Raw genomic sequence first — 57,671 nt, forward strand, 5'->3', positions numbered from 1 at the left:
GCCGCAGGAAAAGCGCACAGCGTCGCCCTGATCGCTTGCGCCAGGAAGCTCCTTATCTACGCCAACACCGTTGTTGCCCGAGGTACGCCCTGGCGTGAAAATACCGCCGCAACTTAATGGTTGCTACGGGGCCGGAGCAAGGCGTAGACCGCTCCTGCAACTCACTAGCGACTACATCCTGTGGATCATCGCTTGATGTCCCACACGGGGCTGCTAAATCCCCGCCCATGACCTCCCAGCACGACAAAACCTCGGTCGCGGCCATCTCGATCTTCGCCAGCGGCGGCATGGCGGCGGCCAAGTTCGCGGTCGGGATCGCGATCGGCTCGCTGGCGCTGATCTCGGAAGCCCTGCATTCCCTGATCGACCTGGTTGCGACCATCATCACCTGGGCGGTGGTGCGGGTGTCCGACAAGCCCGCCGACGAGGAGCACCATTACGGCCACGGCAAGCTGGAAAGCATCTCCGCGCTCGGCGTCACCGCCCTGCTCTACGTGCTGGCCGGGGGCATCCTGGTTGAGGCCTATAGCCGGCTGCGCGAGGGAACCCCGCCGCCGACCATCTCTGCCGTGCCGTTCGTGGTGCTGGTGATCGATATCGCCGTCAATCTCTGGCGCGCCCGCGCCCTGCACCGTGCCGCGCGGGAGACCAGAAGCCAGGCCTTGGCGGCCGACGCGCTGCATTTCGCCTCGGACGTGATGGGCTCCTGCGCCGTGATCGTGGGCCTGATCCTGGCTGGGCTCGGCTTCTGGTGGGGCGACACCGCGGCGGCCGCAGCGGTTGCGGTGATGATCGCAGCGCTCGGCCTGCGCATGGCCGGCTCGACCGTGCAGACGCTGGTCGATCGCGCTCCCGAAGGCGCGCAGGAGAAGGCCAAAGCGGCGATCCGCAGCGTGCCCGGCGTGATCGACGTCGAACGCTTGCGCGTGCGCATGGTCGGAGCGACCACGTTCATCGACACTATCGCGAAGGTGCCGCGGACCTATCCGATCGACCGGGTCGAGGACATCAAGCGCAACGCGCAGGCCGCCGTCGCCAAGGCTTTCGGCGATGCCGACCTTACCTTCGCCGCAGTGCCCGTCGCGCGCGACAACGAGACCGTGCGCGACCGCATCATGGTGATCGCGCGCAATTCCGCCCTCGCCGTCCACCACGTCACGGTGCACGATCTCGGCGTCAAGCTGATCGTCAGCATCGACCTCGAGGTCGATGCCAACATGCAGCTCGAGGCCGCGCACGACATCGCCAACACGCTGGAGCGCAACATCCAGGAGGAGTTCGGCGAGGACGTCGAGGTCGACGTTCACATCGAGCCGCTGGAACCGGAACTTCCGTTCGGGGTCGATGCCACGCCGGACCGGGTGCGGACCATCGCCGCCGCGCTGACGGAATATGCCGCCGGCAGCGAGATCCACGACATCCACAATGTGCGGGTCCGCAACACCGACGCCGGCGAGATCGTCAACTTCCACTGCCGCGCAACACCGTCGATGAGCGTGATCAAGGTGCACGAGCATGTCGACGCGATCGAGCGTGCGTTGCGGCGCGCGTTCCCGAGCGTGAAGCGCGTCATCAGCCACGCCGAGCCGCCGCGGGCGTGATGAAGAATGCGCGACGAGTCACACGTTCTCGTTTCGGACTCGTTGCACCCGTGCCTTTGCGGACGCGCGACGCACAAACTGCGTGTTGGATAAGAATAATTTCGTGTTAACGATTCGTTGACTCTCGACAGCCCGCGAAAACTGGATTCAAATCGGTGTGATTCGGAAGTGACGTGGGGCTGCTTCCGGAACTCGTTTTTCAGGGGGCCGAAGGCATGTCGCGTGCAGACGCCGCGAACGCGTGCGTCCAATCCGATTCCATCAAGGGATTGGCGCAATCGATCGCGAAACCTGCCTATCATCGGCTGTTGATCGCGGAGCCGGCGCTGCGTCGCGCCGTGCCGACGCTCATCATCGCCTTCCTGATCACGATCTGCCTCGGTGCCTTCGTGCAGGTGGTCGATCAAACGCGCCAGAAGCGGCTGGTGATCCGACACGACATTTCGGCGCTCGGCGACCTGCTCGCCGAGCGCATCGACCGCCTCACTTCGGTTCGCCAGGAGCGGCTCAAGACCATCGAGGGCCTGCCGACGCTGCTGCCTGATCTCATTCCGTCCTGGGCCACGGCCTCGGGCCGGCACGTCATCGTCACCTCCGCCGGCATCGACCGCCGCATCCTCGCGCGCATCCCGGCCGACAGCGACCCCTCGGGCAACGACCGCCTGCTCGATGCGATCACGACCGCGCAGCTGGTCGCGGCGCCGCCACGCGACGCCAACGTCTCCGACCTGACGCTGCCGAGCGGCAACGCGGCGATGGCGACCTCGCGGCAGATCAAGTCACTGCCCGGCTTCGTCACCGTGATCCAGGAGCGCAACGAGCCGATCTGGGGCTCGGACGCCGCGCTTTCAGTGACGCTGTCGGCGACCACGGGCTTCGTCGTCCTGATCCTGGGCTTCGCCTTCCACTGGCAGTCGACCCGCGCCCGCGAAGGCGACCTCATCAACGACGCGGTGCGCGGCCGCATCGACACGGCGCTCAACCGCGGCCGCTGCGGGCTGTGGGACTGGGACCTGTCGCGCGGCCGGATCTTCTGGTCGCAGTCGATGTTCTCGATCCTCGGTCTCGACGGCCGTCACGAACTCCTCACCTTCGGAGAGGTCAATGCGCTGGTGAAGTCCGATGACATCGACCTGTTCGCGATCGCCGACCAGCTCATCTCCGAGAAGATCGACCATATCGACCAGACCTTCCGCATGCAGCATGTCGACGGCCACTGGATCTGGCTCCGCGTCCGCTGCGAGAAGACGCGCGGCGCGACCGATTCCAGCGTGCACCTGATCGGAATCGCCGTCGACATCACCGAGCAGAAGAGCCTCGCCGAAAAGACCGTGGAAGCCGACCTCCGCCTGCGCGACGCGATCGAGACCATTCCGGAGGCCTTCGTGCTGTGGGATGCGAGCGACCGCCTGGTGCTCTGCAACTCGCACTTCCAGCGCCTGCACAAGCTGCCCGACAGCGCCGTCATCCCCGGCACCTCCTACGAGACCGTGCTCGAGGTCGGCCGCATGCCGGAGGTGCGCACCCGCCACAACGAGACCGCGGCCCAAGGCCCGGGGGCGCGCACCTTCGAGGCGCAGCTCGATGACGGCAGCTGGCTGCACATCAGCGAGCGCCGCACCAAGGACGGCGGCTACGTCTCGGTCGGCACCGACATCACCCGCATCAAGGAGCACGAGCAGAAGCTGGTCGACAACGATCTGCGCCTGCGCGCCACCGTCATCGACCTCAAGCGCTCGCAGGCCGCGCTGGAGCGCCAGGCGGTCGAGCTCGCCGACCTCGCCGAGAAGTACCAGCGCGAGAAGACCCGCGCCGAGGAAGCCAACCAGACCAAGTCGAAATTCCTCGCCAATATGAGCCACGAGCTGCGCACGCCGCTCAATGCCATCATCGGCTTCTCCGAGATCATGGGGTCGGGCATGTTCGGCGAGCTCGGCAGCGAGAAGTACCAGGAATACTGCCAGGACATCCTGACCAGCGGCCATTATCTGCTCGAGGTCATCAACGACATCCTCGACATGTCCAAGATCGAGGCCGGCCGCATGAAGCTCGACATGGAAGAGCTCGACCTCGCGCAGACGCTCGCCGAATCGTTGAGGGTCGTCACCGGCCGTGCGCAGGACAAGCACCTGACGCTCGATGCCGACATCGCAAAATCCATCTCGGTCGTCGCCGACCGCCGCGCCACCAAGCAGATCATCGTCAACCTGCTCTCCAACGCCGTGAAGTTCACGCCCGACGGCGGACGGGTCGTGGTGCGCAGCCGGCAGCTCGACGACAGGATCGTGCTGATGATCGCCGACACCGGCATCGGCATCGCACCGCATTCGCTGGCGCGGCTCGGGCGTCCCTTCGAGCAGGTCGAGAGCCAGCTCACCAAGACCTATCACGGCTCGGGCCTCGGCCTTGCCATCGCCCGCTCACTGGCGCAGCTCCACGGCGGCTCGATGCGCCTGCGCTCGAAGATCGAGGTCGGCACCGTCGTCCGCGTGACCCTGCCGCGGGATGCGGTGAAGGCGGCCGGGATATCGGCTGCGGCTTAAAACCGCGAGCAACGATCGAGTCAGTTTCGATCTGGGATGCCCTTCTCCCCTTGTGGGAGAAGGTGGCGCGAAGCGCCGGATGAGGGGTGTCTATCCACGCGCAATACTTTCGGGAGGAGAGATACCCCTCACCCGTCTCGCCGCTACGCGGCGAGCCACCCTCTCCCACAAGGGGAGAGGGGAAGAAGAGCTCTCGGTTCACTCGGCTCAGCCAAAAGACCTTCCGCTTACGATTGCAGTGTCGGCGCGACTTCGCGCGCGACGTTGACCAGCGCTGCAATCAGCGGCGTCATGGGATCGCGTTGCGGGATCACCAGGCCGATGCTGTAATTGACCTCGGGGTCGACGATCGGGATCGAGCGGACGGTGTCCGACAGGCCGAGCGTCTCGGCGAGCTTGGCCGGCATCACGCTGGCCCAGCGCCCGGTCTTGACGTGCGTGAACAGCACCAGCAGCGAGTTCGACGTCAGCGTCGGTGTCGCCTCCGCGCCGACCGATCGCAATGCGCGGTCGATGATGCGGCGGTTCTGCATGTCTGGCGTCAAGAGGCACAGCGGCACTTGCCCGACCTCGGTCCAGGTCACCGTCTCGCGATCGCCGAACATCGCGTCCGGCGCGGTGAGCAGGCGATAGCTCTCGTTGTAGAGCGGGATGGTGCGCACCTTGCCGATCGGCTCGTTCTCGATATAGGTCAGCCCCGCATCCACCTCGAGATTTTCGAGCAGGCCCAGCACCTCGGACGAGGTGGTGGACTGGATGCGGAAGCGCACCTCCGGATGCTTGGCACGGAACGGCGTCGTCAGCGCGGCGACCATGCCGAGCACGGTCGGGACCGCCGCGATCCGGATCTCGCCGGAGAGCTGATGCTTCAGCCCGTTGATCTCGTCGCGCATCGCCCGGGCATCGCCCACGATCCGCCGCGCCCAGTCGAGCGCCCGCTCGCCTTCCGGCGTAAATCCCTGAAAGCGCGAGCCGCGCTGGACCAGCATCACGCCGAGAATTTCCTCGAGCTGCTTGAGCCCGGTCGACATCGTCGGTTGCGTCACGCCGCAGGCCTCGGCCGCGCGTCCGAAATGACGCTCCTTCGCCAGCGCCAGCAATAGTTCAAGCTTGTCGATCAACCGGCCGTCCCCTCGGATTCCATCGTGGCACGCAAGCTAGCACGCCGGGCCTGCACCAACACGCAAAAACCCGCAGCCGACCCAACTTTCATGACCAATCCGTATCGATCGATTGCGGTTGCAAATCGATCGGAATCCGCAATCGCAGCTTCTGAGCGATGAGCTCGGTCACCGCGCTGAAGCAGGCTATGACTCTTCCAGCAGCGCCCTGAACACGCGCCGCACCTCGCTCTGGGTCTCCTTCACCCGCGCCTCCAGCGAGGAGAAATCCGGCGCGTCGCCGGCGCGCGCCATGACGCGCTGCAGGTCGGTGCCGGCGGTATCAGGCTTGAAGCGCTCGCTGACGCAGAGACGCAGGATCTGCGTGAGGTCGTGATAGAGCCGCGCCGCGGCGCGTAGGATCTCCGTCTCCGATTGCGCGAGCACGCCGATCCTGCAGGCATTTTCCAGCACCTGCATGGTGCTGACGTCGAGAATCTCGGGCTTGTCGTGCGCGTGCACGAGCTGGAGATATTGCGCGATGAAGTCGATGTCGACCATGCCGCCGGCGGCATGCTTGAGATCCCAGCAATCGGCCTCGCCCTTCTCCTGCGCGATCGCACGCCGCATGTCGGCGACGTCGTTGGCGGTGATGGCAGGATCGCGGCGGCGGGTCAGGACATCGCGGATGACGCGCTCGATCCGTTCCCGGAATTCGGGCGAAGCCGAGACCACGCGCGCACGCGTCAATGCCATGTGCTCCCAGGTCCAGGCTTCGTTCGCCTGGTAGTCCGCGAACGAGACGAGGCTCGAAGCCACCGGACCTGCGCGTCCCGAGGGCCGCAGCCGCATGTCGATCTCGTAGAGCACGCCGTAATTGGTGCGGGTCGTGAAGGCGCTGATCAGGCGCTGGGTGAAACGGGCGAAATAGTGTGCGCCGTGAAGCGATTTCACCCCGTCGGAGTCCGGATGGTCGCCGTCGAAATCATAGAGCAGGATCAGGTCGAGATCGGACGAGGCCGTCATCTCGCGGCTGCCGAGCCGGCCCATCGCGACGATCGCGGTCTCCTGACCCTTGATGCGGCCGTGCTGGGCGGCGAAGCGATCGGCGACGAGACCGTGCACGGTGTGGACGATTCCCTCCGCGACGTCGGCGAAGGCCGTGCTCGCCTGCTGCGCCGAGACGGTGCCGGAGAGGATGCGTGTGCCGATCAGGAACAGGCTCTCCTGCCCGAACAGGCGCAGGCGATCGAGGAACTCCTCGTATGAGCCGGCGTCCTGCACGGTGGTCGCGAGCCGCCCCGACAATTCCTGCCTGTCGGGCATGGCGCCGAAGAAGCGCGGATCGATCAGGCCGTCCATCAGCTGAGGCTGCCGCGCCAGCATGTCGCCGAGCCGCGGCGCGGCTCCCAGCACCAGCGCCACCAGCGCGACGAGATCGCGGTTCTGGCCGAGCAGCGTGATCAGGCGGCCGCCGCGCTGCAGCGCGCCGAGGAAATGATCGAACGAAACGACGGCGCGATCCGGCTCTTCGGCATGGGCAAGGCCGTCGATCAAGGCCGGCACGAACTCGACGAAGGCGCTTCGCGTCGCCTCAACGCGGAAGACGCGATAGTCGCCGGTGATCCAGTCGCGCACCGTCTGCGCGACCGCGGCGGGCTTCTTGAAGCCGAGCGTCGCGAGGTGCTGCAGCAGGCGCGGATCATCGGGGCCCGCACCGTAGTCGAGCGCCGGCAGCCTCGCCGTGCCGGTGGGGTCATCGCCCTCGAACAGTTTTTCGTAATGGCCCTGGACGATCTGGAGCTGGCGCAAGAGGTCGCGCGCAAAGGCCTCCCGAGTCCGATAGCCGAAGAACCACGCAAAGCGCTCGACCGCTTGCTTGTCCTCCGGCAGCGTGTGGGTTTGCTCGTCGGCGATCATCTGCAGGCGATGCTCGACACGGCGCAGGAATTCGTAGGCGGTCGCCAGCTCGTCACGCGCCGCCACAGTGATCCAGTTGCTGGCGGCGAGCACGTCAAGCGCCCGCAGTGTCGGCCGCACCCGCAATTCCGGATGGCGGCCGCCGGCAATCAATTGCTGGGTCTGCGCGAAGAATTCGATCTCGCGAATGCCGCCGCGTCCGACCTTGACGTTGTGGCCCTCGACCGCAACCTCGCTCTGGCCGCGATAGGTCTGCATCTGCCGCTTCATGTCGTGTACGTCGGCAAGTGCGGCAAAGTCGAGATGCTTGCGCCAGACGAACGGCGCGATCTCGGCGAGCAATGCCTCGCCCGCTTTTGAATCGCCGGCACAGGTCCGCGCCTTGATCATCGCGGCGCGCTCCCAGGTGCGCCCTTCCCGCTCGTAATAGTTCAGCGCGGCGTCCCGCGAGATCGCCACCTGCGTCGAGGACGGATCGGGCCGCAGTCGCAAATCGACGCGGAAGACGTAACCATCATAGGTGCGCTGCTGCAGGATGCGCGCCATGCCTTGCGTCACGCGGACGAAGAACGGCTGCGGCTCGATATCGGGTGCGAGGGTCGTCGCATCGGGATCGAAGAACACGATGAGATCGATATCGCTGGAATAGTTCAGCTCGCCCGCACCCATCTTGCCCATCGCGAGCACGATCAGCCCGCAGCCCTCTTCGGGTGCCTCGGGATTGGGCGGTGAGAGCTTGCCGCGTGCGGCTTCCTGCCGCAGCAGATATTGCAGTGCCGCCTGCACCGAGGACACCGCGACATCGGTCAGCGCCGCCGTCACCCGCATCACCGGCCAGACACCGCCGATATCGCACAGCGCGATCAGGAGCGCAGCCTCAGCCTTCATGCGGCGGAGCAGCCGCATCACCTCGGCCTCCTCCGAAGCCGCGAGCACCGCGCTGCGCGCCTCCGCGATCAGCGCCGTCAGATGCGCATCCGGATCGCATTCGAGCAGCCGGATCAGGCGCAAGGCATCGGCGCGCACCAGTTCGAACAGATAGGGCGAGAATTCCGCAATCCCGGTCAGGATCTCGCGGGCGAAGGGATGGCCGAGATGCGTTTCGAGACGGGCCGATTGCGCCGGCTCGAGCTCGGCCAGCCAGCTTTCGAAACGGCGTTCGTCAGTTGTGGAAGCGGCAATATGGGGAGCCTCCGCGAAGCGTGCGGCCAGCCTCTCACCATGCTTGTCCGCGTTTTCCGGCGCGGAGTGGTTCATGCCACCTTCTGTGGCACATCCGGTGTTGGCGGAGCAACCCTGTCGCCGGCGCCCGCGCGCGCCGGCAGCACGAGCGTGGCGACGAGGCCGGGATGGGCATCGCCCAAGCGCAATTCGCCGCCGTGCAACGTCGCCACCGCCGAGGCGAGGCTGAGGCCGAGGCCCGAGCCCGGCAGCGTGCGACTGGCCTCCAGCCGCACGAATCGCTCGATGACGTGCTTGCGGTCGGCTTCGGGGATGCCGGGGCCGCGATCGGTGACGCTGAGCAGCACCTGGTCGCCCTCGCGCCTCGCCTCGATCGTGATTTGCCTCACGTCCATGCTGACCACGGTTCCCGCCGGCTGTGCCGCGGGCTGGCCGTATTTGATCGCGTTCTCGACAAGATTGGCGAGCGCCTGGCTGATCAGCTCGCGATTGGCATGAACCGGCGTCGGCTCGCACTTGACCTTCAGGGTCATGCCGTCGTCCTCGGCGAGCGGCTCGTAGAGCTCGTGGATGCCCTCCGCGACCTCCGCGGCATCGAAGTCGTCCATGTTGCCGCGCGCCTGTCCGGATTCCGCGCGCGCGATCATCAGAAGCGCATTGAAGGTCCGGATCAGCCCGTCGGACTCCTCGATGGTCCGCTCCAGCGCGGCGCGATAATCCGCCTCGCAGCCCGATTTCGCCAGCGCCTCCTCGGCGCGATTGCGCAGCCGCGTCAGCGGCGTCTTGAGGTCGTGGGCGATGTTGTCGGAAACCTCCTTCAGCCCCGCCATCAGCGCCTCGATCCGCTCCAGCATGGCGTTCAGGTTCTCGGCGAGGCGATCGATCTCGTCGCCGCTGCGCCCCACGGGCAGGCGCTCGCTGAGATCGCCGGTCATGATCCGCTGCGCCGTGCCGGTCATCGCGTCGATGCGCCTCAGCACCCGCCGCGCGACGAAGATGCCGCCGCCGAGGCCGAGCACGACGACGATCAAGACCGAAAACTGCGCCGCCTTGGCGACGATGCCGAACAGGCGCCGCCGCTCGGCCAAGTCGCGGCCGATCAGAAGCCGGAAGCCGTTCTCCAATTCGGTGACGCGAACGAGCGCGCGATGATCGCGGTCATCGCTGTCCTCGATCCGCCGGTAGGCTGTCTCCGACCAGCCGCGCGTCGCCATAACGCCCGGCGCCAGCGAGCCGACATTGCCGGCGATCGCCTGGCCCGTCGGCGTGGTCACGAGATAGAGATTGGCGCCTGGCCGCAGCGCCCGATACTCGATCGTGCGCACGAGACCGACTAGGCCGCGGCGGTCGTAGATCTCGTTGATCTCCGAGGTCTCGGCATTGACGGTCTGCGTGATCTCCTCGGTGATCAGCCGCCGCGTATTCCAGGCGAAATAGGCCAGCAGCGAGGCCGCGAACATCGCGAACAGCAGCAGATAGACCAGCGTCAGCCGGAACGCCGTGGTGCGGACGAGTTTACCGAATGCCGTCACGGATCATGTACCCAGTTTCAACCACGCGCCTGCATCACGAGCATCGACACTCACGTATTTCGCTTTGTTACAATAACATAGCCTATAGATTGTCGCACCTGCGCCTAGGTCCCTTGTGGAACGAGCAACGCGAAAGGCATTCGTGACCACACGTGATAGGCGCACGCGGAACGTTAAAGGGGCACTCGATCGGAACCAAGTTAAATCCCCGCAAGCTCGGGCCATGCGGACACCGGACGGAGCCTGCGGGAGCAGTGATCCGCTGTGGGCCTCCCCTTCCGACCACGCTGAGGAACATCAGCCGTTACGGGCGGACGTCCTTGTCGAGGGCATCGCGCCATTGCGGTCAAACCCGCCGGCTTCCCTCACACTTCCAGCCATTGCGCGCGAACGTCGCTGTTTGATTTCAGTTGCTCGGGCGTACCTTCGAAGACCACACGACCGTGCCCCATGACGTAGACGCGGTTGGAGATCTTCATCGCAATCGACAGCTTCTGCTCGACGAGCAAAATTGCGACGCCGGCCTGCGCAATGCGGGCGATGAGATCGCCGACCTGCTGCACGATCAAGGGCGCAAGACCTTCGGTCGGCTCGTCGATCATGATGAGATCGGGGTCGCCCATCAGGGTCCGGCACGTCGTGAGCATCTGCTTCTCGCCGCCTGACAGCACCCCCGCAGGCGTATCTGCCCGCGCGGCAAGATTCGGAAACATGTCGAGCATGTCCTGAAGCTGCCATTTGCCGGGACGCCGCGTATCCTTGATGCCGAGGAGCAGATTCTGGCGGACCGTCAGCCCCGGAAAGATGTCCCGATGCTCCGGCACATAGCCGAGACCGAGGCGCGCGATCCTGTAGCTCGGCAGCCCCGCGATGTCCTTGCCTTTGAAGCGGATCGTGCCTTGCGGCGCAACCTCGCCCATGATCGCCTTGACAGTGGTCGAACGTCCGACGCCGTTGCGGCCGAGCAGGCTGACGACCTCGCCTGCCGCAACGTCGAGATCGACGCCCTGGAGAATGTGGCTCTTGCCGTAATAGGCGTGCAGGTCCCTGACCTCCAGCATCAGTGCGCCTCCTCGCCGAGATAGGCTTCCTTAACTTTCGGGTCCCGCCTGATCTCCTCCGGCGTGCCGGAAGCAATGATGTGGCCGTAGACCAGCACGGAAATGCGGTCGGCCAGGCCGAACACAACGCTCATGTCGTGTTCGACGATGACCAGGGTCTTGCCCTCGGTCAGGCGCCGGATCAGCGACACCGCGCGGTCGGTCTCGGCGTGGCTCATGCCCGCCGTCGGTTCGTCCAGTAGCACGACGGTCGCGCCGCTGGCGATGGTGATGCCGATCTCGAGTTCGCGCTGCTCCGCGTAGGTCAACAAGCCGGCCGGAACATCGCGCCGATGCGTCAGATGGATGTCGTCGAGGATTTGCGCCGTGCGCTCGCGCACCTCCGGCAGGCTATCGACGTTCTTCCAGAAGGCGTAACGGTGCCCCGTCGCCCACAGCACGGCACAGCGGACGTTCTCCCAGACCGACATGCGCGCGAATACGTTGGTGACCTGGAACGACCGCGACAGGCCGCGCCGGTTGATCTCGAACGGCCTGAGGCCGGAGATCACATCGCCGTTCAGTCTCACCTCGCCCGAGGTCGGCTTGATGTGGCCACTGATGAGATTGAACGTCGTCGATTTCCCGGCACCGTTCGGACCGATGATGGCGTGACGCTCACCTTGCGCGACGCTGAGATTGAGATCGCGGATGATGCCGACATTGCCAAAGCGCTTCTCAACGGCGCGGACTTCGATCGCTGCCGTCATGCCAAGTACCCCCGATCGCGCGCGACCGTCGCCGCGCGGTCCCATGCCTCGGCGACGCGCCGCCAGCTCAGGCGCGCGACGAAGAAGCCGCCGATGAGGAGGACCGCCGCGCTCGCCCACGTCAGCGGCGACGCCGGACTGAAGGCAACGCCGAACAGGTTGATCGGATTGCCCTGACCGCTATGCGTGCGCGAGATCGATTCGATCGTCAGGATCACACCGCAAGCCAGTGCCAAGGTCGGCACCGCCGCGATCAGATAGGAAGGGATCACCGTCGGCAGAGTTCCGGCGCGAACCAGCGGCCGGTGCATCATGACCAGCCCGGCGATGCCGCCGGGGGACAGCATCACGATGCCGATGAAGATAATGCCGAAATAGAGCTGCCACACGCCGGTGACGCTGGTCAGCCCGAGCTGAAGATAGGTCACGAGGATTGCACCCAGGATGGGTCCGAAGAAGTACGCGACGCCGCCAATGAAGGTCGAGAACAGCACGAGGCCGGATTGGATCGCGCCGAGATAGGCGGCGTTGGCGATCTCGAAGTTGATCGCGGCCAGGCCCCCTGCCACGCCAGCGAAGAAGCCGGCAAAACAGAAGGCGATGTAGCGCACCACGTGCGGATCATAACCGATGAACTGGACGCGCTCGGGGTTGTCCCGCACCGCATTGCTGATTCGCCCCAGCGGGGTCCGCGTCAGCGCATACATCGCGACGGCCGAGATCACCAGCCAGAACGCGATGAGGTAATAGACCTGAAGCTGCGGGCCGAAACTCAAGCCGAAGATCTTCGGCAAAGCCGTGCGGTCGGTCGATATTCCGGACTCGCCGCCGAACACCGAACGCAGGATCAGCGAGGACGACGCCACCAGTTCGGCAATGCCGAGCGAGATCATCGAGAACACGGTACCAGCCCGCTTGGTCATCAGCCAGCCGATGATGATCGCGAAAACGAGGCCGCCGAGTCCACCGAACAGCGGTATGAACGGCAGCGGGATTGGCCAGCCGTGCGAGACCGCTGCATTCATCATGTGGCACGCTGCGAAGCCGCCGAGGCCGTAATGCACCGCATGGCCGAACGACAAGAGGCCGGTCTGGCCGAGCAGGATGTTGTAGGACAGCGCGAACACGATCGCGATGCCGATCAGGCTGAAGGACGTCAGCGAGCCGCCGGAGGAGAAGATCAGCGGCAGCACGATCAGCACGGCGATGCCGGCAAGCCATATGCCGTAGAAGCGCAGGCCGTCGCCGGCCGGCTTCCCTGCGATTGTCGATGTCGGCGTCGATGTCGTTTTGGCGTTCATGTCTCGCGCGTCCCCATCAGGCCCATGGGGCGTACGATCAGAATGATCACCAGCAGCAGGTAGGGTACGATCGGCGCCACCTGGGCAATGGTGACGTTCCAGATGTCGGTGAGCACGGACGGCCCTGCCGACGGATCGAGCGGACCGAAGGCGCTCGCCAACGAACCGTTCAGCGCCACCGCGAAGGTCTGTATCAGGCCGATCACCAGCGAGGCGATGAAGGCGCCCGGCAAGGAGCCGAGGCCGCCAAACACGATGACGACGAACAGGATCGGTCCCAGCGCCGCGGCCATGTCGGACTGCGTCACCAGCGCCGGACCGGCGATCACGCCGGCAATTCCCGCCAGCGCGCTGCCGACGCCGAACACCAGCATGAATATGCGTCCGACATTGTGACCGAGATGCCCCACCATATGGGGATGCGTCAGCGCGGCCTGAACGATCAGGCCCACCCTCGTGCGCTTGAGCACCATCAGCAACACGATGAATATCAGGATCGACACAGCCAGCATGAAAATCTTGTAGGCGGGATAATTCGTCGAGAAGATCGTGAAGGCCGGAAAGTCGAGCAGCGCCGGCACGCGGTAATCGACGGGGCTCCTGCCCCACATCATCGCCACGATTTCTTCGATCGCGAACGCAAGACCGAAGGTCAGGAGCAACTCCGCCACATGGCCGTGCTTGTGCGTATTGCGCAGGCCGTAGCGCTCGACCGCCATGCCGATCGCGCCGACCAGCAGCGGAGCCAGCAGCAGGGCCGGCCAGAAGCCAATCCATTTGGTGAGCTGGAAACCGAAGAAGGCGCCGAGCATGTAAAAGCTGGCATGGGCGAAGTTGAGCACGCCCATCATGCTGAAGATGACGGTCAGGCCGCTCGACAGCAGGAACAGCAGCATGCCGAACAACAGACCGTTCAGCGTCGATATAACGATCAGTTCAAGCACAGTAATCACACCTCTGGCCGGGACAGAAACGGCCCCGGCGAAGTCGGTCCGGATGCGAGCAGCAACCTTCCCGCGAGCCGCTGTCGGCTGCGGGAAGGCAAAGCTATTCCAGGCTTACGGCCGGGTCATCTTGCAGGTTGTGGGAACCATCGTCTTGGATGTGTCGATCTTGGAAACCAGATGCCATCCCCAGCCGGTGCCTTCCTCGTCGAACGGCTCGTCTGCAGCGAGCTTGCCGAAGGAGGAGATGTAGATCGGCTGGAAGAACTGGTGATCGTCCTTGCGCATGACGCCCTCACCGCCATCCAGCACCTCGAACTTGAGATCCTCGAGGGCAGCCGCGACCTTCACCGGGTCGAGCGAGTTGGCCTTCTCGGCCGCGGCCTTGAACATGCGCATCTCGTTGACGGCGCGCGGATACCAAAGCGACATGTTGACCTTGGCACGGAAGGTCTTTTCGAAGTCCATCGCCGGCTGGTGGCCGGAATTGGCAAAGCCCTCGGTGATCTGGAAGACCTGATGGTCGAGACCGGTCTGCTTGATTGCGGTCGGACCACCAGCGCCGCCGGCATAGTAGGTGTACCAATTGACCTTCAGGCCGGCGTCCGCCGCTGCTTTGAGCAGCAGTGCGATGTCCTGGCCCCAGTTGCCGGTCACGACGCTATCGGCGCCCGAAGCCTTGATCTTGGCGATATAAGGCGAGAAGTCGGTGATCTTCAACAGCGGATGCAGTTCGTCACCGACGATTTGGATGTCGGGCCGCTTGGCGCCCAGCATCTTGCGCGCATCCGCACGCACCGACTGGCCGAAGGAGTAGTCCTGGTTGATCAGGTACACCTTCTTGATCGCGGGGACATCCTTCATGTAGCTGGTGAGCGCTTCCATCTTGATGTCGGAGCTCGCATCCCAGCGAAAATGCCAGTAGCTGCACTTTTCGTTGGTCAGGCTCGGATCTACGGCGGCATAGTTGAAGTAGAGCACTTCCTTGCCGGGATTGCGCGTGTTGTTCTTGGTAACGAAGTCGGACAGCGCTGCGGCGACCGACGAGCCGTTGCCTTGCGTGATGAAGCGGGCGCCGGCATCGATGGCCTTCTGCGCCTGCACCAGGCTTTCCTGCGGGTTGGTCTTGTTGTCGAGAGGCAGAATCTCGATCTTGCGGCCCAATATGCCGCCCTTGGCGTTGATCTCGTCAGCCAGATACTGGAACGTCTTCAAGCCGCCTTCACCGATGCTGGCGCCACCGCCGGACAGCGGATCGATGTAGCCGAACTTGATTGTTTCCTGCGCGAATGCCGCTCCTCCGAGCATCGTCAGCGCTGCCGCCGCAGCAATTGCGAGCTTGTGCATCCTGGCCTTCTCCCTTTTGTATGTTCTTGTCCTTGGCGATCGAAGCTGACTCACAACGTCGGTCGCGCCCACTCTTCGCTACTCCAATATTGAATACTGTGTAAAGTTTTGGTGCAAGAAATAATTGCGGCCTCAACGTGAAGATTGCCGCGCGCCGTCCGGAATATTGAATTCACAGGCAACTTTTGGGATCAAAGCCGCGCTCAATCTGCGGCTGACATCAAGTCCGAACGGGAAAGGATGAAGAGCGCGATCAGGGTCTCAGATCGGTTGCTTTATACCACTCCCCGACGGGGCTTGAGCCCCAAAAGGAACAGCCGCGAAAAATAATCGGCAATCTGCATCGGAGACCAGCTCCGCTCGTCCCTGAACCAGATCGGGTACCAGTGGCCCATTCCAGTCAGAACGCGTTCGGCGAAGTAAGTGTCGACGCTGCGGAAGTATCCCTCGTCGATCCAACACTGGTGGTTTCTCTGGTCCTGCTGGATCGTTGCGAGCACCTGCCTGACATAGTGCTTGCGGTCAACGTCGTTGAGATAGTTGATGTTGTGGTAGGTCGCCTTCGGGCCGCAAGGGGTATCGTGCAGCATCAACAACAGGCGGACTCTCTGGACGACGTAATCGAACGCCCCGAGCCTCAGGTCCTGCAAATATTCTCGAATCCCGATCTCACCGGCCAGACCTCTTCGCAGGCAAGCCAGCAAGAGGCGCTCCTTCTCGCTGAAATGATAATAGATGCCGGCGCGGGTCATGCCTGCCTCCGCCGCGATGCTCTCGAGCGACGTACCGGACGCGCCCCTTCGATTGAAACTGTCCGAAGCAATCGAGAGCATCCTGTCCAGCTTCGCGGCGCGCTTGTTCAATTTCGAGCGGGACTGGAGAAATGGTGCCAGGCTCGGCGCTTCAGGCATGTCCGGTAAGGCAATCTCACGCCGATACACCCCATGCGTGATGATGTCGTCAATGGCATCAATCGCCTGCTGGCGCGAATAATAGTCGCGCTCGGAGAACCAGAACGGAACCCAATCCAGGATGGAGATGAGGGCGACGGCCGTAAGGAGCGGCTCCTCGCAGGCAATCGAGCCGTCGGCAATGCCACGCTTCAGAAAGTCGGCGAGCAGCGCGGCATTCTGCCAGCGCCTGGCATGCACGTCTTTGCTGTAAGACGCAGCCAGTGCATCGATGTCGGAGAACAGGATCATGCGCTGGCCTTCAGGCCGCAGCCGGGCTCTTATGAAGCGCCTGACGATTTCGAGCCCGTCTATCCCGGGTTCGGCCGCCGTCTCGATTTCGTGCCTGTAGATCGCAAGACCGCGCAGGTAGCAGTGAAAGATCAGGTCTTCCTTGTCGCGGAAGTGGTGGTACAGCGCTCCCGGCACCGATCGAACCGATGCTGCGACCTGCTCCATCGTCACATTCGCATAGCTATGGCGGGCAAACAGCTTGGAAGCCGACACGAGGATCTCTTCAGCTCGGTCGGACGGGAAGGCGGCGACTTGCAAGCTTGAATATCCTTCCTGATCGTGGACGGATTCACCCCGGTGAAACGTCCACTACCACACGTCGGATATTCTTGCCATCGGACGAGGCGTTAGGCCAGTATCGCCCGCAACCCTCGGACGGCGGTGCAAATGAAGACGCAGCCGATGATTGCAGGCGCGCCGTAGATCGACGCCGAACGCCCTATCTCATGCCGTCACGGATCATGTATCCGGCGCCGCGGATCGTGTGCAGCAGCGGGCGCTCGAAGCCCTTGTCGATCTTGGAGCGCAGCCGCGAGATGTGCACGTCGATGACGTTGGTCTGCGGATCGAAATGATAGTCCCAGACATTCTCCAGCAGCATGGTCCGCGTCACCACCTGGCCGGCGTGCTTCATGAGGTATTCGAGCAAGCGAAATTCGCGCGGCTGCAGCGTCAGCTCGTCCTTGCCGCGGGCGACGCGATGCGAGAGCCGGTCGAGCTCGAGATCGCCGACGCGATAAAGCGTCTCCTCGGCGGGACCGCCGCGGCGGCGCGACAGCACTTCGACGCGGGCCAGCAGCTCGGCGAAGGAATAGGGTTTCGGCAGATAATCGTCGCCGCCGGCGCGCAGACCCTTGATGCGGTCATCGACCTGCCCGAGCGCGGAGAGAATCAGCACCGGCGTCGTATTGCCCTTGTCGCGCAATGCGCCGATCAGCGACAGGCCGTCGCGCTTGGGCAGCATGCGGTCGACCACCAGCACGTCGTATTCGCCGTTCTCGGCCATGGCGAGGCCTTCCTCGCCGTCGGCGGCGTGGTCGGCGATGTGTCCGACTTCGCGAAACGCCTTGGCGAGGTAGTCGGCGGATTCGCGGTCGTCTTCGATGATGAGGAGGCGCATCGTGCGTTCGGCGGCGGTCAAGGAGGTCAACCTTCTCTAAACATGGCGCGAGCGGCGACCGCATGCAAGCCGAGCAGGAGAGGCTCGAAGCGGGGAAAAAGGCGGGCGGTGAAGCTGGGGGGACCTCACCGCCCTAGGCCTTCCGACGGAGGGGGGCGTAATTCCACCGGAAGGTAGATGAGGGAAGCCAGCGTTGCGCTGCTTCCCCGAAGGGCACCGGCGGCGGGGGCGATTGATGCCGGCGGTACCCTTCATCTCGTGGGCCTCCTGAAGGCCTCAGCCCTTGGCGATGGGCACCGCGACGAAGCGCGACTGGCCGCCGCTCTTCACGCGCATCAGGACGCTGTTCTTGTTGTCGGTCCGCGCCGCATTGATGGCGTCGCGGACTTCGCCGGCGGTCGCCACGCTCTTGCCGCCGACCTCGAGGATCACGTCGCCTTCCTTGAAGCCGCGTTCGGCCGCCGCGCTCTTCGGATCGACCTCGGTGACCACGACGCCTTCCTTGCCGGCACCGGCCACGGAATTGGCCGGCGCAACGGTCATGCCGAGCTTCGGCACGTCGGTGCCCTTGCTGGCGCCCTTGCCGCTGTCCTTGTCGGTATCGGCCTTGGCCTCGACCGTATTCGGCAACTGGCCGAGGGTGAGATTGACGATCTTGTCCTGGCCCTTGTGCAGCACGTTGAGCTTCACGGACGCGCCGGGCGCCATGCCGCCGATCGTGCGGGCGAGCTCGCGGGCATCCTTGACGGACTCGCCGTTGACCGCGGTGATCACGTCGCCGGACTCGATGCCGGCCTTCGCGGCCGGACCGTTGGCCTGCGGCTCCGCCACCAGCGCGCCTTCGGCCTTCTTCATGCCGAGGCTGTCGGCGATGTCGGAGGTGACGGGCTGGATCTGGACGCCGATCCAGCCGCGGCTGACCGAGCCCTTGTCCTTGAGCTGCGCAACCACGCTCTTGACGGTGTTGGCCGGGATCGAGAACGCGATGCCGACGCTGCCGCCGGAGGGCGAGTAGATCGCGGTATTGACGCCCATCACCTCGCCGTTGGTATCGAAGGCCGGACCGCCGGAATTACCCTTGTTCACGGGCGCGTCGATCTGGATGAAATCGTCATACGGGCCGTTGCCGATGTCGCGGCCGCTCGCCGAGACGATGCCCGCGGTCACGGTGCCGCCGAGACCGAAGGGATTGCCGACCGCGAGCACCCAGTCGCCGATCCGCGGTTTGCTGTCGGCGAGCTTGGCGAACGGGAAGTTCGTGCTGCCTTCGACCTTGATCAGCGCGAGGTCGGTGCGCTGGTCGGTGCCGATCACCTTGGCGGTGTAGGTCTTGCCGTCGTCGGTGGTAACCTCGACCTTGTCGGCGCCATCGACCACGTGGTTGTTGGTCACGGCATAGCCGTCAGCCGAGATGAAGAAGCCGGAGCCCTGCCCCTGCACGACGCGGCCACGGCCGCCCTTCAGGCCGGGGGGCAAACCATCCGGACCACCGAAGCGGCGGAAGAAGCGCTCCATCGGCGAGCCCGGCTGGAACGGCGAGGAGGAATCGTCGCCGTCGTCATTGCTGGCGGTCTTCTCCTTCATGTTGACCTTGACCGAGATCACCGAAGGCTTCACGCGCTCGACGACGTCGGCGAATCCGACCGGACGCTCGACCTTGCGGACCTCGTTGTTGACCTGCGCATGCGCCGGGCTGGAGAACAGGTCGGCCGGCGAGGTCGACGGGCTGAAGCCATAGACGGCCGCGCCGAGACCGGCGACGACGGAAGCCATCAACGCGAGCTTGCGCGCGGAAAACACCGACCGGCGCGGCTGCCGGTAGGACGGGAGGTTCGAAAGGTCGATACGATCGTTCATGCGGAAATCTCCAGAGCCCTGAATTCCTGTTGGTGCCAGATGCCGGCACCTTGCGGACCTGAAGATGGGGACTCCCGCCTTACCGCGCGCTGGCGGCGGGGTTAAACTTTCGTAATGATGTGTCGAGGCGGATGCGGCAGTTCAGCACAGGCCAAAAATCGTGGCCTTACAGGAACTTAATCGAGTTCCCCGACAAGGCGGCAGGCGCGAATTCTGGCCCCTCAGCTCGCCCTGACACTGACGATGAACTCGTCGACTTCGCGCTTCAAGGTCTCGGCCTGCCGCGACAGATCGACGGCCGAATCCCTGGCTTCGGCCGCCATGCGGCCGGTCTCGGCCGAGGTGGAGGTGATCTGGACGATATGGTTGGAGACGTCGAGGGTTCCGCGCGCGGCGTCCTGGGCGCTGCGCGTGATCTCCTGTGTGGCGTTGCGCTGCTGGGCTGTGTCGACCTCGATGCCTGACATGATCGACGAGATCTCCGACAGCGTCCTGGAAATGCCGTCGATCGCGCCGCGGGTCTCCGCGGTGATGCCCTGAATGCTGGCGACCTGCGAGGTGATCTCCTCCGTCGCCTTGCTGGTCTGATGCGCCAGGTTCTTCACTTCCGAGGCGACCACCGCAAACCCCTTGCCCGCTTCGCCGGCCCGTGCCGCCTCGATGGTGGCGTTGAGCGCCAGGAGATTGGTCTGCGATGCGATCGCCTGGACGAGCTGGACGACCTCGCCGATCTTTTCGGCGGCATCCGACAGCGTGTGAATGGTATCGCGGCTCTTCTCCGCCTGGCTTGCAGCGCCCTCGGCGCGCTGGGTCGCGTCCGTGACGCGGCGGCTGATCGTGCCGATCGAGTTCGTCATCGCCTCGGCGGACCCTGCAACCGTCTGCACGCTGGCGCTGGCCTGGCTCGCCGCGCTCGCGACCGCATTGGCCTTGGTGCTGGTGTCGTTGGCGGTCCGCGACAGCGTCTCCGCGTTGGTCTTCAGATGCACGGCCGATGACGCCACGCTGGCGACGACACTGGCGACGAGATCGTTGAAGCGCTTGATCCTGTTATCGAGGAATTTCGACCGCTCGGCCTGATGCTGCGCTTCATGCAGCTGCTGCTCGGAGAGGCGGCGCCGCTCGATGCCGTTGGTCTTGAACACCTCCAGCGCACCGGCGAGCAGGCCGATCTCGTTGGTGCGGCCGAGCCCCGGAACTGATGTCTCGAACTTCTGGTCGGCAACCTCGCGCATGGCATGCACGATGGCCGCGAGGGGATTGAGGATGCCGTTGCGCACGGCGAACCAGGTGGTGAAGCAGATCGCGAAAGCGACGACGGCGATCACGCCGCAGGCGACCAGGAAATAAGAAAACGCGGTCTGCGCCTGCTGGTAGATCTGCATGGCATGGTCGCGCGCCGGGCCGCTCAGCGCGGCGAAGTTCGAGGACAGGCTGGTGATCTCGTTGTTGAGATAGAGGACCGCGATGAAGCCGGTGCCGCCGCCGATGCCAAGCAGGAACAATAACGCAGCGACGACGGCGCCGACCAGGAAGCGGATCGTCAGATTGCTGTTCGCGAACATCGGGGGACTCAGGAGCTGGAATCAAATCTCGCGACAAGCTTCCAGACAAAGGTCAATTTAGCATGAACCATGCAGCCGTTGCCGCGCACTGCGTGGCACGACGTCGACGGCTTCAGGGCGATTTGGGTTCGTCCGACATCAAGGCCGCGAGCCGTGCCTTCTCGTCGGGCGTGAGCGGCGGTGCCGGTACGTCCACACCAGTTCGCGAGCGGCGGCGGATTTGCAGCCACAGCGCCAGGCCGCCGCCGATCAGCAGCACCGGCCCGAGCAGCCACAGCAGCAGGGTTTGCAGCTCGAAGCGCGGCTTGAGCAGCACGAACTCGCCGTAGCGCGCCACCAGGAAATCGAGCACCTGCGAGTTGCTGTCGCCGGCCGCGATGCGCTCGCGCACCAGCAGCCTGAGATCGCGTGCCAGCGGCGCATCGGAATCGTCGATCGACTGATTCTGGCAAACCATGCAGCGAAGCTCGCGCGACAATTCGCGCGCGCGCGATTCCTTCACCGGATCCGGCATGATCTCGTCGGGCTGCACGGCGTGGGCCGCCGGCAAAGCCAGCAGCACCAACGCGATGAACGCGGCCATCATCCGGCGCATCGGGTCATTCCGCGGGCTGGAGGCGCTGCTTGGCCCGCGCCGGCTTCGGCGCGCCGACCCGCAGGCGGCGGTCGGAGAGCGAGAGCACGCCGCCGAACGCCATCAGCACCGGCCCCCACCAGATCAGGAGAACCAGCGGCTTGTGATAGATGCGCACGGCGATGGCGCCTTCGGCGGTGGCGTCGCCGAGCGAGACGTAGAGCTGGCTCGCCCCGCGCGTCAGCAGCGCCGCTTCGGTGGTCGACGAGCCGCGCGTGGTGAAGCTGCGCTTGGACGGCGTCATCACCGTGACCGCCTCGCCATCGCGGCTGATCTTGAACTCTGCGATCATCTCGCGGTAGTTCGGGCCCTGGCGTTGAAACAGCCCGTCGAGCTTCAGATCGTAGCCGGCGACATGGGCAGTCTCGTTCGGCTTCATGGTCGCGATGTATTCGCTGTTCCAGGTGGTCTCGCAGACGATCCCGATCAGCGCAACGCCGAGGCCGGCATGCGCGAACGCGGTGCCCCAGGCCGAGCGCGGCAGGCCGCGCGCCCGGTGCAGCACCGTTGCGAACGGCAGGCGCACCAGGCCCGTCCGTTCGACGAGGTCGGTGACCGCGCCGGCGATGACGAAGACGCCGAGCCCGATCGCGAGCGGTGCCAGCGCGCTGCCGCCCCGCACCCAGGCCCAGACGATGGCGACCACGACCAGCCCGGCAACGCCGGCCGCGAGCAGGCGCTGCATCACGCCGAGCAGGTCGCCGCGCTTCCACGCCAGCATCGGCCCGAACGGCACCGCGAGCAGCAGCAGCGCGAACAGCGGCGCGAAGCTGAGATTGTAGAAGGGTGCGCCGACCGACATCTTGAAATCGGCGAGCATCTCCATCGCGAGCGGATAAAGCGTGCCGAACAGCACCACGGCGCAAGCCACCGTGAGCAGCAGATTGTTCAGCACCAGCGCGCCCTCGCGCGAGATCGGTGCGAACAGGCCGCCCTGCTTCAGCGAGGTGGCGCGGCCCGCGAACAGCGAGAGGCTGCCGCCGATGAACAGGCACAGGATCAAGAGGATGAACACGCCGCGGGTCGGATCGGTGGCGAAGGCGTGCACCGAGGTGATGACGCCCGAGCGCACCAGAAAGGTGCCGAGCAGCGACAGCGAGAAGGTCAGGATCGAGAGCAGGATGGTCCAGACCTTCAGCGCGTTGCGCTTCTCCATCACCAGCGCCGAATGCAAGAGCGCGGTGCCGGCGAGCCAGGGCATCAGCGAAGCGTTCTCCACCGGATCCCAGAACCACCAGCCGCCCCAACCGAGCTCGTAATAGGCCCAGTACGAGCCCATGGCGATGCCGAGGGTCAGGAAGATCCAGGCGACCAGCGTCCAGGGCCGCACCCAGCGCGCCCAGGCCGCATCGATCCGTCCCTCCATCAGCGCCGCGATCGCGAAGGAGAACGAGATCGAGAAGCCGACATAGCCGAGATAGAGCATCGGGGGATGCACGGCGAGACCGATGTCCTGAAGCACGGGATTGAGATCGCGTCCTTCGATCGGCGGGCTGGCGATGCGCAGGAAAGGGTTCGATGTCATCAGGATGAAGAGGTAGAACGCGCTGGCGACCCAGGCCTGCACAGCCAGCACATGCGCGCGCAGCGAGAGCGGCAGATTATTGCCGAAGCTGGCGACCAAGCCGCCGAACAGCGCGAGGATCAACACCCACAGCAGCATCGAGCCTTCATGGTTTCCCCACACGCCGGTAATCTTGTAGAGCAGCGGCTTCATCGAGTGGGAATTCTCGTAGACGTTGGCGACGGAGAAATCCGAGTTCACGTGCAGCATCACCAGCGCCGTGAACGAGGCGCCGACGAACAGCAGCTGAGCCAGTGCGGTCGAGCGCGCCACGTTCATCAGGGCGGCGTCGCCAAGGCGCGCGCCGATCAGCGGCACGACGGACTGGATCAGTGCGAGGGCGAGCGCCAGCACCAGCGCGTAATGTCCTGATTCCGCGATCACCGCACCGCTCCCTGCGGATTGCCCTGCGCGGTCGTCGCCGCGGGGGTGGCAGCGCCAGAAGCTTGGGTGCCGGAACCTTGGGGACCGTAATCGTCCTTCCAGTGCCCCTGCTTCTTCAGGGCATCGGCGACGTCCTTGGGCATGTAGGTCTCGTCGTGCTTGGCAAGGACGGTATCGGCCTTGAACACGCCGTTGGCATCGAGTGCGCCTTCCGCGACGACGCCCTGCCCTTCGCGGAACAGATCGGGCAGAATGCCTTTGAAGGCGACCGGCAGCTTGGCGTTGCCGTCGGCGACCTCGAACGTCACCGCAAGATTGTCGCCGCGCTGGAGCGAGCCGGGCTGCACCAGGCCGCCGAGGCGAAACCGCTTGCCGGGCTCGACATGCTTCTCGGCGACCATGGTCGGGGTCGAGAAGAACACGATGGAGTCGCGCAGCGCGTTGAGCACCAGCGCGGCCGCGAGCGCGAGCACGGCGAGCGATCCGCCGATGATGGTCATACGTCGCTGCTTGCGCGTCATGGCGTATCCGTTCTCCGCATCTGTCGTCCCGAAATCATCCGCCGATCCCGAGAGTCTTCAGGCCTTCGTTGAGCTGGCGCAGCCGCTCGGCGTTGCTGGCAACCGCCTGCCGGGCATCGGCCGAAGCGCCCATTGCCTTGTCCCGCTCGCCCATCACCAGATAGGCGCGCACCAGACGCAGCCAGCCCTCGACATCGTCGCCGTTCTGTTTCAGCCGCGTCGCGAGACGATCGACCATGCCGCGCACCATGGCGTTGCGATCGGTTTCGGCCATGTCCTTGGAGGCAGCAATCGTCTCGTCGGACAGCGCCGGCAGCGTGCCGCCCCCACCGACCCGCGCCAGCGAGGACTGCACCAGGGCACGCCACGGCGCATCCGCAGGCGCTTTCGCAAGCAGCGCGCGCCAGATATTGGCCGCGTCGTCCTTGCGGCCGTCCTGCTCGGCGGCAAGGCCCAGAAAGTAATTCGCCTTGGGATCGTCGGCGTTCAAGGCGTGTGCGCGCTCGAATTCGGCCTTGGCCTCGGCGGTCACCACGCCGCCGGCGGCAGCCGAGATCGCTTCGCCGAGATCGGACCTGCGCTCCGCGCTTTCGCCATTGTAGGTGAGCGAGTTGCGATAGGCGCGCACCGCGTCGTCGAAGCGGCCGAGCCGCTCCAGAACCGGCGCGAGCACGTTCCAGCCGCGCCCGTCCGTCGGATTCTTCTCAAGATGCTGCTCGACCTGCACGACGAGGTTCTCGAGCGACTGCGCCATGCCACCCCCGCGCTCCCGCTGCGCAAGGGGAAAGTCCTGCAGCCGGGGCGAGCCGAGTGGCATGTAGACGCCGGCCGCGATGAGCGGCAGTCCGGCAAGCGCCAGCACGGCCGCCGCACGGCGCCATTTGAGGTTCGACTTCGGCGCCATCGCCGGCTCGCTGGCCGCCGCCGCGAGCAGCCTGCGGCTGACCTCGACGCGCGCAGCCTCCGCCTCCGGCGCCAAGATCAACCCTGCGGCGAGATCACGCTCAATTTCGGCGAGCTGGTCCTTGTAGACCGCGACCTCGCTGCCCTGATCCTGCGCGCGACTGGTGCGGCCAAGCGGCAACAGCACGGCGAAAATCGCCGCGACCGTCATCAGCGCGAACACGAACCATAGCGTCATCTGGCAAGCTTCCGGCGGCGCCCGAACCGCGCCTGTAGGTGCCTTTACACCACGGCCGGACGATGCGGCAATTGACAATTGTCAAGGCGGGCGCAACCGCATGTAGTGCCGAAAAGGTGAAAATCCAACGGCTTAGCCGATCTCGAAGTCGATACTTTGCGCGGCCTGCTCGCCGTGCCCGTCGAAGGCCTTCAGGAAGTATGTTCCGGGCTTGATTGCATCCGGCAATCTGATGCGCAGCGCTCCGACCGGAACCCGAGATGCAACCCTGGTGGCGGTCTCGGGCAGCTGCCGATCGCTGGCCTTCTCGACCAGCACCACCTTGGCTCCAACCATCAGCCGTTGATACTTGGCAACGATGACGCGGTTCTCAATTTCAATCGAGCTGATGACCGGTTTCATGCGCCTACAGATGGAAATTTCCAGACTTGCACCGGGAAAGTACGGTGCGCCATCGGCGTCGTCAACTTAAAATTGTGATCAGGAAAAATGCGCGCCGATCAGCCTGCGCGCGACGATTTGCGCTCGCCCGTGAGTGCATTTTCGGCGGCCCGGCTCATCAATGAGGCGTAATCGTCGCCGAACAGCACCTGGCAGAAGCGGATCGCGGCCTGCACCTGCTGCTGCCGATAGGTGCGGACCTTGTGATCGGCGGCACGCAGCGACTGCACCAGCTGCTCGGTCGACCGTTCCACATATTGCTGGAGATCGGAGAAGGTACGCAGCGTCACCTCGTTGATCGCAAGCTCGCTCGCATAGTTGCGGCACGTCGCGACGAAGTCGATCAGTGCCACCGTTTCCTCGACTTCGGTGCTGTCGATCCGCGCGCCCGGCGGAATGTCCTTTTCGGGGCGCTGGCGCAGGATGCGGCGGACGCGGCCGGGAACGCTGTCGATCTCGGACTGCAGCGCATTGGAGATGTCGGCCCGGATCGACGTCAGTTGCTTGCCCCAGGTCGAATCGTTGCGCAGGTCGAGCTCGGTGCGCAGTCCGCGCACGCCGTCGTGCAGCGTCTTGAGGTTGCCGGCGACATTGTCGAAATGGCCGCGCTTGATGTCCATGCGCAGGACCGCGGCGACGCAGGACAAATCGTGCAGGGCCATCGTGACGGCCATACCGTAGGGCGTCGCCGCGACGCGGATCTCGTCATCGGACGCCGCTATCTTGACCGCAAGGCGGATGATCTGCCAGGGCGCGGTCATCCGCTGCACGACGATCGACAAGGCGAAAGGCAGCATCTGCGGCGTCTGAAGCGCCGGAATGTTGAGCGCCGACGTCACCGAGGCGATCTGGGAATCCCCGAAGGCCCGCAAGGTGCGCGGTAATTTCTCGTTCAATGTCGCAATGGCGTCCCGGACCTGGAGCACCGCACCGATCGAATAGAGATCCTCGATCACGTTGGGCGGTCCGACCCGGGCCAGCGCCCGCGACTTGTCGCCGCCGCCCGGCCCCGTCAGCTCGAAGATGGCGTCCGCGGCCACCGCCTGAAGCTTCTGCGCCAGGGCTTCGACCTGCCCAGCACTGTCCGCCGGCATGCGCGCCAGCGCCGCCTCGAATTCGTTCACCTTGTCCGGTGCGCCGTCACGGCCAAGCCACTGCCAGATCGGCTGCAGCGAGGAGCGGCGAATCTGGCCGGCCCTGACAGGAGTGCCCGCTTCGACGAGGAACGGTTCCAACACCTGGAATAGGAGCCGCGACAGATCGTCCGTGCGCGGCGGCAAAGCCTCGTCGGCCTCGCTCTTGCGGACGATCTTGCGCAGCTGCTCGAGCACGAGGGTGGCCACCGCCGTGTCCTGGCCGCGCTCCAGCGCACGCTCGAACTCCCGCATCAGCAGTGCCTGCGACTGCGGCGGGAGCTGCGCGAGATATTCCCTCAGCCGCTCGATCGATGTCTGGCTCATGCGCCCGGGTAATGCACGGTAAAATGGCGGACATGGGATGGGTCCGGCGCGATCATAGGGGGTCCCCACTTAAGAAGCCGTTTAGGAAGCTGCCTCGAATGCCTCCCATGCTTCGCTGGAGGAGCCTCGGCCGCGCCGAAAATTGTCGTCGAAACAAGGGATTATAGTCCGGGAAGAACCAGCTCGGCGCGCAGACCCCCAGTCGGAGCGCTGCCGAGCGAAAGGCTGCCGCCATAGAGGGCCGCGAGGTCGGTCACGATCGACAGCCCCAGTCCCGACCCGGGCTTGGACTCGTCGAGGCGCTTGCCGCGCCGGGCGACCTGGGCGCGCTCGGCTTCCGACAGACCACGGCCGTCGTCGTCGACGATGACCCGCAAACGCGGGCCGGCGCCGGCCCGCTGTTGCGGCTCGACCAGGACCTCAATGAGGACGCGGGAGGCCGCCCATTTGCAGGCATTGTCGACGAGATTGCCGACCATCTCCTCAAGATCCTGCCGCTCGCCCCGGAACTTGGCGGATGGATCGGCCTTGGCCTCGACCACGATGCCGCGGTCGCGATGGATCTTCTCCATGGTCCGCCGCAGTCCCTCGATGGCAGGCGCCACCTCCGTCACGGTCGCGACCACCGAGACCCGTGCCGCGATGCGGGCGCGCTCCAGATGATGGGCGACCTGATCACGCATCACATCCGCCTGCTCCATCACCTTCTCCGCGAACGGATCGGCGGCATGCGCGCTGGCTTCGTTGACGATGACCGAAAGCGGCGTCTTGATCGCATGAGCGAGATTGCCGACATGGGTGCGCGCCCGCTCGACGATCTCGCGATTGGCGTCGATCAGCGCGTTGGTCTCGCGCGCCAGCGGCGCGATCTCGACCGGGAATTCACCCTCGAGCCGTTCCGCCCGCCCGGAGCGGATGTCGGCGATCGCGTCCGAGATGCGCTTGAGCGGTGCAAGGCCGAAACGGACCTGAAACACGGTCGTCAGCAGCAGCACGATGCCGAGCGCCGTGAAGGTGCCGCCGAGATAGTAGTCGAAGCTGCGTGTCTCGTCGAAAATCTCGGTATCGTCCCCGGCGACGCTGACCAGAAATTTGCCGTCGGCACCGAGATCGACCGGCCGTTCCACCATGCGCAGATTCTGCCCTTCCGGCCCGTCGACATAGGCGAGGCGGATGCCGGCGGCGGTGAGCTCGGCACCCTGCTCTTCGAGCTTCGGTAGCTTCTTGTCCCAAAGCGAGCGCGAGGAGCGCACTTCCGGCTTTTCGGTGTCGGTCCGCGTGATCTGCCAGTACCAGCCGGACAGCGGCAGGTCGAACAGGGGCTCGCCAAGCGACTGGAACTGACGGTCCGGCGGCTCGTCGGGCGTTGCGACCTCGGCGATGAGGGTGCGCAGATAGAGATTGAGCCGGCGGTCGAAGGCGCGCTCGGTGGCGTTCTTGTAGACCGACGACAGCACCACGCCTGTGATGGCCAGGATCACCACGAGCCAGGCGGTCGCCGACAGGAACAGTCGGTTCGCAAGCGAGCTAGCGGCCATCGGAATGATCCCGGGCGGCGCAGGATGGCAGGTGGTCGGACGTCATGACCGGACCAAGGGCCCTGTTCGGCCTCCCGTCAAGCCAAGATACTTCAAAGGCCGGAACGCCTCAGGCGCCCGGGGCCGGCGGCGGGGTCAGGAGATAGCCCAGGCCGCGGACGGTCTGGATGATGTCGACGTCGAGCTTCTTGCGGATGCGGCCGACGAAGACCTCGATGGTGTTGGAGTCGCGGTCGAAATCCTGGTCGTAGAGATGCTCGACCAGCTCGGTGCGCGAGACCACCCGCCCGGAATGGTGCATCAAGTAGGCCAGAAGCCGATATTCGTGCGAGGTCATCTTGATGGGATTGCCCGACACGCTGACCCGGCCAGTTCGGGTGTCGAGCGTCACCGGGCCGCAGGTCAATTCGCTCTGGGCATGGCCGGTCGAGCGGCGCAGCAGGGCGCGGATGCGCGCCAGCACCTCCTCCAGGTGGAACGGCTTTGCGACGTAGTCGTCGGCGCCGGCATCGAAGCCCTGCACCTTGTCGCTCCAGCGGTCGCGTGCAGTGAGGATCAGGACCGGCATGGTGCGGCCGTTGCGGCGCCAGGCTTCCAGCACCGAGATGCCGTCCTTCTTCGGCAGGCCGATATCGAGCACCACGGCGTCATACGGCTCGTTGTCGCCGAGATAGTGCCCCTCCTCCCCGTCGAAAGCCCGATCGACGACATAGCCGGCGTCGGTCAGCGCCTTGGTGAGCTGGCGATTGAGATCGGGGTCGTCCTCAACAACGAGCAGGCGCACGCTTCTCTCCAAGAATAGGCTGCAAGAACAGGCGACATGAACACCGCCACAGATGAGCAATTCCGGCGTGAACTGAATATGAACGCAGGGAACCGGGCTACGTTACTTTTTGGTCATATACGACCCGGCGCGCGCAAATGCGACTGCGCCCACCATGCCGCCGGAGGAGCCGGTGGCATGGTGGGCGCAACGTGCCGCATCGCGCGGCGAGCCGGAAGGTGCCGGCGTGCTGATCCGGCCGTCAGGTCCGGAAGAACACGAACCAGACGACGGCGAGGATCAGGATCGCAAGCCCGGTCGAGATGGCGAGCAGCGCCGCCACCGATGGTCCGGGCTCGCCCTGGCGTGCCTCGGTCGGAGTTTCGACGATCCGGTTCTGCTCTCGCCTGGTTGCCATGGTGACCTCGATCTGTGGCTGTCGCGTCGGATGGCCGCGACCTCCTCGGCGATGAATTGCCGGGGCAACGCGTCATCTCGGGCGATGTTCCGGTCCAGCAAACACGGCGCAGGCGGCGATTAACGCCGTTGCAAGATTCCGCGCCGGCGGTTGCTATGATTCGCAACTGGGCGATGGTATCCTCAAAGCTTGTCCGCTGTTGCGTCTGGAGTAGCCCATGGCCCCCCGCGCCAATTGGAAGGGTTTTCTGCGTCTGTCGCTCGTGACCTGCCCGGTCGCGCTCTATCCGGCCACTTCGGATACGGAGAAGGTTTCGTTCAACCAGATCAACCGCAAGACCGGCCACCGCATCAAGTATCTCAAGGTCGATGCCGAGACCGGCGACGAGGTGACGTCCGAGGACATCGTCAAGGGCTACAAGGTCGACACCGACACTTATATCGAGGTCACCAAGGACGAGCTGGACGACATCGCGCTCGATTCCACCCACACGATCGAGATCGACGAGTTCGTGCCCAAGGCCGACATCGACAACCGCTATCTGATCCGCCCCTACTACCTCGTGCCGGACGGCAAGGTCGGCCACGACGCCTATGCGGTGATCCGCGAGACCATCCGCAGCATGGACAAGGTCGCGATCGGCCGCGTGGTGCTGACCAACCGCGAGCACATCATCGCGCTGGAGCCGCTCGAGAACGGGCTGATGGGCACGCTGCTGCGCTACCCCTACGAGGTCCGCAGCGAGAAGGAATATTTCGACGACATCCAGGACGTGAAGCTGACGAGGGACATGCTCGACCTCGCCAAGCACATCGTCGAGAAGAAGTCCGGCGCGTTCGAGCCCGAGCTGTTCGAGGATCATTACGAGACCGCTCTGATCGATCTCATCAACAAGAAGCGCAGCGGCATGCCGATCACCGCCAAGGCCGCACCGAAGACCGGCGGCAACGTCATCAGCTTGATGGACGCGCTGAAGAAGAGCATCGCGAACGAGAAGGACGCGGCCCCCGCGGCGAAGGTCGCCAGGGACACGGACAAGGAGACCGCCAAGGACACCAAGGCCAAGAAGCCGAAGAAGCGCGTCGAGGGCCAGCGCGAGATGCTGCTGCCGATATCAGGCAAGGGCGGCAAGGACGCTGCGGCGAAGGCTGCGACCACGCCGAAGAAGGCCGCCGACAAGCCGGTGCGCGCGCCGGCGCGGGCAAAGAAGGTCGGCTGACAGCACCACGCCCCGCGATCACGCCGTGATGTCTCTCCTCGCCGATCGGCCGGCCTGACATGCCCTGGTCGACGACGTTCGACGATCCCGTCCGCGTGAGCAACAAGCGCAAGTTGTTCACGCTTCAAGAAGCCGCCGACTACATCATGGAGCTGCCCGAGGACGCCCAGCACGAGGCGCATTGGCAGACGGCGATCGAGACCTTGATCAATGCGGCCGAGACCGGCGGCGGCTGGGTGATGTTCGCCCGCATCGCGATGTTGCGGGCGCTGAATGCGGACGGCCGGCGCGGATGAGCGCGATCGAGACATCCTTGCCTATTCGTTGACGAACAGGCTCAACAATCGGTTAAGCGGCCAAGCCAATGGGGGCAATGCAACAGGCTGTCGGTTTGACTTCATTTGAACGGATCGACGGAACCCTAATTTAATGAATGCCGTCGTACGAGGTAAGGTGCGATCGCCGTGTTTTGGCGCGCTCGAAGATTTATTCGATCGATTTGCAAGTCCGATAACGACGCGACCATCCATCGGATCGGATGAACAGGAGTTGGCAATGCGTCTGCTTAGGTCCTTCCTTGCCGATGAGAATGGCGCAACCGCAATCGAGTACGGCCTGATCGCCGCAGGGATCGCTCTGGCAATCGTGACCATCGTCAACAGCACGGGCGCTGCGCTGCTCAACAACAAGTTCAACTCGGTCAGCACGGCGATGAAGTAACCGCCGGCCAACGGCCTGCGCAGCGGCTGCCCGCCGGAGCGGCGGGCCATGATCTGGGTCAACAGCATCGGGACGGCGACGTCTAAGCATGGAGGTCCGACTCCCTGCTGCCGGCCCGTCCATGCATCCAGACCTTCCGCATTCCCAACTGAAGATCCGCCGCGTCCGCCTCGACACCGGCCGTGAGAACGTCGTCGTCGTCTCGAGGCGCTCCAAGGCGCTGCGCGCGGAGATCTTCCGCGGTTTCAGCCGCGTCGAGCTTCGTCAGGGCGGCAAGGTTCTGCTGGCGACCCTGCTGATCACGGACGACGATACGCTCGCGGCTCCCGACGAGATCGGCCTCTCCGAGCCTGCGTTCCGGCGCTTCGCCGAAGCGGTCGGAACGGAGGTCACGGTCAGGCCCGCCTCGCCTCCGGAGAGCCTGGAAGCGGTGCGTGCGAAGATCCGCGGACGAACTCTGAGCCAGGCCGAGATCGGCGCGATCATCAGCGACCTTGCCCATTATCGCTACTCCGACATGGAGATCGCCGCCTTCCTGATCGGGTCGGCGAGCTTCATCACCAGCGACGAGCTGCTCGCCCTCACGGGGGCCATGGCGCAGGCCGGCACGCAATTGGTCTGGCCGACCCCTGTCGTCGTCGACAAGCATTGCATCGGCGGCATCCCCGGCAACCGCACCTCGATGGTGGTGGTGCCGATCGTCGCCGCGCATGGCCTGCCGATCCCGAAGACCTCCTCGCGCGCGATCACCTCGCCGGCCGGCACCGCCGACACGATGGAGGTGCTGGCGCGGGTGAATATCTCCGTCGAGGAGATGAAGGCGATCGTCTCCTCCTGCAACGGCTGCCTGATCTGGGGCGGGCACGTGAACCTGTCGCCGGCCGACGACGTCCTGATCTCGGTCGAGCGCCCGCTGAGCCTGGATACTCGCGAGCAGATGGTCGCGTCCATCATGTCCAAGAAGATCGCGGCAGGCTCGACCCATCTGCTGATCGACATTCCGGTCGGGCCGACCGCGAAGGTCACCGGCGGCGTCGAGGCCATGCGGCTGCGAAAGCTGTTCGAATTCGTCGGCGACCGCTTCGGCCGGACGGTCGAGGTGATCACGACCGACGGCAGCCAGCCGATCGGCAACGGCATTGGGCCGGTGCTGGAGGCCAACGACGTCATGGCGGTGCTCGGCAATGACAAGGATGCGCCGCGCGATCTGCGCGAGAAGTCGCTCCGGCTCGCCGCCCATCTGCTGGAATACGATCCCAAGCTGCGCGGCGGGGCCGGCTATGCCCGGGCGCGCGAACTGCTGGATAGCGGCGCGGCACTGCAGCAGATGCAGAAGATCATCGACGCACAGGGCCCCTCGACATGCAGCAACGAGCTCGGACCGCTCAGCTTCGACGTCGAGGCGAGGCATGACGGCATCGTGTCCGCAATCGACTGCCTGCGTCTGAACCGCCTCGCCCGCACCGCCGGCGCGCCGCTCGACAAGGGCGCCGGCATCCGCCTGTTCAAGAAGATCGGCGACCGCGTCGAGCAGGGCGAGCCACTCTATCGCGTCTACACGTTCGGCCGGTCGGAGCACGATTTGGCGGCCAGCGCGACTGCGGCCGACGACGGCTATGCGATCAACGGCAAGCCCCTCGGAGAATGACAGATGAGCATCACCGTTCGATTCTGCGGTGCCACCCGCACCGTGACCGGCTCGAGCTATCTGTTCCAGACCGCAAGCGGCTGTTTCCTGGTCGATTGCGGATTGTTCCAGGGCCAGAAGACGCTGAAGGAGCTCAATTATCGCGCCTTTCCGTTTCGCCCCGCCGACATCGATGCGGTGCTGCTCACGCACGCTCACATCGACCATAGCGGTCTCTTGCCGAAGCTCGTGCGCGCGGGCTTCGAGGGGCCGATCCTGGCGACGCGCGGCACGATCGACCTCTGCTCCTACATGCTGCCCGATGCCGGCAACATCCAGGAATCGGAGGTCAAGCAGCTCAACCGGCGCAATGCTTCGCGCGGGCGCAAGGAGGTCGAGCCGATCTACACGCAGGCCGATGCGATCGCATCGCTGCGATCGTTCCGCGCCGTCGACTACGAACGCTGGACCGACGTGATCCCCGGCGTCCGCGCACGCTACTGGAACGCCGGCCATTTGCTCGGCTCCGCCTCGATCGAGCTGGAAATCGCCGAGCAAGGCGCGGCGCGGCCGCTGCGCGTGCTCGTCTCCGGCGACGTCGGGCCGGAGGCCAAGCTGCTCCAGCCCGATCCCGAAGCGCCGAGCGATTTCGACTACGTCATCTCGGAATCGACCTATGGCGACCGCGTGCGCGAGGCCACGACACCTGCGCTTCGCCGCAAGCACCTCGCGGCCGAGGTGCGCGATGCCGCGGCGGCCGGCGGCGCGCTGCTGCTGCCCGCCTTCGCGGTGGAGCGCACCCAGGAGCTGATCGTCGATCTCGTCGACCTGATGGAGCACCGCGAGATTCCGACGGCGCCGATTTTCCTCGATTCACCGCTCGCGATCCGCGCGACCGAAGTGTTCCGCCGCCATTCCGAGAGCCTCGATCCGTCGGTCGACGCCACGCGCCTGCTCAACTCGCCGCATCTGAAATTCACCGAGACCGCGGACGAGAGCAAGGCGATCATGCGTCTGTCCGGATTTCACATCATCATCGCCGCGAGCGGCATGTGCGATGCGGGCCGGATCCGCCATCATCTGAAGCGCTGGCTGTGGAACGAGCGCGCGACCGTGCTTCTGGCCGGCTTCCAGGCCAACGGCACGCTCGGCCGCTTCCTTCAGAACGGGGCCAAGGCCGTCCGCATCCAGGGCGACGAGATCAAGGTCGCTGCCCGCATCCGCATGATCGACGAATATTCGGGCCATGCCGACGGAGCCGGCATGGCCAGCTGGATCGCGGCGCGTCGTCCCATCGCGCGCGGGCTGTTCCTGGTCCACGGCGAGGAAGCGGCGGTTGCGGGCCTGGCCGAGCGCGTCGCCGAGCGCATCATTCCCGCGGCCAGGATCTACCAGCCGATGCTGGACGACACTTTCGAGCTCGCGGCACCCGAACCGCGCGTGCTCGACGCCGATCGTCGCCGGCGACTGTCGCCGGAGGCCGTGACGCGTCTCGACTGGCACAACGAGATGTCCGAGCTGATGCTCGACATCAACGATCGCGTCGCAGCCGCCGCCGACGACCGCGCCCGCGGCGTCATCATCCGAAAGCTGCGGCGGGCGCTGCAGGAGACGGCGTAGCGCTCGCGGAAACAATAATCCGGATTGCGCTTCGCTCCATCCAGGCTACGGCGCTTTGACGGCCCTCTGGGTGCTGATATTCTCCGGCGGAACGGGCTCGACGAGCCATGTTGTCAATCGATCAACCAGCGCTGCCGAGAGGATGCTGATGAGACGCGTGATGCTCCTGGCTCTCGGCCTTACATTCATCGTCGCCTGGTCGCACGACAGCGCGAGAGGCCAAACTTCGGCCGCGCCGCCGGTTTCGCTTGCTCCGCCCGATGCATCGCCGCCACGCCCGGGTGCCACCAAGCCCGCCCGGGTAACGACGAACGGAACTCCAGCAGCGACGTCCAGCAGGGAGCCTTCCGTGATTGGCCGGCCTCAACCGAATCCGGCCGCCGACTACGATGGCTTCAGCGTCGGCACCGTCGATGACGTTGGCACTCCGAGCCGCGTGACGCCGCCTGCGCGTTCGCGCGCAGCAAGGGACGCCAGGTCCAATCCGGATGGTCTCGATCAAGAAGATGAGGCGTTGAAGCGAAAGCTGATGATCTGCCAGAGCTGCAAATAGCAGAGCAATCGGATATGACTTGTGGCGGCGGCCTGCGCGCACGCCTCGTCCTTCGAGACGGCGCTGACGCGCCTCCTCAGGATGAGGCTAGTCAGCATCAGTGCTCGTTGAAATGGCTGCCGCGCACTCCGCCCTCATCCTGAGGAGCCCGCCCATAGCGGGCGTCTCGAAGGATGGCCGCCGGGGAAACTCCCAAATGCGATAGCCCTGCTGCAAAGAGGGATGTAAGCACAGCTTCAGATGCCGCGCCCATCCCGCTCGAATTCGTCCTTGCGAATCTTCAGGTTTTCGCGCCGCTGCTCCTATCCTTGAGGGCGGCCAGCAACTCTTTTCCGAGCGCTCCGGCAGAGGCGGGGTTCTGGCCCGTGATGAGCCGGCCATCGACGACGACGTGAGGTTGCCAATTGGCCGCGGACGAGTACTCGGCACCCTCTGCCCTCAACGCATCCTCGAGCTCGTAAGGTACGTCATCGCGCGCATAGTCGTACTCTTCCTTCTTCGAAAAGGATGTCAGCTTCTTGCCGCGCACGAACGGGACGCCATCGCCGAGGTCGACGCCAAGCAGCGCGCACGGCCCGTGACAGACAGCGGCGACGAGCTTGCCGGTGCTCCAGGCTCGCACAACGGCACTTTGGACCGCCGCATTGCGCTGGATGTCCACCATGGGACCAAGACCGCCGGGTATCAGGATGGAGTCGTAGTCGGCGGCATCCACCTCGGATAATTTACGGCTGTGATTCAGGCGGCGAAAGGCTTTGCTGGCGAGGAAATCCTTCTGAGCAGGATCTTTCTCGTCATATGCATCGTAAGGCGTCCACCCCCCGGCCGGCGACGCGAACTCCACCGCGATCCCAGCCTTGTCGAGCACCTCGAAAGGATGGGCAACCTCGGCGAAAAAGAAGCCGGTCTTGCGACTATGCGGTCCGATCACGGCTGCGTTGGTGACAATGAAGAGGACGTGTTGGGTCATGGTTTTCTCCTTTCGATAATGCTATCTGGGATCGCCTTGCCGCGGTGCGGAGACCGCCTCAATTCGGACAGGGCTGTCCGGCCGCGCCCCACATCGCCATGTCCTTGACGTGATCCTCGAAGGTGCCGGGCGGCGTTGAGCGGCCGGCGCCAGGCGCCCAGCCGCGCGGGATGAAGCCGCTCAGCGAGGCATCGTGCCGCAAATGCCCGACGAGACCAGCGGCGTCGCGACCGCCGTTGCGCTTGGGATCTTTCATCTGGGCACAGATCTCGGCGCCGCTCTTGCCGAACCAGATGAAAGCCACCGGGGCGAGTTGCCAATCGATGCCGGCGCGCGGCGGCGAGGGCGCCGGCTCGTTCGCCTGGGTCGAGGTCATGTGGCAGGTCGAGCACGGGATCGCTTCTGCTCCGATGCGGCTCTCGCCGCCATGGATGTTCATGCCATGCGGGCGAGGCTTGGTTTCGCCGGCCGGCGTCCAGATCGGTATCGCCTTGGCATCGACATGGCAGTTGGCACACCGTGGATGGGTCACGACGGCTTCGATCCGCTTCCACGCCTCCAGCCCCTCGGCGCGGCTGACGCTACCGGGCGGCAGCAGGTCCTTGGCGGCCTCGTCCTTCGCGGCGACGATCCCGGTCAGGCCGGCGACGGCCGACGCTGCCAAGACCAACGCGATCAGAGATCTCTGCATGGCGTGTCTCACACGAAATCGATGAACTTGTTGAAGGGCATTTCGCGGATGCGCTTTCCGGTCGCCGCGAAGATCGCATTGGCAAGCGCAGGCGCGGCGGGTGGCACCGGCGGCTCTCCGAGGCCCCTCACCTTCGGATCGTTCTCGAGCCCGCGAACTTCGATGACCGGGCATTGGTGGATCCGCATCGCCTCATGGTGATTGTAATTGGTCTGCTGCGCCGCGCCTTTTGAGTAGGTGATTTCGCAATTGATCGCGTGGCCTAGGCCCCAGACGACGCCGCCCTGGACCTGGTTCTCGAAATTGACGGGATCGATCACCTTGCCGACGTCGACCGCGACCCAGACCTTGTCGATCCGGATGCCACGGTCCGTCGCCGTCACCTCGACGACCTCGGCAACCGGTGTCCCGAACGACTCGACGAAGGCGACGCCGCGGCCCCTGCCGTTGCCGAGCGGCCCCTTCCAGGTCGACATCTCCGCGACCGTCTCCAGCAGCTTGCGATAATGCGGCACATTGCACATCGCGATGCGCGCCTTCATGGGATCGAGGCCGGCTGCGTGGATCAATTCGTCAATGAAGCTTTCGGTGAAGAAGCCGGCTGTGGACGCTCCCACGGAGCGCCAGGTGGTGCACGGCGACAGCCCTTGCGCCTCGTAGCTGATGGCGCGGAAGTTGGGGATGTCGTAATAGACGTTCCACGTGCCGGCGGCCAATTGAGGATCGGGATCCTTCGAGGGTGCACCCATGCGCTCGAGCAGTCCCTTGAACGGCGCCGTCGATGCCAATTGCAGGTCGGTCGCAACGATCTTGCCGTTGGCGACGCTCCCCCTGTGACGCGCGATCGCAATCTGCCGCGGAATATCCTGGAGAAAGTCCTCCTCGCGCGAGAAGACGAGCTTGATCGGCGTCCCGCGCATCTGGTCGGCGATCTCCGCGAGCACGCGGACGTTCTCGAACTCGAGACGATGGCCGAAGCTTCCGCCGGTCCATTGATTGTGGAAGATGACCTGCTCCGGCTTGAGGCCGATAGCGTTCGCCGCAATCGCTTGCACCGCCTGCGGGCTCTGATGACCAACCCAGATTTCCAGGCCCTTGTCGGTGACGAGACCGACCCCGTTCAAGGGCTCGAGCGGCTGATGTGCCACGTAAGGAGCGCGATATTCGGCTTCGACGAGCTTGCCCCTCTTCAGGCCCGCTTCGACGTCGCCGATCGTCCGCCACTCCTTGCCGAGGAATTCGGGCTTGAACGAGGATTCCAGCACCTTCCAGTGATCGGCCTGCTCGGCGGGATAGGCCGACGGCGCCCACTCGCAAGCGATCGCGTCGACCGCCTTCATGGCGTACCAGCTGTTGGTGGCGATCACCGCAACGCCGTTCTTGATCTCGAGGATCTTCTTCACGCCCGGCATCGCGCGCGCCTTGCTGGCGTCGTAGGATTTCAGCGGCTGGCCCTTGCCGGGGTTCAGCTTGACTGAGGCGTAGAGCATGCCCTCCATCTTCTGATCGATGCCGAATTGCAATTCGCCCATAACTTTGGCGCGCACGTCGAGGCGCGTCATCGGCTTGCCCAGCATGCGCCAGGTCGAGGGATCGCGCGGCTGCGCATCGAGCACCGGCGGAATTCTTGCGGCCTCGGCCGCCAGTGAGACGTACGGAATTTTGCTTCCGTCGGGCAGGATCACGTGGCCGGATTGCGTGCGGATGTCGGCGATTGCGACGCCCGAACGTTTGGCCGCAGCTGCCTTCAACGTCTCGCGCGCAACTGCCCCTGCCACGCGCAGCTTCTCATAGGTGTCCGGGATCGTGCTCGAGCCGCCCGTCATCTGCAGGCCGGATTTGCGAAGACTTTCCAGCGCCGCAGCACGTGCTGCTTCGGCCGCAGGGCTCTGGTCCGCGGCCAGGAACGGCGCCAGCTCCTCCTTGAATCCGGTGTTGAAGTAAGCGGGACTCGGGCCGGCGAAGCGGACTTCGAACTGGCCGGGGTCGAGGTCCATCTCCTCGGCGATCATGATCGGCTGCACCGAGCCGACACCCTGACCGATGTCGGCGTGTTGCGCGATCAGCGTGATCTTGTCGGGGCTGATCTCGACCCATGGATTGAAGGTGACGGAATTCGGGCCGAGTCCGGCGGCCAGCGGATTGCCATCGGCACTCGGCGCGGCCGCTTCGGCCGGACCATAGGCACCGAAAACGATGCCACCGGCGACCGCGGCAGAGCCGAACACGAAAGCCCGACGCGAAAGGGTTTGCATGTCGCCCATCTCACTTCTCCGCCATCTTGTTTGCGGCGGCCGCATGGATCGCCGCACGAATGCGCGGATAGGTGCCGCAGCGGCAGAGATTGCCGGACATCACCTGGTTGATCTGCTCGTCAGTCGGTTTTGGGATCGATGCAAGAAGCGAGATGGCCTGCATGATCTGACCGGTCTGGCAGTAGCCGCATTGCGGCACCTGATGCGCGATCCAGGCCTGCAAGACCGGATTTTGGTCCTTGTTGTGCAGGCCTTCGAGCGTGACGACCGATTTGCCCGCGACCTCGCCGATATGGGCCTGGCAGGACCGCACCGCCTTGCCGTCGATGTGAACGGTGCAGGCCCCGCATTGCGCGACCCCGCAGCCGTATTTGGCGCTGGTGATGCCCAGTTCGTCACGCAGCACCCACAACAGGGGCATCTCGGGCACGACGTCGACCTGGCGCTTGATCCCGTTCACCTTGAGCTCGATCATGCCGATATGTCCTCTCGCCTACCTGGTCGCTGCAACAGCACTGCCCGATGCACGTTGATGAATATTTCCGAATCCTGCGGGATCATGCGCAATTCCTGCGCGATGCGGCATCGTCGGGGTCGGTCTCCATCTCGGTCCCGCCGCAGCACAATTCGCGGTACTGGCCCGGGGTGAGATTTGCGGCCTTCCTGAACACGCGCGTGAAATTGGCCTGCGAGCCGAAGCCGAACTCCAGGGCAATCTCGACCAGCGACAGGTGGTCGCGCGCGAGCTCCTGTCGCGCGGCGTGGACGCGGCGATCGGTGACGTAACGGTGCGGTGACAATCCGGTCGCTTCGCGAAACAGCCGGGAAAAATGATAGGGGCTGAGGCAGGCCTGGGCCGCCAGATCCTCGAGCCTGACATCGCTGCCGAGAGACGCCTCGATATAGTCCAGCACGCGCTGGAGGCGCCTTGGGTCGAGCGCCGGCGATTTGTCGGGTGCGCGCCAACGGTCGATGGTGTAATTGCCCAAAAGATGCGCAGCAAGCGCGACCTGGATCCCCTCCACGAACAGCGCGTCGGTCGGCTGGCGCGGGCGATGGAGCAGATCGCGAAGCGGCGAACAGATGTGGAAGAGCACCTGGTCCGCCAGACCGTGCGCATAGGCGATCTCGATTTTGGCCGGATCGATGTCGAAATCCGCAAGTGCACTGTGGTCGAGCAGCGCGGGCGGCAGATAGAGATGAAGACATTCCATCCGGTCGGAAAGCTCGAGGTGGCTCTCCTGCGTGCCCACAGGCACGAGATAACTCATGCCCGGACGCGCGAGGCTTTTCTGGATTTCGCCGTTGCCGGCGCGGGACACCATCCCTCCGCCCGACAGCAGCATGACGAGCTCGGTGCAGATGGGAACGGGCGTTGCCTGACAGCCCGCCTCGAACTTGCGATGCTCGATGCTCAGCCCCGGCCAATCATTGACCGCCGCGAGCTTCTCGCTGTTCTTGTACTTGTGATCTCCATGCGTCACGAGCGCCATTACGACCTCCGCTTCGTTGCGGCGATTCCCGGCCCCGTATCGCGCGAGCGATCATTCCATCCGGTGGTGAGTTGCAGCCCGGTCACTGCCACGCCGATCGCGAATTACTCACAAGCTGCGCCAGCGAAGTCCAGAGGCGGCACGGTTAAAAGAGGTAAAAGCCAGGCAGCGCAAAGGCTTGGAGCGGCGCGCGTTCGGCTTTCAAGGCCAATCTCCTCGCACCTCAGCAAGATGCGTGCGTCATCGCGCAGGAATCGGAAATACCGCAAAGCGGGCGCGCCCTATAGATGGCGCACCAACGGCAATGTCGCCGTATAGATGACAGGAGCCTGACATGAAGCCGCTTACCTCCGCGCTTGCCGCGTTGTCGATCGCAACCGCCGCCCCCGCGGCCGCGGCCGACAGGAATGTTTCGATTGTTCTCGTGCACGGCGCCTTCGTCGATGGCTCGGGCTGGAAGGACACCTACGGCATCCTCTCGGAGGCGGGCTATGAGGTGCTCGTCGTTCAGCAGCCGACGATCACGCTTCGCGACGATGTCGCCGAGACCGAGCGCGTGATCGCCAAGGCGCGGCATCCCGTCATTCTGGTCGGGCATTCCTATGGTGGGATGGTCATCACGGAAGCCGGCGACAATCCCAAGGTTCGCAGCCTGGTCTATCTCGCCGCCTTTGCTCCTGACGCCGGAGAGTCCGTCAGCACGCTGGCGGAAGCACCGGTGCCCGCCGGCGAGCACAAAGCTCCGCTGGTCACCGAGGGCAATTATCTGCTCGTCGACCGCGCAAAATTCCCCACCTCTTTCGCGGCCGATGTCGACCCGGCCACGACCCGCTTCATGGGCGCCGCGCAGCTGCCCTGGGGATTGCAGGCGGTGCAGACCAAGGTCGATCGCGTGGCGTGGAAGACGAAGCCGACCTATTACATGGTGACGAGCGAGGATCACATGATCCCGCCGACGGCACAGCGCACCATGGCCAAGCGTTCCGGCGCGAAGGTGACGGAGATGAAGAGCAGCCACGCCGTCATGCTGTCGCATCCGCGCGAGGTCGCGGCGTTCATCAGAAGCGCAGACACGTCAGCGACCGACTGAGATCGGCTGTGCCGCACACGGGCGGACTTGGCCCTCGCAGACAAGGACTAGCAACATGGCCCTCAAGGATATTCTGCCGGGACGACTAGGGTTCGGCGCGGCGCCGCTCGGCAACATGTTCCGCGACATCCCGGAGCGGGAAGCGCTCGCGACGGTGAACGCAGCCTGGGACGACGGCATTCGCTATTTCGACACCGCGCCGTTCTACGGCGCGGGGCTTGCGGAGATCCGCATCGGCGCCGCACTCGCCGGCCGGCCGCGGAGCGACTACGTGCTCAGCACCAAGGTGGGCCGCCTGATCCTGGACGAGATCGAGGACGTCGATGCCCGCGACCTCGGTGAGAAGGGCGGCGTATTCAGGTACGGCCGCCCGAACCGGATCGTGAACGATTATTCCCGGGACGGAACGTTGCGCTCGATCGAGGACAGCCTGAAGCGGCTCGCGACTTCCCACATCGACGTCGCTTTCGTGCACGACGTTGCGCAGGATTTCTACGGCGACGAGTGGCTCTCGGTGTTCGAAAGCGCCCGCAAGGGCGCCTTCAGGGCGCTCGACCGGCTGCGCGACGAAGGCGTGGTCAAGGCGTGGGGACTAGGTGTCAACCGGGTCGAGCCGATCGAGCTGCTGCTCGCGCTCGAAGAGCCGCGCCCCGACGGCTTCCTGCTCGCGGGCCGATACACGCTGCTCGACCATGCAAGGGCGCTGCAGCGGGTGATGCCGATGGCCGCCGAGCACGAGCTCGCGATCGTGATCGGCGGCCCCTACAGTTCCGGCGCGCTCGTCGGCGGCCCGAACTTCGAGTATGCGCCGGCGCCTCCCGAAATCCTCAAGAAGGTGGCGCGGATCAAGGCGATCGCAGACCGCTATCGGATCAGCATGAAGGCGGCCGGCCTGCAGTTCGCGCTCGCCAATCCCGTGGTTGCCGCCGTCATTCCCGGTGCGAGCCGCCCAAGCCGCATCGCCGAGGATCGCGCGGCGCTCGAGGAAGCCATCCCGGCGGAGTTCTGGCGCGAGCTGCGCTCCGAGGGGCTGGTCAGCCCCGCAGCTCCGCTTCCCGCCGCTGATTAACCAATCCACCGAACGACCAAGGAGAGCAACATGACAGATGAAACCGACAACACCACCGAGATGGGTCGCCGCGCCCTGCTTCAAACCGCCGGCGCCGCCGTCGTCACCGGCATCATAGCCGGCACGGCAATCGACGCACGGGCCGCGACACAGGATGCGGAGCGCGACGAGGCACCGCTCGGCGCGCGGCTCCAGGGCGTCCAGCATTTCGGGCTGACGGTCCAGAACATGGAGCGGGCGTACCAGTTCTACACGGAGGTGCTTGGCGGCACCGAGGTGTTCCGGCACGGCGACTTCCAGGGGGACGGGGTGCAGAATACGCTGCTGGCCGACCAGGAGATCGAGGCGAACGCACGCGGGATCAATCCGCGAACAATTGGCGTGCCCGACTTGCGAAGCGGGGCACAGCGGCTCGATGTCCGGTTCATCCAGTTCGACAACATGGTGCTGGAGCTGCTGCAATATCGCGAGGCTGATCAGCCCATGGGCAGCGCCAAGAGTTTCGCCGAACCGCTGGAGCACATGAGCCCGGCCTTTCCGCGCATGATGCACATCTGTTTCTATGTTCGCGACGATGTCGACTTCAACAAGTTCATTGCGGATCTCGAAGCGGAATCGGCGCGCCGCGGCATGACGCAGGTGAGGGCGAACCGCACCATCCGCGTCATGACGGAAGCGGATCGCAAGGCCGCGCCCCGCAGCACCAACACGAACCGGGTGACCGCCGAACCCTCGAACGGCTGGGAGTTGATCTATTGCAAAGGACCCGAAGGCGAGCAGCTCGAATTCGTCAAGGCGCTCGGTCCGGTCAAGAAGCGCTTCAGCGAGGCCTTGGCAAAACGGCAACAGAAGATCCTGCGCTAGATTCTCGTGCGGGGCGGCTGTCAGGTGTCCTGGCTGGTCACTCTGCGATCCAATCACATGTCGAGGACTTCACCATGCAAACTCTCGTCCGCAACTCGCTTGCCGCCCTGCTGATCGCCTCCGTGGCGCCGGCGACGCTTCCGGCCATGGCTCAGGAGGCGCCGCGCATGCACTATGGGGAGATCCCGGAGGGGGCATATTCCGTGGTGGCCCAGGTGCGCGCCAAGCCTGGAAAGGAAGACATGCTGCGTGCCGTCACCTTGCCGCTGATCGACTTGGTCCGCGGCGATCCCAAGAACCTGATCTATTTCCTTCAGGAAGACCGCGCCAAGCCGGGCCACTTCATCTTCTACGAAGTGTTCGCCAGCCAGGCCGATTTCGACGCACACAACGCGATGCCTTATGTGAAGGATTGGTTCGCCAAGCTTCCGGAACTTGCCGACGGCGGCGTCGAAGTCATGCGCATGGCCGTTCTTGGCAAGCCCAAAAAATAGCCGAGCCGTCCGGCGCGCGCGTGTGTCAATTGTCCTGCGGCAAATCGTACGACCCGGAAGGGTTCCCTTCAAAAATATTGCAGTGCATGATAATACCAGTCGATCTATTCGATCGATTGGCAATGATCAATGCGGGCTGCCACGGAGACACGACAACGGGGCACCGGCCGGCGGGAGCTCACCTACTGCTTCGGCCCATTTCGACTGATCCCCAGCCGCCAGTTGCTCCTTCTCAAAGGGCGCCCCGTCAAGCTGGGTGGACGTGCATTCGAGCTTTTGCAGCTGCTGGTGCAGCGCTGCGGCGAGCTGGTCAGCAAGACTGAGCTGATGGCGGCCGCCTGGCCCGGCACCTTCCTCCACGACAGCAATCTCAAGGTCAACATGTGGAGCTTGCGGCGTTCGCTGGGAGACACCCAGATCGAGCCCCTCTACATCGCGACCGTGGCGCGCCGTGGATACAAGTTCATCGCGCAGGTGCAGATCAGCATCGGCGAGATCGACGACGATCTTGCGCTCGCCGAACCGCTCCCCTCGTCCAGTCCGCCATTGCTGCGCGGCATCGTTGGTCGTGAAGCGGAAATCGACGAAATTACCGGTCTGTTGACCGGCAACAGGCACGTGACCCTGGCGGGCGCCGGAGGAATCGGCAAGACGACGGTTGCCTTGGCTGTAGCCCAGGCGTTTGCGCCACAGTGCCGCGACGGCGTGTGCTTCGTCGATCTCGCAACGATCTCCGACCCGACGCTGTTCGGCGCCGCACTGGTGACGGCATTGGGCATCAGGGGCAATCCGGACAACAGCCTGGCTGCGGCCATCGACTATCTGAAACCGCGGCAGATGCTGGTCATTCTGGACAATTGCGAGCACGTCCTGCCAGCCGCAACGATCTTCGCCGGCAGGTTCATGGCGGAGGCATCGCCGTCCAAGCTGCTTGCGACGAGCCGCGAACCGCTCGGCACCGCCACCGAGCACGTCGTCCGGCTCGGCTCCCTGGTCTCACCCAAACCCGGCCACGCCCTGACCCCAGATCAAGCCGTCAGGTTTCCGGCAGTGCAATTGTTCGTCAGCCGCGCCGCCGAATGGGCGGACTACCAATTCGTCGATGATGATTGCGAGGCCGTTGCCGCAATCTGCCACTCGCTCGACGGCCTCCCGCTGGCCATCGAATTGGCGGCAGCCCAGATCGGCAGGTTCAATCCTCACCAATTGGTGGAGTTGCTCGACCAGAATTTGGGTTTTCGTGCCCCCGCCGCCGATGGCGCGCCGCCGCGTCATGAAACGCTGATGGCGACGATCGACTGGAGCTTCAGACTGCTGTCGCAGCGGGAAGCCAGACTGTTCGGCCTGCTCTCGGTGTTCAGCGACGCATTCGAGGTCGAGGACGCGGTCTTCGTCGCCGAAGCGGCAGGGCTCACGCCGGTCGACGTCGTCACCGGCCTCGGCAGTCTCGTTGCCAAATCGCTCCTGAGCGCGCAGGCACATGGCGCGAGCCTGCGCTATCGCCTGCTCGACAGCACATGCCGCTATGCGAGCGAGCGGCGCCGGGCCGATCCTGCCTGCGACCAGGCGCTGCGCCGTCATGCGCAACGTGTCCTCACGCTGTTCGAGCAGTCCGAGGAGGAGTGGAACTGGCGCGAGCCGGCCGATTGGACCCAGCGTTACCTTGGCCGCATCGCCGACTTGCGCGCCGCTCTTTCATGGGCGTTCGGCGAGCACGGCGATGCCGTACTCGGGATCAGGCTCACGGTTGCGGCGATCACCTTGTGGTCGGAGACGTCGATCCTGTCGGAAGCGCAGGCGCGGTATGCGGACGCGCTCGCATTGGCCAAGACCGTCCCGTGCGACGATCTGTCGAAGACAAAACTCGCCTGCGCCCTTGGGTGGAGCCTCTTCTACGCCCGCAAGATGTCGAATGAGAACGAGATTGCCTGGCTCGATGCCATCCTCTTTGCAAAGCGGGCCGGCAACATCGAATATCAGCAGCGGGCGCTGGTCGGGTTCGGCTTCTACCTGCTGCAGATCGGCCAGGTCGAGCGCGCCATATCTTATCTTGAAGAGGCCACTGAGCTCGCCGACCGCGATCGCGATCTGACGGCGACGTCCGAAGCCGATCGCGCGCTGGCCTGGGCTCGCGCTTTTGCCGGCGAATTGAGCAGGAGCCGCCCTGTTCTCGACCGTCTTGCAGCGACCTACTCGCTGGCCGAAGGGCGTTCGCGCAAGGACGCGAACGAAGTCTATCGGTTCATCACCGTCCGCTTCAATCTGCCCTTCGTCGCGTGGATGCAAGGGCAAGCGGACTACGCGGCGAGGCTCGCCAAGGACGCCATCGATGCCGCGGACCGCAGCGGCCATTGGGTGTCACAGTCGAACGCATTTGGGCTCGCCGCCCTTCCCGTTGCGCTCGAAACCGGCAATCTTGACGCGCTCGCGAGCTACACTGAGCGATTGCGTCGCAACCTTGAACGCGAGCGCATCTCACGCTGGGTTCCGGTCGAGCGCTATTTCTCCGCATGCCTTCGCGACCTGCGGGGCGATCCACGCGCGGTGGAGGATATTCGAGCCGCGATCGACGAACTGACAGAATGCCGGTTCTTGATGCGGATCGGCAGCTATCTCGCGGTCCTCGCCCGCGCCTATCTGAGGCAAGGGCGGATCGCGGAGGCGCAAGAAGCCATCACGCGGGCGATCGAGCATCAGGAACGCCAAGGCGAGCGCTGGTGCCGTCCGGAGCTCCAGAGAGTTGACGCCGCGATCCTTCTCCACACCGGCGAGCCGCTGCGCGCCGAAAAGCGGTTTCAGCAAGCGCTCGCGGAAGCGCGCAGGATAGGCGCGCTGACGTTCCAATTGCGGATCGCGACCGATCTCGCGGCACATTGGATCGCCACCGACCGCAGATCCAAGGCTGTCCGGCTGCTCTCGCCGATCTATCACGAGTTCACCGAGGGGTTCGGGACACCGGATCTGCTTGCGGCCCAGCGCCTGCTGCAGCCGACCGCGAGCGGCTGCAGCGACCATCGCAGGATGGAGCCGGTACACGCTGGCGACGCATAGCTGGCCTACCGCCGCGCTCGCTGCCCGCGCTTTACGCTCCCGGAAATTCCTGATCCTCTCCTCCCAACAAGCCGGATCAACCGGCCTTGCCAGGGAGAGAGACGCCATGAAGCTCGGCACCGCCATTGCGGAAATCATGAGGCGCGAGGGGATCGAGATCCTTTGCGGCTATCCGGTCAACCATCTCATCGAGCACGCAGCCAAGGCCGAGATCCGCCCCGTGATGGTGCGGCAGGAGCGCGTCGGCATCCACATGGCGGACGCCATCTCGCGGGTGACGTCGGGGCGCAGCATCGGCGCCTTCTGCATGCAGCACGGGCCGGGCGCGGAGAATGCGATGGGCGGCGTGGCGCAGTGCTTCGGCGAATCCGTTCCCGTGCTGGTGCTGCCGATGGGCTATCAGCGAAGGCTGGCGCATATCGAGCCGAACTTCAATTCCAGCGAGGCGACGAAGCCGTTCGCGAAATCGTCCGAGCCGATCATCCTCGCGAGCGAAGTCGTCAACATCTTCCGCCGCGCCTTCACCAAGCTGAAGAACGGCCGCGGCGGGCCCGTCATCGTCGAGATCCCCTCGGACATGTGGAACGAGGAAGTGGCGGAGCCGCTGAACTACACGCCGGTGTTGCGCACCCGCTACGGCGCCGACCCCGTTCACGTCACGGAAGCCGCCAGTCTGCTGGTGAACGCAAAACGGCCGGTGATCTATGCCGGCCAGGGCGTGCATTACGCGCAGGCCTGGCCGCAGCTGAAACGGCTCGCCGAGCGATTGGCGATACCCGTCACCACCAGCTTGGGCGGCAAATCATCGTTTCCGGAGACGCATCCGCTGTCGCTCGGCTCCGGCGGCCTTGCAGTGCCGCGCGCGGTGCCGAAGTTTCTGGCCGAGGCCGACGTCATTTTCGGCATCGGCTGCTCCTTCACCGAGACCAATTTCGGCATCGCGATGCCGAAGGGAAAGACCATCATTCATTCGACGCTCGATCCCAATCATCTCAACAAGGACGTCGAAGCGAAGATCGGCCTGGTCGGCGATGCCGGCCTCGTGCTCGACGCGCTGCTGGAGGAGATCAGCAAGACCGTCACCGCGGATCGCGATGCATCCGCCGTCGCGGCCGAGATCGCAGCCTCGCACAAGGAATGGCTGGCGAAATGGATGCCGAAGCTGACCAGCAATGACGCGCCGCTCAGCCCCTACCGCGTGCTGTGGGATCTCCAGCACACCGTGGACATCGAGAATACGATCATCACCCACGATGCCGGCAGCCCGCGCGACCAGCTCTCGCCGTTCTGGCGATCGGTCGAGCCCCTCACCTATCTCGGCTGGGGCAAAACCACGCAGCTTGGTTACGGCCTCGGTCTTGCGATGGGCGCCAAGCTGGCAAAGCCCGACAAGCTCTGCATCAACGTCTGGGGCGATGCTGCGATCGGCTTCACCGGCATGGATTTCGAGACCGCGGTGCGCGAGCGCATCCCGATCATGTCGATCCTGCTCAACAATTTCTCGATGGCGATCGAGCTGAAGGTGATGCCGATCTCGACCGAAAAATATCGTTCGACCGACATTTCCGGCGACTACGCCGCGATGGCCCGCGCCTTCGGCGGCTACGGAGAGCGGGTGACGCGGCCGGAGGACATCGTGCCCGCGATCAAGCGCGGCATCGCGAAGACGAGGGAAGGCGTGCCGGTGCTGCTGGAGTTCATCACAGCCAAGGAGACCGAGGTGTCGCGGCCCGGCACGTGAGCGGAGCCGGTGCGGGCACGGCTGCAAGGCGCTGGCTCCGGCCGCAGAAGTTGTGATAATCCGGCCCGGTGCCGCGCACGCCGCGGCATCAAGCTGGACCGGGAATGACGACCGTTTTGCAGGAAATCGAGGAACTCGAGCGCCGATTGCGGTCGGCCGCCGCCGAGATTGCGCAGCTGCGGGCCGAGCTTGCGACGGCTCGGGATCGCCAGAGCGCCAGCGCCGAGATCCTGCGTACCATCGCGGCCTCGCCGTCCGATGCGCGGCCGGTCTTTACGGCGGTCGCCGCCAGCGCAAAGCGCCTGCTCGGCGGCTTCTCCGCCACCGTGCTTCAGTTCATCGGCGACGAGCTTCACCTCGTGGCGTTCACGCCGACCAATCCGGAGGCGGACGCGGGGCTCAAGGCGTCGTTCCCGCGCAAGATCGCGGACTTCCCGACTTTTGGCCTCGTGCGGGAGGGCCAGACGATCCAGTTTCCCGACAGCGAGGCGGCCGACGTCCCTGAACTGAACCGGGAGCTGGCGCGGCTGCGCGGCTTCCGCAGTGTGCTATTCATGCCGCTGATGAACCGGGGCGCGCCGGTCGGCATGATCAGCGTCACCCGCGCCGAGCCAGGATCATTCGCGCCCGACCTCGTCCAGCTGCTGCAGACTTTCGCCGACCAGGCCGTGATCGCGATCGAGAACGCGCGCCTTTTCAACGAGACGAAGGAGGCGCTGGAACGCCAGACCGCGACGGCCGATATCCTGAAGGTGATGGCGGCCTCCCCGTCCGACGTGCAGCCGGTATTCGAGGCCATCGCCACCAACGCCAACCGGCTGATCGGCGGCTTCTCCACCGCGGTGCTGCGTTATGTCGACGGCGCCGTGCACCTTGCGGCATTCACCCCGACGGATCCCGCGGGCGACCGCGTGCTCCAGGCCTCGTTCCCGGTGCCGTTCGCACAATTCCCGCCCTATCAGCTCGTGGCCAATGGTACCGCGGCGCAATTGCCCGACACCGAGGTCGAGCCGGCCGCGCGCGACATCGCGCGGGCCCGCGGCTATCGCAGCATGCTGTTCGCGCCTCTGATGAGCGAAGGCGAAGCCATCGGCATCATCACCGCGACGCGACGCGCGACCGGCAACTTCGCCGAGCATCATGTGCGCCTGCTGCAGACCTTCGCCGACCAGGCCGTGATCGCGATCAAGAATGTCAGCCTGTTCAACGCGACCAAGGAAGCACTGGAACGTCAGACTGCGACTGCCGACATTCTCAAGGTGATCGCGGCTTCACCGTCCGATGTCACGCCGGTGTTCCAGGCCATTTCCGACAGCGCCAAGGCGCTGATCGGAGCGCACTCCTCCACCGTCACCCGCGTCGTCGACGGCATGCTGCATCTGGCCGCCTTCACGACCGACAATGAGGCCGGCAATGCGGATCTGCTGAACTCATTTCCGACGCCGCTGTCCTCATCGGGCATTCACAGCCGGGTGGCGAGCAGCGGCGAGTATGCCTTCCGCAGCGACATGCAGAACGAGCCTGATCTTACCGAGGCCATGAAGGAGCTGGCGCGAACACGCGGTTATCGCAGCATCCTCGTGGTGCCGATGCTGCGCGATGGCCTTGCGATCGGCACCATCGCCGTCACGCGGCGGGAGCCCGGTTATTTTCCGGACAAAGCCATCAACCTGCTCAAGACCTTTGCCGACCAGGCCGTGATCGCGGTCGAGAACACGCGCCTGTTCAACGAGGTTCAGGACCGCACCAGCGAGCTCGCCAGATCGCTCGATGATCTCCGCGCCGCGCAGGACCGCCTGATCCAGACCGAGAAGCTGGCGTCACTGGGCCAGCTCACGGCCGGCATCGCGCACGAGATCAAGAACCCGCTCAACTTCGTCAACAATTTCGCCTCGCTGTCTGCCGAGCTGACCGAGGAGCTGAACGGGGTGCTCGCGCCAGTCCCGCTCCCCGAGAACGTCCGCGGCGAGGTCGACGAGCTGACGGGGCTTCTGCAGGACAACCTCGGCAAGATCGTGCAGCACGGCCGCCGCGCCGATTCCATCGTCAAGAACATGCTGCTGCATTCGCGCGAAGGCGGCGGCGAGCATGGGCTGAGCGACATCAATGCATTGGTCGAGGAGAGCCTGAATCTCGCCTATCACGGCGCACGCGCCGAGAAGCCCGGATTCCACGTGACGCTGAAGCGCGCGCTCGATCCAGCGGCCGGACAGGCCGAAGTGTTTCCGCAGGAAATCACCCGCGTGCTCCTGAACCTGATCTCGAACGGCTTCCACGCGGTCATCAGGCGCAAGGCCGACGGTGCCGCCGGTTACGAGCCGATTGTGACCGCCGCGACGCGCGATCGCGGCGATGACGTCGAGATCACGATCCGCGACAACGGCACCGGCATTGCCGACGATGTGAAGGAGAAAATGTTCAATCCGTTCTTCACCACCAAGCCAGCCGGCGAAGGCACCGGCCTCGGGCTGTCGATGACCCACGACATCGTCGTGAAGCAGCACGGCGGCACGATCGACGTCGCGACCGAGCCGGGCAAGTTTACTGAATTCACGATCGTGCTGCCGCGCAAGAGTGGTCTGTCAGGCAATAGCTGAGGTTGAATCGCGCGGTGGGTGCTTTCGGCAAACTGGCGTGGCTCATTCAGCGGCAATTGCTGTCGTTCTCCGGCGTCGGCCTCATGCTCGGTGCCCTGTTCTTCGCAGCCGCGCTGACGCCGACGCTGATCCCGCGGAGCTATCTCACGCAGGGCGCCATCGCCGGCGCCTGCTTCGGGATCGGCTATCTCGCCGGCAACGTCTGGCGCTGGCTGTGGCACTATCTGGAATTGCCCGAGCCGCCGGCGCGCCTGAGATCGACCGCAAACGCGCTGGTGGCGGCCGCCTGCCTGCTCGTCGTCATTGTTTTTCTGTGGCGGGCGGCCGGATGGCAGAACTCGATCCGCACCGTGATGAAGATGGCGCCAGTCGAGACCGCCCATCCGCTCAAGGTCTGCGCCATCGCCGTGATGACGTTCGTCGTGCTGCTGGTGCTGGCGCGGCTGTTCGCGCTTGCCGTGCGCCTCATCGCCGCGCGTGCGAGGCGCGTCATTCCGCGGAGGATCGCGAACGTCATCGGCGTGCTCGCCGCGGGCCTGTTGTTTTGGTCAATCGCCAGCAATGTCCTGATCCGCACGGCGTTCAACGCGCTCGATGTGTCCTTTCGCGAAGTCGACGCCTTGCTCGAGCCCGAGCGGCCGCAGCCGACCGCGCCCGAACGAACGGGAAGTGCCGCCTCGCTGGTGAAGTGGACGCAGCTTGGACGCATGGGGCGCAGATTTATTGCCTCGGGGCCGACCGCAACGGAGATCAGCGCCATTACAGGAAGGCCCGCGCTGGAGCCCGTGCGGGTCTATGTCGGCCTTGGCGGCGCCGAGACGGCGCAAGCGCGCGCCCGGCTTGCGCTCGACGAGCTCAAGCGGCAGCACGGGTTTGAACGCGACACACTCATCGTCGTTACGCCGACCGGAACCGGCTGGATCGACCCTGCCGCGATGGACACCGTCGAATATCTCCACCATGGCGACGTCGCCAGTGTCGCGATGCAGTATTCCTATCTCAACAGTCCGCTGACGCTGCTGTTTCAGCCCGAATCCGGTGCAGAGGCGGCGCGCGCCCTGTTTTCGGAAATCTACGGCTACTGGGCGACGCTGCCGAAGAACCGGCGGCCGAAGCTGTACCTGCACGGACTGAGCCTCGGCGCGATGAACTCGGAAAAATCCGCAGAGCTGTTTGAGATGATCGGCGATCCGATTGCGGGCGCACTTTTGAGCGGCGCGCCGTTCGAAAGTCGCATCTGGCGCTCGATCACGGCAAACCGCAATCCGGGCACGCCGGCCTGGCTGCCGGAATTCCGCGACGGCCGCTTCGTGCGCTTCATGAACCAGAATGGACCGACGGTGCCGGCAGATGCGCCCTGGGGTCCGATGCGCGTCGTCTATCTGCAATATGCGAGCGACGCGATCACCTTCTTCGCCTATCACGACGCCTATCGGGCCCCTGACTGGATGACGGCGCCGCGCGGGCCGGATGTGTCACCGGAGCTGCGATGGTATCCAGTCGTGACGATGCTGCAGCTCGCCCTCGACATGGCGGTCGCGACCAATACGCCGATGGGCTTTGGCCATGTCTATGCGCCCGAACATTACGTCGATGCCTGGGTCGCCGTCACCGATGTCCATGATTGGTCCCCCGACGCGCTGGCGCAGCTCAAGACCCATCTTGCAGCGGCGGCGCGAAAGGCCGCCGAGGGCAATGTCGCAAACGAGCCTTACGCCGATCGAGGCGGCTAGCCTACTCGGCCATCTCCACGGGCTGCTTGGCCGACGGTCCAGCCAGCGGCCGCTCCTCCATCGCGATCAGGCACAGCGCAGCGATCGTCATCAGCGCGGTGGCGGCGCCGAACACGTAGCGGAAGGCGTGCCGCATGTCGTCGGCGGGTATCGCGACGGCGCCCGCGGCGTGATGCTCGCCGGCGAGCGGGACGTCGGTGCCGAGCGCGATGAGCAGGATCGCGGCGAAGGCCGCCACCGTGAACGAGGACATCAGCGAGCGGAAGAAGTTCATCGCGCCGGTGATGGTGCCGACTTGCGGACGCGCCACCGAATTCTGCAGCGAGACCACGCACACCGGAAAAGTCGTGCCGAGTCCCAGCGCGAATGCGGCCATCAGCAGCAGCAGGCCCCAGAGCGGCAAGGTGGTGACCGTGAGAACGAGACCGCACAGCGCGGCCCATGACGTGCCGACGATGGCGACGCGCTTGTAGTGCTTGGCCCGAGCCATGGTGCGGCCGGCGACGGCCGCGCCGACGGTCGAGACCGCCGCGAGCGGGATCAGCGCAAGCCCCGCCTCGCTGGCGGTGAGATGATAGACCTGCTCGTAATAGAGCGGCAGCTGCACGGTCAGGCCGGTGATCGCCCCGAGGCCGCAGCCGCCCGCGGTCAGCGCGAACGGCGCCACCGATCCCGTCAACAAGGGCAGCGGCAAGAACGGCTCGTCGGCCCGCCGGGCGTGCCACACGAAGGTCACCGCGAGCGCGACGGCACCGCCCACCATCGCCAGCACCGTCGGCGAAAGCCAAGCATAGCGCGTCCCGCCCCAGGTCAGCACCAGCATGAAGACCACGGCGGACGCCATCAGCAAGAGGCCGCCGAGCCAGTCGACCTTGCGCTTGCGGTGGAACACCGGGATCTTCTTCATCTTTGGCAGCAGCAATGCGAGTGCTGCGGCCGCAAGCGGCAGGTTGATCCAGAAGATCATCGACCAGTGCAGATGCTCCGCGAACACGCCGCCGATGACCGGGCCGAGGATGCCGCCGACCATCCAGACGCTCGAGAAATAGGCCTGGTACTGCCCGCGCTCGCGCGGGCTCACCACGTCGGAGATCACGGTCTGCACCACCGGCATGATGCCGCCGCCGCCGAGGCCCTGAAGCCCGCGTGCCAGGATCAGCATCGGCATGTTCGGCGCGATCGCGCACAGCACCGAGCCCGCGACGAACAGGCTGAGCGAGATGATGATCATGACGCGGCGGCCGTAGATGTCGCTGAGCGTGCCGAACACCGGCGCAACCGCAGTCGAGGCGAGCAGATAGGCGGTGATCACCCAGGACAGATTGGAGACGTCCTGGAACTGGCGTCCGATGGTCGGCAGCGCCGTCGCCACGATGGTCTGGTCGAGCGCGGCCAGGAACATCGTCAGCATCAGGCTGATGACGATGGTGCGGACCTCGTCGGAGCTCAGCGGCACCGGCGGGGCGATCGAGGGCGCGTCGTCGACGCTGATGACCTCGCTCGGCAGGCGGGACAGCTCTTCGGCAATGTCGTCGGGCAAGGCCTGGATGTCGGCAGAATCGCTCTGCCGGTCGAACTTGTTCATCTCGATCGGGCGTCGTGACGCGGTGCAACACCGCGAAGGATTCGTACTATGCAGCCCAATGTAGAGGGGAAATTTCTTCCCAGGCAGGCACCGCGACGCATGGGTGCATCCCGCCGACGCATCCTCGCGGCTCCGTGATCGACAGGCGGAGCGGCGCCGTATTGAGGTACTACTTGGAGCCTGAGCGCCCCCCAGCCCACTAAAGCTCGATCGGGTCCAGCAAGTTGATCAGATGCGGTTTGCCGGGATCAACGATGACCACTTTCTTGCCGAACTTGGGATTGCTCCGGAACAGAGCGCCGAGGCTGTGCTTTTCCGGCGACCAATTTTCTCGAACCGGCTTCTTGGTTGCCGGATTCTTCTTCTTGCGCGCCTTTTCCTTCGCCTGCTCCTTTTCCCAGTCGGCTTGGCGCTCGATATCGATCTCGTCAATCGGATAGGTCAGGTGGATTGTGTATTCGGCGTCGACGCCCCGTGCTTTCAGCAGCATTTCCAGGGTCGCTCGTTCGGGGTTACCGTGCTCGCCATCGCCTGAGAAGACGTAGTGATCGGCAGGCAGACGTTCGAAGAAGATCGTCTCCATATTGTTGTCGCTGCCGTGGTGCGGCACCTTGAGAAGATTGACGTGGCGCGTCTTTCCGGGGGCGAGCAACCTGGCTAGCTCAAGTCCCTCCAAGACCTTGTCGCCACGCGCGTCGCCGGTCAGCAGCATGCTCTTGCCGCCCATTTCAGCCAAAACGACGATGCTGGAGAGATTGGGCACCGACTTGTCGACGAATGCCGCCAGCATTGCTTCCGGGCTTTTCTTCCCCTGCTTTTGCTCCCGCAGCCATTTATCGTGGGCCTCCTGAAGGGCCATCAATTCCGGCTGCATCGGTCCGGCCACGGTCATCTTGAGGCCGCCATCCAACGTCACCGCTTCCGTATCCTCGGTTGCGACGATCAGCTCGCCGTCGAATTTGTGGTTCAGTTTCCATTGCCGACGTGCCGGCGACCGACGTTGCAAGACTTCCCGATCATCACGCAATTGACGGCCTTGCGAAATGCCGGCGAGAACATCCACCGTCTGATGCACCTCTTCCTCGTCGGATTCTTCGTCGGGCTCGATTGCGTCAAAATCCGGCCTGCGCGCAGTGCCTGCCTCGAATGACGCCGGCCCAAATCCGGACAACAGTTCTTCAGGCGCAGTCGTAAGCAGATCGTCAAAGCTGTTGTGCCACAGGCTGGCGACCTTCAGACGGAGATCGGGACTGTTGCCCAGCTGATCCGCCGTTAGTTCGAGAATGCCCCTGATGTGATCGTCGTCGATATGACTGATCATCACAACGTCTATCGGCAAGGGATCATTCGGCTCCAATTCGCGCGAACGGTGAATCTGCGCGATTCTCGGCGCCAGATGTGGCTTATAGACCTTGGCAGGTCCTCCATCGATCAGCATCAGATGCGGATCGTCAGCTGTTCCGAAATGAAGGATCAGGCAATCGCCCTTGCGGGCACGCAAGACGTCAAGGCTAAAATGCATCGCATTCCTCCTCAGATCGATTGAAGAGCCCGCAACACGTCGAGCATGCCGTGCCCCTGAAAGCTGCGCTCGCGGCCAAGATCCGTCGCGCTCTCGCACAGGATGCGTTTGACCCGACGCGGCTGCCCGATCAGCTCTTCGTATCGGGCGAGCAGCATCGCCGCGGCTCCACTGACCATGGGAGCCGCCATGCTGGTGCCCGATTCCGGAGCCCAATCATCATTCGGAACGGTCGATAGAATTCGCTCACCGGGCGCGACGAGATCCGGCTTCGCGCGGCCGTCGCCGGTTGGACCGCGGCTCGAGAAGAAGCTGATTCCGTATGTATGCGGCCAATTCCCGTGGGTCGATCCAACCGTGATGACGCCCTCGGCGTTTCCTGGATCGGTGATACTGAAGGCGGCGTAATTTTCGAACGGACCGTCCTTCGTTTCGAATTTCTGAAAGCCGCGATTGCCCGCTGCGGCCACGACCACCACTCCGCTTTCGACCAAACGCTCGCATTCGTTGCAAATCGGCGTCCGCCCACATGCAAAATTGCGCACGTTATGGGGAATTGAGAGGCTGAGATTCGCGCCGTGAATCATGATGTAGTTGTGCCGCTCGTTGACGTAACGGATGTACTGCATGGCAGCGATAACGGCGAACTCGGTCTCCTCCAGGCTCGCACCCAGCACGCGGAAATCGTAGAGTCCGATGTCCGGGCACATGCCGCCAGCGTATTTGCCGTCCTTCTGGTCCGCTCCGATGATTCCGGCAACGTGGGTCCCGTGCGAACTGGGCAGCTTTTCAGACTTGTCGTTTGGATCCGGCCTCTTGACCGTGATTAGCCTTTCGACGGTCGCCC

At 64.7% G+C, this 57,671-nt stretch carries 44 protein-coding genes (1 of these 44 running past the window's edge); 15 read left to right on the forward strand and 29 right to left on the reverse strand.

The features are described from left to right. The first annotated feature begins 227 nt into the window (after positions 1-227). Both I6F20_RS17650 and I6F20_RS17655 read left to right on the forward strand, forming a co-directional pair. A complete protein-coding gene (locus tag I6F20_RS17650) occupies positions 228-1,601 on the forward strand; it encodes a cation-efflux pump (protein WP_128262575.1) in 1,374 nt (457 codons plus the stop codon). Between the two features lie 215 nt (positions 1,602-1,816). Beyond that, entirely contained in the window at positions 1,817-4,144 is a 2,328-nt protein-coding gene (locus I6F20_RS17655) for a PAS domain-containing sensor histidine kinase (protein WP_225127168.1), read from the forward strand. A 227-nt stretch (positions 4,145-4,371) separates the two neighbouring features. Here the strand turns inward: I6F20_RS17655 and I6F20_RS17660 are convergent, their stop codons facing one another. The 21 genes from I6F20_RS17660 to I6F20_RS17760 all read right to left on the reverse strand — a co-directional run bounded on the left by I6F20_RS17660 (position 4,372) and on the right by I6F20_RS17760 (position 29,930). Then, positions 4,372-5,265 (reverse strand): LysR family transcriptional regulator, encoded by an 894-nt coding sequence (locus tag I6F20_RS17660; RefSeq protein ID WP_036005748.1) that lies wholly within the window; start codon positions 5,263-5,265, stop codon positions 4,372-4,374. 186 nt (positions 5,266-5,451) lie between these two features. Continuing rightward, positions 5,452-8,421, reverse strand: a complete 2,970-nt coding sequence (locus I6F20_RS17665; RefSeq protein WP_225127169.1) for a bifunctional [glutamine synthetase] adenylyltransferase/[glutamine synthetase]-adenylyl-L-tyrosine phosphorylase — start codon at positions 8,419-8,421, stop codon at positions 5,452-5,454. Beyond that, a complete protein-coding gene (locus I6F20_RS17670; RefSeq protein WP_225127170.1) occupies positions 8,418-9,878 on the reverse strand; it encodes a sensor histidine kinase in 1,461 nt (486 codons plus the stop codon). Before I6F20_RS17670 ends, I6F20_RS17665 begins: the two co-directional genes overlap by 4 nt. 365 nt (positions 9,879-10,243) lie before the next feature. After that, positions 10,244-10,939 carry an ABC transporter ATP-binding protein gene (locus tag I6F20_RS17675; protein WP_036005758.1) on the reverse strand — a complete coding sequence of 232 codons (696 nt, stop codon included), beginning with the start codon at positions 10,937-10,939 and terminating at the stop codon, positions 10,244-10,246. Continuing rightward, positions 10,939-11,688: an ABC transporter ATP-binding protein gene (locus tag I6F20_RS17680; RefSeq protein ID WP_036005761.1), complete on the reverse strand. Its 750-nt coding sequence runs from the start codon at positions 11,686-11,688 to the stop codon at positions 10,939-10,941. The genes I6F20_RS17675 and I6F20_RS17680 overlap by 1 nt, the downstream gene beginning before the upstream one ends. Continuing rightward, positions 11,685-12,989: a branched-chain amino acid ABC transporter permease gene (locus I6F20_RS17685; protein WP_225127171.1), complete on the reverse strand. Its 1,305-nt coding sequence runs from the start codon at positions 12,987-12,989 to the stop codon at positions 11,685-11,687. The genes I6F20_RS17680 and I6F20_RS17685 overlap by 4 nt, the downstream gene beginning before the upstream one ends. Further along, positions 12,986-13,933: a branched-chain amino acid ABC transporter permease gene (locus tag I6F20_RS17690; RefSeq protein ID WP_036005767.1), complete on the reverse strand. Its 948-nt coding sequence runs from the start codon at positions 13,931-13,933 to the stop codon at positions 12,986-12,988. The genes I6F20_RS17685 and I6F20_RS17690 overlap by 4 nt, the downstream gene beginning before the upstream one ends. 114 nt (positions 13,934-14,047) lie before the next feature. Beyond that, positions 14,048-15,280: a branched-chain amino acid ABC transporter substrate-binding protein gene (locus tag I6F20_RS17695; protein ID WP_036005770.1), complete on the reverse strand. Its 1,233-nt coding sequence runs from the start codon at positions 15,278-15,280 to the stop codon at positions 14,048-14,050. 275 nt (positions 15,281-15,555) lie between these two features. Continuing rightward, positions 15,556-16,782 (reverse strand): TetR/AcrR family transcriptional regulator, encoded by a 1,227-nt coding sequence (locus I6F20_RS17700; RefSeq protein ID WP_225127173.1) that lies wholly within the window; start codon positions 16,780-16,782, stop codon positions 15,556-15,558. 181 nt (positions 16,783-16,963) lie between these two features. Beyond that, positions 16,964-17,644, reverse strand: coding sequence for a response regulator transcription factor (locus I6F20_RS17705; RefSeq protein ID WP_036023302.1), 681 nt, complete (start codon positions 17,642-17,644; stop codon positions 16,964-16,966). A 276-nt stretch (positions 17,645-17,920) separates the two neighbouring features. Next, the gene (locus tag I6F20_RS17710) at positions 17,921-19,501 is read right to left on the reverse strand and encodes a Do family serine endopeptidase (RefSeq protein ID WP_225127175.1); all 1,581 of its coding nucleotides are present in this window, start codon (positions 19,499-19,501) and stop codon (positions 17,921-17,923) included. Positions 19,502-19,722: 221 nt separating this feature from the next. After that, on the reverse strand, positions 19,723-21,066 hold the full coding sequence (locus I6F20_RS17715; RefSeq protein WP_036005777.1) for a methyl-accepting chemotaxis protein: 1,344 nt from the start codon (positions 21,064-21,066) through the stop codon (positions 19,723-19,725). A 112-nt stretch (positions 21,067-21,178) separates the two neighbouring features. Next, entirely contained in the window at positions 21,179-21,661 is a 483-nt protein-coding gene (locus I6F20_RS17720) for a cytochrome c-type biogenesis protein (RefSeq protein WP_036005780.1), read from the reverse strand. Between the two features lie 4 nt (positions 21,662-21,665). Next, positions 21,666-23,648 carry a heme lyase CcmF/NrfE family subunit gene (locus I6F20_RS17725; protein WP_057027209.1) on the reverse strand — a complete coding sequence of 661 codons (1,983 nt, stop codon included), beginning with the start codon at positions 23,646-23,648 and terminating at the stop codon, positions 21,666-21,668. Beyond that, positions 23,645-24,169 (reverse strand): cytochrome c maturation protein CcmE, encoded by a 525-nt coding sequence (ccmE, locus tag I6F20_RS17730; protein WP_225127177.1) that lies wholly within the window; start codon positions 24,167-24,169, stop codon positions 23,645-23,647. The genes I6F20_RS17725 and ccmE overlap by 4 nt, the downstream gene beginning before the upstream one ends. A gap of 34 nt (positions 24,170-24,203) precedes the next feature. Then, the gene (gene ccmI / locus I6F20_RS17735) at positions 24,204-25,310 is read right to left on the reverse strand and encodes a c-type cytochrome biogenesis protein CcmI (RefSeq protein WP_225127179.1); all 1,107 of its coding nucleotides are present in this window, start codon (positions 25,308-25,310) and stop codon (positions 24,204-24,206) included. Between the two features lie 132 nt (positions 25,311-25,442). After that, positions 25,443-25,712 carry a hypothetical protein gene (locus tag I6F20_RS17740; protein WP_036005792.1) on the reverse strand — a complete coding sequence of 90 codons (270 nt, stop codon included), beginning with the start codon at positions 25,710-25,712 and terminating at the stop codon, positions 25,443-25,445. A 98-nt stretch (positions 25,713-25,810) separates the two neighbouring features. Then, positions 25,811-27,211, reverse strand: a complete 1,401-nt coding sequence (locus I6F20_RS17745) for a hypothetical protein (protein WP_036023270.1) — start codon at positions 27,209-27,211, stop codon at positions 25,811-25,813. A gap of 161 nt (positions 27,212-27,372) precedes the next feature. Further along, positions 27,373-28,749: an ATP-binding protein gene (locus I6F20_RS17750; protein ID WP_109144361.1), complete on the reverse strand. Its 1,377-nt coding sequence runs from the start codon at positions 28,747-28,749 to the stop codon at positions 27,373-27,375. Positions 28,750-28,858: 109 nt separating this feature from the next. Next, positions 28,859-29,533, reverse strand: coding sequence for a response regulator transcription factor (locus I6F20_RS17755; RefSeq protein WP_036005801.1), 675 nt, complete (start codon positions 29,531-29,533; stop codon positions 28,859-28,861). A gap of 241 nt (positions 29,534-29,774) precedes the next feature. Beyond that, entirely contained in the window at positions 29,775-29,930 is a 156-nt protein-coding gene (locus I6F20_RS17760) for a hypothetical protein (RefSeq protein WP_167361642.1), read from the reverse strand. A 217-nt stretch (positions 29,931-30,147) separates the two neighbouring features. Here I6F20_RS17760 and ku point away from each other — a divergent pair, with 217 nt between their 5' ends. From ku to I6F20_RS17785, 5 genes are all read left to right on the forward strand, one after another. After that, on the forward strand, positions 30,148-31,149 hold the full coding sequence (ku, locus tag I6F20_RS17765; RefSeq protein ID WP_225127181.1) for a non-homologous end joining protein Ku: 1,002 nt from the start codon (positions 30,148-30,150) through the stop codon (positions 31,147-31,149). A 59-nt stretch (positions 31,150-31,208) separates the two neighbouring features. After that, positions 31,209-31,445: a hypothetical protein gene (locus I6F20_RS17770; RefSeq protein WP_036005807.1), complete on the forward strand. Its 237-nt coding sequence runs from the start codon at positions 31,209-31,211 to the stop codon at positions 31,443-31,445. Between the two features lie 259 nt (positions 31,446-31,704). Beyond that, complete coding sequence (locus tag I6F20_RS17775) at positions 31,705-31,869, forward strand: Flp family type IVb pilin (RefSeq protein ID WP_036005811.1); 165 nt, start codon at positions 31,705-31,707, stop codon at positions 31,867-31,869. A 121-nt stretch (positions 31,870-31,990) separates the two neighbouring features. Further along, entirely contained in the window at positions 31,991-33,517 is a 1,527-nt protein-coding gene (locus tag I6F20_RS17780) for a thymidine phosphorylase family protein (protein WP_225111882.1), read from the forward strand. Between the two features lie 3 nt (positions 33,518-33,520). Beyond that, positions 33,521-35,116 carry an MBL fold metallo-hydrolase gene (locus I6F20_RS17785; RefSeq protein WP_225127183.1) on the forward strand — a complete coding sequence of 532 codons (1,596 nt, stop codon included), beginning with the start codon at positions 33,521-33,523 and terminating at the stop codon, positions 35,114-35,116. 833 nt (positions 35,117-35,949) lie between these two features. On the opposite strand, the gene I6F20_RS17795 is transcribed toward I6F20_RS17785, so the two are convergent. The 5 genes from I6F20_RS17795 to I6F20_RS17815 form a co-directional block, all read right to left on the reverse strand. Then, complete coding sequence (locus tag I6F20_RS17795) at positions 35,950-36,639, reverse strand: type 1 glutamine amidotransferase domain-containing protein (RefSeq protein WP_225127187.1); 690 nt, start codon at positions 36,637-36,639, stop codon at positions 35,950-35,952. Positions 36,640-36,697: 58 nt separating this feature from the next. Beyond that, entirely contained in the window at positions 36,698-37,330 is a 633-nt protein-coding gene (locus tag I6F20_RS17800; protein ID WP_225127189.1) for a hypothetical protein, read from the reverse strand. A gap of 8 nt (positions 37,331-37,338) precedes the next feature. Continuing rightward, positions 37,339-39,594, reverse strand: a complete 2,256-nt coding sequence (locus I6F20_RS17805) for a xanthine dehydrogenase family protein molybdopterin-binding subunit (RefSeq protein WP_036005819.1) — start codon at positions 39,592-39,594, stop codon at positions 37,339-37,341. 1 nt (position 39,595) lies between these two features. Then, positions 39,596-40,060 carry a (2Fe-2S)-binding protein gene (locus tag I6F20_RS17810; protein ID WP_036023261.1) on the reverse strand — a complete coding sequence of 155 codons (465 nt, stop codon included), beginning with the start codon at positions 40,058-40,060 and terminating at the stop codon, positions 39,596-39,598. 82 nt (positions 40,061-40,142) lie between these two features. Further along, positions 40,143-41,078, reverse strand: coding sequence for a helix-turn-helix domain-containing protein (locus I6F20_RS17815; protein WP_225127192.1), 936 nt, complete (start codon positions 41,076-41,078; stop codon positions 40,143-40,145). Positions 41,079-41,412: 334 nt separating this feature from the next. Between I6F20_RS17815 and I6F20_RS17820 the strand changes: the two genes are divergently transcribed. From I6F20_RS17820 to I6F20_RS17855, 8 genes are all read left to right on the forward strand, one after another. Beyond that, on the forward strand, positions 41,413-42,168 hold the full coding sequence (locus I6F20_RS17820; RefSeq protein ID WP_225127195.1) for an alpha/beta hydrolase: 756 nt from the start codon (positions 41,413-41,415) through the stop codon (positions 42,166-42,168). A 55-nt stretch (positions 42,169-42,223) separates the two neighbouring features. Continuing rightward, positions 42,224-43,237, forward strand: coding sequence for an aldo/keto reductase (locus I6F20_RS17825; RefSeq protein WP_225127196.1), 1,014 nt, complete (start codon positions 42,224-42,226; stop codon positions 43,235-43,237). Positions 43,238-43,267: 30 nt separating this feature from the next. Beyond that, positions 43,268-44,101: a VOC family protein gene (locus I6F20_RS17830; RefSeq protein ID WP_036005827.1), complete on the forward strand. Its 834-nt coding sequence runs from the start codon at positions 43,268-43,270 to the stop codon at positions 44,099-44,101. 146 nt (positions 44,102-44,247) lie between these two features. Continuing rightward, positions 44,248-44,595: a putative quinol monooxygenase gene (locus tag I6F20_RS17835; RefSeq protein ID WP_370130661.1), complete on the forward strand. Its 348-nt coding sequence runs from the start codon at positions 44,248-44,250 to the stop codon at positions 44,593-44,595. Between the two features lie 222 nt (positions 44,596-44,817). Then, a complete protein-coding gene (locus I6F20_RS17840; RefSeq protein ID WP_225127198.1) occupies positions 44,818-47,646 on the forward strand; it encodes an ATP-binding protein in 2,829 nt (942 codons plus the stop codon). 52 nt (positions 47,647-47,698) lie between these two features. Then, positions 47,699-49,387, forward strand: coding sequence for a thiamine pyrophosphate-requiring protein (locus I6F20_RS17845; protein WP_225127599.1), 1,689 nt, complete (start codon positions 47,699-47,701; stop codon positions 49,385-49,387). Positions 49,388-49,491: 104 nt separating this feature from the next. Then, the gene (locus I6F20_RS17850) at positions 49,492-51,984 is read left to right on the forward strand and encodes a GAF domain-containing sensor histidine kinase (RefSeq protein ID WP_225127200.1); all 2,493 of its coding nucleotides are present in this window, start codon (positions 49,492-49,494) and stop codon (positions 51,982-51,984) included. A gap of 83 nt (positions 51,985-52,067) precedes the next feature. Next, entirely contained in the window at positions 52,068-53,717 is a 1,650-nt protein-coding gene (locus tag I6F20_RS17855) for an alpha/beta hydrolase (protein WP_050995889.1), read from the forward strand. 1 nt (position 53,718) lies between these two features. Here the strand turns inward: I6F20_RS17855 and I6F20_RS17860 are convergent, their stop codons facing one another. The 3 genes from I6F20_RS17860 to I6F20_RS17870 all read right to left on the reverse strand — a co-directional run. Further along, positions 53,719-55,302 (reverse strand): MDR family MFS transporter, encoded by a 1,584-nt coding sequence (locus I6F20_RS17860; protein ID WP_109144370.1) that lies wholly within the window; start codon positions 55,300-55,302, stop codon positions 53,719-53,721. A 199-nt stretch (positions 55,303-55,501) separates the two neighbouring features. Then, positions 55,502-56,824, reverse strand: coding sequence for a ComEC/Rec2 family competence protein (locus tag I6F20_RS17865; RefSeq protein WP_109144371.1), 1,323 nt, complete (start codon positions 56,822-56,824; stop codon positions 55,502-55,504). An 11-nt stretch (positions 56,825-56,835) separates the two neighbouring features. Then, positions 56,836-57,671, reverse strand: partial view of a S8 family peptidase gene (locus tag I6F20_RS17870; protein ID WP_081492903.1) — the 3' portion only. Its footprint extends 1,186 nt past the window's final position; only the last 836 of its 2,022 coding nucleotides appear in the window; its start codon lies off the right edge, out of view; it ends in the stop codon at positions 56,836-56,838.

This window comes from Bradyrhizobium sp. IC3123 (genome assembly GCF_020193625.1).
Classification (GTDB): Bacteria; Pseudomonadota; Alphaproteobacteria; order Rhizobiales; family Xanthobacteraceae; genus Bradyrhizobium; species Bradyrhizobium yuanmingense.

What these genes read in the sequence shown, in the direction of transcription:
- I6F20_RS17835 (WP_370130661.1), top strand. Translation starts at nt 44,248, where the DNA reads ATGGCTCAGGAGGCGCCGCGCATGCACTATGGGGAGATCCCGGAGGGG.
- ku (WP_225127181.1), top strand. Translation starts at nt 30,148, where the DNA reads ATGGCCCCCCGCGCCAATTGGAAGGGTTTTCTGCGTCTGTCGCTCGTG.
- I6F20_RS17850 (WP_225127200.1), top strand. Translation starts at nt 49,492, where the DNA reads ATGACGACCGTTTTGCAGGAAATCGAGGAACTCGAGCGCCGATTGCGG.
- I6F20_RS17705 (WP_036023302.1), bottom strand. Translation starts at nt 17,644, where the DNA reads ATGCGCCTCCTCATCATCGAAGACGACCGCGAATCCGCCGACTACCTC.
- I6F20_RS17720 (WP_036005780.1), bottom strand. Translation starts at nt 21,661, where the DNA reads ATGCGCCGGATGATGGCCGCGTTCATCGCGTTGGTGCTGCTGGCTTTG.
- I6F20_RS17745 (WP_036023270.1), bottom strand. Translation starts at nt 27,211, where the DNA reads ATGAGCCAGACATCGATCGAGCGGCTGAGGGAATATCTCGCGCAGCTC.
- I6F20_RS17855 (WP_050995889.1), top strand. Translation starts at nt 52,068, where the DNA reads ATGCTCGGTGCCCTGTTCTTCGCAGCCGCGCTGACGCCGACGCTGATC.
- I6F20_RS17800 (WP_225127189.1), bottom strand. Translation starts at nt 37,330, where the DNA reads ATGCAGAGATCTCTGATCGCGTTGGTCTTGGCAGCGTCGGCCGTCGCC.
- I6F20_RS17665 (WP_225127169.1), bottom strand. Translation starts at nt 8,421, where the DNA reads ATGAACCACTCCGCGCCGGAAAACGCGGACAAGCATGGTGAGAGGCTG.
- I6F20_RS17815 (WP_225127192.1), bottom strand. Translation starts at nt 41,078, where the DNA reads ATGGCGCTCGTGACGCATGGAGATCACAAGTACAAGAACAGCGAGAAG.
- I6F20_RS17865 (WP_109144371.1), bottom strand. Translation starts at nt 56,824, where the DNA reads ATGCATTTTAGCCTTGACGTCTTGCGTGCCCGCAAGGGCGATTGCCTG.
- I6F20_RS17810 (WP_036023261.1), bottom strand. Translation starts at nt 40,060, where the DNA reads ATGATCGAGCTCAAGGTGAACGGGATCAAGCGCCAGGTCGACGTCGTG.
- I6F20_RS17685 (WP_225127171.1), bottom strand. Translation starts at nt 12,989, where the DNA reads ATGAACGCCAAAACGACATCGACGCCGACATCGACAATCGCAGGGAAG.
- I6F20_RS17830 (WP_036005827.1), top strand. Translation starts at nt 43,268, where the DNA reads ATGACAGATGAAACCGACAACACCACCGAGATGGGTCGCCGCGCCCTG.
- I6F20_RS17680 (WP_036005761.1), bottom strand. Translation starts at nt 11,688, where the DNA reads ATGACGGCAGCGATCGAAGTCCGCGCCGTTGAGAAGCGCTTTGGCAAT.
- I6F20_RS17805 (WP_036005819.1), bottom strand. Translation starts at nt 39,594, where the DNA reads ATGGGCGACATGCAAACCCTTTCGCGTCGGGCTTTCGTGTTCGGCTCT.
- I6F20_RS17775 (WP_036005811.1), top strand. Translation starts at nt 31,705, where the DNA reads ATGCGTCTGCTTAGGTCCTTCCTTGCCGATGAGAATGGCGCAACCGCA.
- I6F20_RS17650 (WP_128262575.1), top strand. Translation starts at nt 228, where the DNA reads ATGACCTCCCAGCACGACAAAACCTCGGTCGCGGCCATCTCGATCTTC.
- I6F20_RS17740 (WP_036005792.1), bottom strand. Translation starts at nt 25,712, where the DNA reads ATGAAACCGGTCATCAGCTCGATTGAAATTGAGAACCGCGTCATCGTT.
- I6F20_RS17655 (WP_225127168.1), top strand. Translation starts at nt 1,817, where the DNA reads ATGTCGCGTGCAGACGCCGCGAACGCGTGCGTCCAATCCGATTCCATC.
- I6F20_RS17795 (WP_225127187.1), bottom strand. Translation starts at nt 36,639, where the DNA reads ATGACCCAACACGTCCTCTTCATTGTCACCAACGCAGCCGTGATCGGA.
- I6F20_RS17820 (WP_225127195.1), top strand. Translation starts at nt 41,413, where the DNA reads ATGAAGCCGCTTACCTCCGCGCTTGCCGCGTTGTCGATCGCAACCGCC.
- I6F20_RS17675 (WP_036005758.1), bottom strand. Translation starts at nt 10,939, where the DNA reads ATGCTGGAGGTCAGGGACCTGCACGCCTATTACGGCAAGAGCCACATT.
- ccmE (WP_225127177.1), bottom strand. Translation starts at nt 24,169, where the DNA reads ATGACGCGCAAGCAGCGACGTATGACCATCATCGGCGGATCGCTCGCC.
- I6F20_RS17715 (WP_036005777.1), bottom strand. Translation starts at nt 21,066, where the DNA reads ATGTTCGCGAACAGCAATCTGACGATCCGCTTCCTGGTCGGCGCCGTC.
- I6F20_RS17710 (WP_225127175.1), bottom strand. Translation starts at nt 19,501, where the DNA reads ATGAACGATCGTATCGACCTTTCGAACCTCCCGTCCTACCGGCAGCCG.
- I6F20_RS17825 (WP_225127196.1), top strand. Translation starts at nt 42,224, where the DNA reads ATGGCCCTCAAGGATATTCTGCCGGGACGACTAGGGTTCGGCGCGGCG.
- I6F20_RS17760 (WP_167361642.1), bottom strand. Translation starts at nt 29,930, where the DNA reads ATGGCAACCAGGCGAGAGCAGAACCGGATCGTCGAAACTCCGACCGAG.
- I6F20_RS17695 (WP_036005770.1), bottom strand. Translation starts at nt 15,280, where the DNA reads ATGCACAAGCTCGCAATTGCTGCGGCGGCAGCGCTGACGATGCTCGGA.
- I6F20_RS17785 (WP_225127183.1), top strand. Translation starts at nt 33,521, where the DNA reads ATGAGCATCACCGTTCGATTCTGCGGTGCCACCCGCACCGTGACCGGC.
- ccmI (WP_225127179.1), bottom strand. Translation starts at nt 25,310, where the DNA reads ATGACGCTATGGTTCGTGTTCGCGCTGATGACGGTCGCGGCGATTTTC.
- I6F20_RS17750 (WP_109144361.1), bottom strand. Translation starts at nt 28,749, where the DNA reads ATGGCCGCTAGCTCGCTTGCGAACCGACTGTTCCTGTCGGCGACCGCC.
- I6F20_RS17860 (WP_109144370.1), bottom strand. Translation starts at nt 55,302, where the DNA reads ATGAACAAGTTCGACCGGCAGAGCGATTCTGCCGACATCCAGGCCTTG.
- I6F20_RS17770 (WP_036005807.1), top strand. Translation starts at nt 31,209, where the DNA reads ATGCCCTGGTCGACGACGTTCGACGATCCCGTCCGCGTGAGCAACAAG.
- I6F20_RS17780 (WP_225111882.1), top strand. Translation starts at nt 31,991, where the DNA reads ATGCATCCAGACCTTCCGCATTCCCAACTGAAGATCCGCCGCGTCCGC.